Below are 57204 nucleotides of genomic sequence, written 5' to 3'. Positions count from 1 at the left end.
ACGGGCTGTATGCCGAGATCCAGTTCGGCGGCGCGCTGTCGCCGGCGGTGAAGGCGTTCGATCGCGACGGCTGGGTGCTGTTTTGCTCCAGCTTTACCAAAACGCTGGCGCCGGATTTTCGCGTCGGCTGGATCTGCGGCGGCCGTTTCCACGAGGCGTTGCGCAAGCTGAAGGCGGTATCGTCGATGTCCGAATCGCAACTGCTGTCGGAAACGCTGGCGACCTTCCTCGAGAGCGGCGGCTACGATCACCATTTGCGCAACCTGCGCAAGCGCTATGCGGCCCAGGTCGACGAGGCGCGGGCGCTGATCGCCCGGCATTTCCCGCGCGGCACGCTGGCCACGCAGCCGGCGGGCGGCTTCGTGTTTTGGGTTGAATTTCCCCCCGGCGTGGACAGCGTGGCGCTGTTCCATCAGCTGCTGGAGGAGCAGATTTGTTTGACGCCGGGCACCCTGTATTCGCCCAGCGGGCGTTACCGCAACGCGCTGCGGCTCTCCTGCTGCTACCCATTCAACGCGCGCTACACCCAGGCGTTGGCCCGGCTCGGCGCCAGGGCCTGCGAGATGAGCGGCCTGCCGCCCGGCATTGCGCAGGACGGGTAACGGCGCGCGCCTTTTGCTACAATGCCGGTATCATTGATTAGCGTGCCATTTTGGGCACAACGGGCCAGAGACCATGAAAGAGAAAGAAAAGGCAGAGATCAAGCGCCTGAGCGACCTGCTGGACGCCTTGAACCACAAAGACGCGACCGTGATCCAACAGGGCAACCCTGAGTTGATCGCGCAGCACACCAAAGAAAAAGAGAAACTGGCGACGGAGATCGAGCGCCTGAAAGACGTGCGTGGCGAGAAGCTGAGCGCCGAAGCGCAGAAGCTGAGCAAGCTGCCGTTCAGCCGCGAGATCACCAAGAAAGAGCAGGCCGATATGGGTGCGCTGAAGAAAAGCGCGCGCGGGCTGATCGTGGTGCACCCAATGACCGCGCTGGGCCGCGAGATGGGCCTGAAAGCGGTCACCGGTTACGCCAAGAAAGCCTTCTGAACCCCCGGGCGTCAGACCTTGGTGGTGAAATACGCCTTGGTCTGATAGGGCACGGTTACCGTGTCCTGGCCCTGTAACTCCTCTTCTTCCGCCACCAGTTGGCGCAACCGATCGATAACCTGCTCCTGTTGCGGCTGCGGCAGTGCGGCGATAAAGCTGGTTGAACGCACCCGGTTGTAGATCACGTCCTCCACCGCGCCGCGGTGGCCCAGCATAAACACCTGCTCCTGCAGCGGTTCAAAGCCTTTGAACGGGAAGAATTTGCGCCATTCGCCGGTATAGAAACGCGGCGCATCGCCTTCGTGGCTATCGACGATCTGATTCAGTTTACGCACCCAACCGACGCGCGCATCGCGCATGTTCCACACCAGACCGAGTTTGCCGCCGGGCTTGAGAATACGCAGGATTTCCGCCAGCGCCTGCGGCGTGGCGAACCAGTGGAAGGACTGGGCGCACACCACGGCATCGACCGACTCGTCCGGTAGCGGGATCGCGTCGGCGGTGCCCGCCAGCGTTTTCACCTGCGGCAGCGCCGCCGACAGTTTTTCCAGCATCTGCGGCACCGGTTCGACGGCGATCACCTGCGCGCCGGTTTCCAGCAGGCGCGGAGTGAACTTGCCGGTACCGGCACCGAGATCGATGACCGTCATGCCGGCGTGCAGGCCGATAGACTCACGCAGCCAGGCGGCGATTTCCGGCGGGTAATCCGGCCGGCCTTTTACATAGCGATCGGCGTTGGCCTGATAGCCCTCGGCGGCGGCATGATGAATCGAATGGGTCGGGGTGGTCATATACCTGGCTCCTGGCTGAAAAAACACGCGGCTACAGTATAGGCGGAAGAAGAGGGTTAACGCGGCATTCGGCGCACGTTTTTCATCTTTTCCGCCCGCGATTTCAACGGCCGAGCAGGCGGCGGTTGAAGTCCTCGAGGCGCCCTTCGGCGAGCCGCGTGAGCATGGTCTTGCTCCAGCTGGCGGAGAGGCCGGCGACCGCCAACAGGCGGCGATATTGTTCCGCGTCGAACGGCATATGCCAGGCGATGGCGATGGCTTCGGCGACCGACACGTCGCTGCTGCGCGCCGCCAGCTCCAGCGGACGATCGCCGCTGACCGCACCCGGCGAGACCACCCGATACAGCCAGCCGCAGCGGCCGCTTTGCTGCATCAGCACCGAAATATCCTCGATGGCGAAGTGGTAGTTGAGCTTGAAGCACGGCGAGCGCGGCTGGGTGACCTGGATCAGCGCTTCGCCCCAGCGGAAGATGTCGCCCATAAACACATTGTGTTCGGTCAGTCCTTCGGTGGAGATATTCTCGCCGAAGGCCGGGGCGCAAAACTGCTCGGCCTGCGCCGGAAACTGTTCGCGCCAGTGGGCATAATGTTCGCGCGGGTAGTGGCACAGCGCGCGATCCGGCCCGCCGTGGTAGCTTTTCTCGGCTTGCTCGTCGCCTTCCAGGCCGAGCGGCGTGAGCCGGATGGCGCCATCCACCTGGCGTTTGGCGATGGCGCTGGGGCGCCCGCCTTCATAGGGTTGAATATTGCCGATGTAAACGTCTGGGTGATGCATGTGCGCCTCCGTGTCTCGCGTCGAGGGCTCAGCATAGCCTGAGTTGTGCCGGGGGGACATAACAACCCGCCCGAAAGTCATCGGGCGGGCGGCGGGGCGTCAGAAGGTGGTCCAGTTCTCTTCCGCGGCGGCGTTGGCGGCCGCGGGTTTTACCGCCGGCGCTTTCGGCGCGGCGGCTTTCACGGCGGTGGGTTCGGTCTGCTCCGCCAAACGGAACACCGAGACGCTCTGCAGCAGCATATCGGCCTGTTCTTCCAGCGAATCGGCGGCGGCGGCGGACTCTTCCACCAGCGCGGCGTTCTGCTGGGTGGTGTGGTCCATTTCGACGATCGCCTGGCCAATCTGGGCGATGCCGCGCGTCTGCTCATCGGAGGCGGCGGCGATCTCGGCCATGATGTCGCGCACGTGGGTGACCGAACGGACGATCTGTTCCATGGTGTTGCCGGTGCTTTCCACCAGTTCGGTGCCGGTTTTCACCCGGCTGACCGACTCGGCGATCAGCCCTTCGATCTCCTTGGCCGCCTGGGCGCTGCGGCTCGCCAGGCTGCGCACTTCGCTGGCGACCACCGAGAAGCCGCGTCCCTGTTCGCCGGCGCGCGCCGCTTCCACCGCGGCGTTGAGCGCCAGGATGTTGGTCTGGAAGGCAATGCCGTTGATCAGGGTGGTAATTTCGGCGATACGCTGCGAACTGCTGGAAATATCGCGCATGGTGCTGACCACGTTTTCCACCAGCTTGCCGCCCTGCTGCGCGGTCTGCGAAGCGTCGGTGGCCAGCTGATTGGCGTGATGGGCGTTGTCGGCGTTCTGTTTCACCGTGGCGGTCAGCTGTTCCATGCTGGCCGCGGTTTCTTCGACCGCCGCCGCCTGCTGTTCGGTGCGGGAGGAGAGATCGGTGTTGCCGGCGGCGATTTCCGCAGAGGCGGTGGAGACCTGGCTGACTCCCATCTGAATCTTCTCAATCATGGTGCGCAGGTTTTGGCTCATCGCCGCCACCGCGTTCAGCAGTTGCCCCAGCTCGTCGCGGCGGGTGCTGGTCTGTGCCTGGCGCAGGTCGCCGCTGGCGATGCGTTCCGCCATGGCCAGCGTGCTGTGCAGCGGACGGGTGATCTGCAGCGTGATGCGCCAGGCGATAAGCACCCCGGCGATGATGGCGATCAGCGTGGTGATGCCCATTTGCAGCTGCGCCAGATTGATGTTGTTGCGCGTCTGCACCAGCTCGTCCTGCATAAAGGCGTTGACCAGCGTGCCGATCGCTTGCGCGCGTTCGCCGAGCTGCCGGCTGATCTGTTGTTCGTGCTCATAGGCCGGCAGGTAGGCCGCGATGCGGTTTTTGTAATCGTCCAGCGCGGCCAGCAGCGGTTGCAGCTGCGGGCGTTGCGCGTCGCTGACCCGGCGGCTCAGGGCATTGGCCGCGTCACGCGCATCGTCAATGGCCGCCATCAGCGGCGCTTCGGTTTCCTTGTTCAGGCTCAGCAGCAGGCCGCGCGCGCCGTAGCGCACCTGGGTCAGCTTCTGGTTCAGCTGAATGAAGGCCAGCTGCAGATCGCCGTTGGTCAGCTGGCGCTCCACCTGGCTCAGGCTGGCTTGCACTTCCGACATGTTCCAGCTTTGGCGCACCGCGTCTTTCGCCGTGACCGCCTGCTCAAAGACTTTTTGCTGCTGCTGATATTCTCCGATCAGCGTCACCAGGCGCTGCAGATCCTTGCGGCTTTGGGCATCCCAGTCCAGCGCTTGCCCCTGGTCTATCAGTTTGACGGCGTTTTCAATATTGGCGCGGTTGTTCTGCAGATACTCCGGCTGGTAGGTCTGGCCGTACATGGCGCGGTTGTATTTGGCCTGGTTGATCTCCTCGTTCAGCCGGTTGCTGAAGTCGATGCGATCGGCGCGGGATTCGATGATATGCAGATATTGCGCCCCGGTGCCGGCGATGACGACCGCCAACAGCAGCAACAGCGCGAAGCCGAGACCGAGCTTTTTACCTACGGTGAGATGAGTGAACTTTCCTGCCAATGCTTGCAATGCCGCCATAGCGTTTTTCCTTCTCCGGGCGAACGTCAATTGAACAAACCATCGGCAAGAAGTGGTCAAACTTTAGCGGATTTCAGGCAAAAAAATACCCGCCGGTGGCGGGCATCTTCATCAACGGGGGCGAATTACTTCTTCGCGGCGAAGCGTGCGGCGGCTTCGTCCCAGTTGACCACGTTCCAGAACGCCTTGATGTAGTCAGGGCGTTTGTTCTGGTATTTCAGGTAGTAAGCGTGTTCCCACACGTCCAGGCCGATGATTGGGAAACCGGAAGCGCCGGCGACGGCTTCGCCCATCAGCGGGCTGTCCTGGTTAGCGGTAGACACCACGGCCAGTTTGCCGTCTTTCAGCACCAGCCAGGCCCAACCGGAACCGAAGCGGGTGGCTGCGGCTTTCTCGAACTCTTCCTGGAATTTCTCAACGCTGCCGAAATCGCGCTCGATGGCCGCTTTCAGATCGCCGCCCAGCGTGGTGCCGGTTTTCAGGTTTTTCCAGAAGAAGCTGTGGTTGGCGTGGCCGCCGGCGTTGTTGCGCATGAAGGTGCGTTTGTCGGCAGGCACTTTATCCAGATCCTGGATCAGCTCTTCAACGCTGTATTTGGCCAGCTCAGGGTAGGCTTCCAGCACGGTGTTGGCGTTGTTGACGTAGGTCTGGTGGTGTTTGGTGTGATGGATTTCCATCGTCTGCTTGTCGAAATGCGGTTCCAGTGCGTCGTAAGCGTACGGCAGGGATGGCAGTGAATAACTCATAATCATCATCTCCAGTGGTGTATGGGCGGCGCAAAGGGCGAGCACCGCGTAAGCAGTCGGATCATTATAGTTAATTAAATGATATTGAAAATGATTATCAATGCCCTGTGAAGTGTGTGGTTAATGTACAAATCGATGCGCTAACATACTGATAGAAGAGGGCGGCGGGTGGCCGCGTCAAGCCATCGCCCCGGCACGTTGGTTACTCTCTATACTGTAGGGAGCGCCAAGGTCGAAATGTATCGAAATGTGCCAATGCGTTCACTGAATGAGCACGAGTGTGTAACAACCACAAGCACGCTGTGGTAATATGGCCGGCGTTCGTAGCAAGCATAACAACAGTGACATTCGCGTTTGCCGCGCTAGCGGGGCAGGCGCATTTGAACAATGTGACAATCGAGAGTAAAGGAGACCCCCATGCAGGTCAGCAGAAGGCAGTTCTTTAAGATCTGCGCTGGCGGTATGGCAGGAACGACGGTGGCCGCGCTGGGCTTTGCCCCCGAAGTGGCGTTGGCGGAAACCCGGCAGTACAAACTGCTGCGCGCCCGTGAGACCCGTAATACCTGTACGTATTGTTCCGTCGGCTGTGGGCTGTTGATGTACAGCCTTGGTGATGGCGCCAAGAACGCCAAAGAAAGCATTTTCCATATCGAAGGGGATCCGGATCACCCGGTAAACCGCGGCGCGCTTTGCCCGAAAGGCGCCGGCCTGGTTGACTTCATCCACAGCGAAAGCCGCCTCAAGTACCCGGAATACCGGGCACCGGGGTCGGACAAATGGCAACGCATCAGCTGGGACGACGCCTTTACCCGCATCGCCAAGCTGGTGAAAGAAGACCGCGATGCCAACTTCATCAAAACCAACGACCAGGGCGTTACCGTCAACCGTTGGCTGACCACCGGCATGCTGTGCGCCTCGGCCGCCAGCAACGAAACCGGTTTTCTGTCGCAAAAATTTAGTCGCGCTCTCGGCATGCTTGCCGTAGACAACCAGGCGCGTGTCTGACACGGACCAACGGTAGCAAGTCTTGCTCCAACATTTGGTCGCGGTGCGATGACCAACCACTGGGTTGATATCAAGAACGCGAATTTGATTATCGTCATGGGCGGTAATGCGGCGGAAGCGCATCCGGTGGGGTTCCGCTGGGCGATGGAAGCCAAAATACACAACAATGCCAAGCTGATCGTGATCGATCCGCGCTTTACCCGAACCGCATCGGTGGCGGACTTCTACACGCCGATCCGCTCCGGGACCGACATCGCTTTCCTGTCGGGCGTGTTGCTGTATCTGATGACCAACAACAAGTTTAACCGCGAGTACGTCGAGGCCTACACCAACGCCAGCCTGCTGGTGCGGGAAGACTTTGCCTTCGAAGACGGCTTGTTCAGCGGCTACGACGCGGAAAACCGCAAGTACGACAAAACCACCTGGAACTACCAGTTCGACGAGAACGGCTTCGCCAAGCGCGACGTCACGCTGCAGGATCCGCGCTGCGTGTGGAACATGCTGAAGCAGCACGTGAGCCGCTACACGCCTGACGTGGTGACCAACATCTGCGGCACGCCGAAGGACGATTTCCTCAAGGTGTGCGAATACATCGCCGAAACCTGCGTCGCGGATAAAACCGCTTCGTTCCTGTACGCCCTGGGCTGGACTCAGCACTCGGTCGGCGCGCAGAACATCCGTACCATGGCGATGATCCAGCTGCTGCTCGGCAACATGGGCATGGCGGGCGGCGGCGTCAACGCGCTGCGCGGCCACTCCAACATCCAGGGTCTGACCGATCTCGGCCTGCTGTCGCAGAGCCTGCCGGGCTACATGACGCTGCCGTCGGAGAAACAGACCGATCTCGACACCTACCTGAAGGCCAACACGCCGAAGGCGCTGCTGCCGGGCCAGGTGAACTACTGGGGCAACTACCCAAAATTCTTCGTCAGCATGATGAAGACCTTCTACGGCGACAAGGCGCAGAAGGACAACAGCTGGGGCTTTGACTGGTTGCCGAAGTGGGACAAAGGCTACGACGTGCTGCAGTACTTCGAGATGATGGCGCAGGGCAAGGTCAACGGCTACTTCTGCCAGGGCTTTAACCCGGTGGCGTCGTTCCCGAACAAAAACAAGGTAGTGGCTTCGCTGTCCAAGCTGAAGTTCCTGGTGACCATCGATCCGTTGAACACCGAGACCTCCAACTTCTGGCAGAACCACGGCGAGTTCAACGAGGTGGATCCTTCGCAGATCCAGACCGAAGTGTTCCGCCTGCCGTCCACCTGCTTCGCCGAAGAGAACGGTTCGATCGTCAACTCCGGCCGCTGGCTGCAGTGGCACTGGAAAGGCGCGGACGCCCCGGGCGAAGCGCTGAACGACGGCGAGATCCTGGCGGGCATCTTCAGCCGCCTGCGCGAGATGTATGCGCGCGACGGCGGTGCGGTGCCTGAACAGGTGCTGAACATGACCTGGGACTACCTGACGCCGGACAACCCGGCGCCGGAAGAGGTGGCGCAGGAGAACAACGGCAAGGCGCTGGCGGATCTGCTGGATGCCGACGGCAAAGTGCTGGTGAAAAAAGGCGAGCTGCTCAGCTCGTTTGCGCAGCTGCGCGACGACGGCACCACCGCCAGCGGTTGCTGGATCTTCGCCGGCAGCTGGACGCCGGCCGGCAACCAGATGGCGCGGCGCGACAACGCCGATCCGTCCGGCCTCGGCAATACGCTGGGCTGGGCCTGGGCATGGCCGCTCAACCGCCGCATTCTGTACAACCGCGCCTCGGCGGACCCGCAGGGGAAACCGTGGGATCCGAAACGCCAACTGCTGGAGTGGGACGGCGCCAAGTGGGTCGGGGCCGATATCCCGGACTACAGCACCGCCGCGCCGGGCAGCGACGTCGGGCCGTTCATCATGCAGCCGGAAGGCATGGGCCGCCTGTTTGCCACCGACAAGATGGCGGAAGGGCCGTTCCCTGAACACTACGAGCCGTTCGAAACGCCGCTCGGCACCAACCCGCTGCACCCGAACGTGGTGTCCAACCCGGCGGCGCGCGTGTTCAAGGACGATCTGGCGGCGATGGGCAAATCCGACAAGTTCCCGTACGTCGGCACCACCTATCGTCTGACCGAGCACTTCCACTACTGGACCAAGCACGCGCGGCTGAACGCCATCGCGCAGCCGGAGCAGTTCGTGGAGATCGGCGAAAAGCTGGCGGAGAAGAAGGGCATCAAGCAGGGCGATACCGTGAAGGTCAGCTCCAACCGCGGCTACATCAAGGCCAAGGCGGTGGTGACCAAGCGTATTCGCACGCTGCAGGTGCACGGCCAGGAAGTCGACACCATCGGCATCCCGATCCACTGGGGTTACGAAGGGGTGGCGAAGAAAGGCTTTATCGCCAACACGCTGACGCCGTTCGTCGGCGACGCCAATACGCAAACGCCGGAGTTCAAGGCGTTCCTGGTCAACGTGGAAAAGGTGTAACGGAGACGAATCATGGCCATGCAATCTCAAGACATCATTCGTAAATCCGCCACCAATGGTTTCACGCCGGCGCCGCGCGCCCGTGACCACCAGGAAGAAGTGGCCAAACTGATCGATGTCACCACCTGTATCGGCTGCAAGGCCTGTCAGGTGGCCTGTTCCGAATGGAACGACATCCGCGACGAGGTGGGGCACAACGTCGGGGTGTACGATAACCCCGCCGATCTGACCGCCAAGTCGTGGACGGTGATGCGCTTCTCCGAGGTGGAGGAAAACGGCAAGCTGGAATGGCTGATCCGCAAGGATGGCTGCATGCACTGCGCCGATCCGGGCTGCCTGAAGGCCTGCCCGTCGGAAGGCGCGATCATTCAGTACGCCAACGGCATCGTCGACTTCCAGTCCGAGCACTGCATCGGCTGCGGCTACTGCATCGCCGGCTGCCCGTTCGACGTACCGCGCATGAACAAGGACGACAACCGGGTGTACAAGTGCACCCTGTGCGTCGACCGCGTGGACGTCGGCCAGGAACCGGCCTGCGTGAAAACCTGCCCGACCGGCGCCATTCACTTCGGCACCAAGGACGCGATGAAGCAGGTGGCGGCGGATCGCGTCAGCGAGCTGAACACCCGCGGCTACCAGAACGCCGGTCTGTACGATCCGGCAGGGGTGGGCGGCACGCACGTGATGTACGTGTTGCACCACGCCGACAAACCGCAGCTGTACCACGGTTTGCCGGACAACCCGAGCATCAGCCCGGCGGTGACCTTCTGGAAGGGCGTGTGGAAACCCCTGGCGGCCATCGGTTTTGCCGCCACCTTCGCGGCCAGCGTGTTCCACTATGTCGGCGTCGGGCCTAACCGCGTCGACGATGAGGACGAGCACGACGAGTCGCATGACGAGGAGACGCGCAAATGAGAAAGGAAAAGCCCATTCAGCGTTACAGCGCACCGGAGCGCATCAACCACTGGATCGTGGCGTTTTGCTTCGTGTTCGCCGCCATCAGCGGGCTGGGGTTCTTCTTCCCCTCCTTCAACTGGCTGATGAACATCTTCGGGACGCCGCAGCTGGCGCGCATTCTGCACCCGTTTGTCGGGGTGATCATGTTTGCCGCGTTCCTGCTGATGTTCCTGCGCTATTGGAAGCATAACCTGATCAACCGGGAAGATATCGTCTGGGCCAAGAACATCCACAAAATCGCCATGAACGAGGAAGTGGGTGACACCGGGCGCTATAATTTCGGCCAGAAGTGCGTGTTCTGGGCGGCGATTATCAGCCTGGTGCTGCTGCTGGCCAGCGGCGTGGTGATCTGGCGGCCGTATTTTGCGCCGTCGTTCTCCATCCCGCTGATCCGCATCGCGCTGCTGGTGCATTCGCTGGCCGCGGTCGGCCTGATTATCGTGATTATGGTGCACATTTACGCCGCATTGTGGGTAAAAGGCACCATTACCGCGATGGTGGAAGGCTGGGTGCCGGCGGCCTGGGCCAAGAAACATCATCCGCGCTGGTACCGTGAGGTCCGCGAGAAACGACAGGAAGATAAACCCTGATGAGTATCCGCATCGTTCCTAAAGAGCAGTTAGGGGCACAGCGTGAGAAGTCCACAACGGCGGAGAACATCCCGCCGTTACTTTTCGCCAACCTGAAAAGCCTGTACAGCCGCCGCGCCGATCGTCTGCGTCAGCTGGCGGTCGACAATCCGCTGGGCGACTACCTGAACTTCGCCGCTGAGCTGGCACAGGCGCAGCAGCATGCGCTGCACGATAACCCGCTGGCGCTCGATCTGAGCGAAGCGTTGGCGCAGGGCGCCGCCAGCGGCAAACCGCCGCTCGATCTGAGCGTGTTCCCGCGCAGCGAGCACTGGCGCAAGCTGCTGACGTCGCTGATCGCCGAGCTGCGCCCGCAGGCGCCGGAGCATATCCTGGCGGTGCTGGACAACCTGGAGAAAGCCTCGGCGCACGAGCTGGAGCTGATGGCCGACGCCTTGCTCAACCGCGAGTTTGGCAAGGTGGGCAGCGAGAAGGCGCCGTTCCTCTGGGCCGCGCTGTCGCTCTATTGGGCGCAGATGGCCAGCCTGATCCCCGGCAAGGCGCGCGCCGAATACGGCGAGCAGCGCCAGTTCTGCCCGGTGTGCGGCAGCATCCCGGTCTCCAGCATGGTGCACATCGGCACCGTCAACGGCCTGCGCTACCTGCACTGCAACCTGTGCGAAAGCGAATGGCACGTGGTGCGGGTGAAGTGCAGCAACTGCGAGCAGACCCGCGATCTCAACTACTGGTCGCTGGACAGCGAGCAGGCGGCGGTGAAGGCGGAGAGCTGCGGCGACTGCGGCACTTACCTGAAGATCCTCTATCAGGAAAAAGACCCGCAGGTCGAAGCGGTGGCCGACGATCTGGCTTCGCTGGTGCTTGACGCCCGCATGGAAGAGGAAGGCTTCGGCCGCAGCAGCATCAATCCGTTCCTGTTCCCGGCGGAGTAATCGCCCGGCCCCGTTCGCGCGGGGCCGGACCAGCAATTTCAGAACGGGCTTCTGGCATTCGCCCGGTCGAGTTGCTACGTTTAGGCCATGACGCGCCAAGCGAAAGGAACCATGATGTTAAACACCCTGGCAAAACTGACCGCGGTCGCCGTGCTGGCGATGGGGCTGGCGGCCTGCGACAACAAAGACGACACCAAACCGGCGGTGCCGCCACCGGACACCAAGCCGACCGTGACGCAGCCCGCGCCACCGCCGCCGCCTGCGCCGGTAGAAACCCCACCCGCGCCGCCGGGGCTGAACGTGTCGCTGCAGAAGGGCAAAATCACTTTCGAGCTGCCGCCGGGCTTTAGCGATCAGACGCTGAACAGCGGCATCATCAACGACAGCACCTCCACCATTCAGCGCTTCCTCGACGGCAAGTCGCGCCAGAGCGCGGTTTCGTCCGAGGTGATCCCGCCGGACGACATGAAGCTCAACACCAGCGACAAAATGCTGAAAGAGCTGGCGCAGAGCGCCATCACGGTGCTGGCCGAACGCTATCAGAATATCCAGACCACCAAAGAAGAGAACTTCACCGTCGGCAAACAGAAGTTTCGCCGGGTGGATACCGAGCAGACCGTCAACGGGCAAAAAGTGGTGTCCACGCTGGTGCTGACGGTGTTCAACAAGCGGGTGGTGACGCTGCAAATGCTGTCGCCGGCCAAAACGCCGGAAGTGCACCAGGCGCTGGTGCAGCGGATTATCGATACCCTGGCGGTGAAGTAAGGGCGTCGCGCCGCGGCCAGGACGAAGCGGAGGAGAACGGATGAAGCTTATCGGCAGTTACACCAGTCCCTTTGTGCGCAAAATTTCCGTGATGCTGCTGGAGAAGGGGATCGCGTTCGAATTCGTCAACGATCCGCCGTACGAGCCCGGCAGCCGGGTGAAGGAGCTGAACCCGCTCGCCAAGGTGCCGGTGCTGATCGCCGATGACGGCGAGGTGTTTTACGACTCACCGATCGTAGCCGAATACCTTGAGCTGCTGGCGGTAGAGCCGGCGTTTTTGCCGGCCGATCGCGCCGCCGCGCTGCGCGTCCGCCAGGTGGCGGCGCTGGCGGACGGTGTGACCGAAGCGGCGGCGACCCTGTTCCGCGAAAGCCGGCGCGCGCCGGAAAAACAGGACGAAAACTGGATGCTGCGCCAGCGTGACAAGCTGACGCAGGGGTTGGATGCGCTGGAGGCGCTGGCGCGGGAAAAAACGTGGATCAATGGCGAGCGGCTGACGCTGGCGGATATCGCTACCGGCTGCGCGCTGGGCTACCTCAATTTTCGCCGCATCCTGCCCAACTGGTGCGTCGAGCGCCCGGCGCTGGTCAAGCTGGCCGAACGCCTGTTCGCCCGCGAAAGCTTCGCCCGCACTGCGCCGCCCTAAACTTCCTTTTCTCCCCGCCGCTGCGGGGTTTTGCTATGCCGATACGTCTAAACTGAAAACCGAGCGACCATGAGCACAGAATCCCACCTTCTTTACAGCCAACTGCCCGCCATCGACCGTCTGCTGCGTGAACCCGCGATTGAACCGCTGGTGGCGCAGCATGGCCCGACGCTGATCGGCGAATTGCTGCGCCGGCTGCAGGCCCAGGCGCGCGACGCTATCAAGCAACAGCAACGTTTACCGGACTGGTGTGGCGACTGGCCGCAGGCGCTGCGGGTGGAGCTGGCCCGGCAGCAACGCCCGGCTTTGCTGCCGGTGTTCAACCTCAGCGGCACCGTGCTGCACACCAACCTCGGGCGCGCCCTGCTGGCGCAGCCGGTGAAGGACGCGGTCAGCGCGGTGATGGGGGAGGCGGTGACGCTGGAGTACGATCTGGACGGTGCCGGGCGCGGTCATCGCGATCGGGCGGTGGCGAGTCTGCTGTGCCGGCTGACCGGCGCGGAGGACGCCTGCATCGTCAATAACAACGCGGCGGCGGTATTGCTGATGCTGGCGGCGATCGCCCCCGGCAAAGAGGTGGTGGTGTCGCGCGGCGAACTGGTGGAGATCGGCGGCGCGTTCCGCATACCCGACGTGATGCGCCAGGCGGGCTGCCAACTGGTGGAGGTCGGCACCACCAACCGCACCCATCTGAAAGATTACCGCCAGGCCATCAGCGAGCAGACCGGCCTGTTGATGAAAGTGCACACCAGCAACTACAGCATTCAGGGCTTTACCGCGGCGGTCGACGAGGCTGAACTGGCGCAGCTCGGGGCCGAACAGGGCGTGCCGACCGCCACCGATCTGGGCAGCGGCTCGCTGATCGATATGGCGCAGTACGGCCTGCCCGCCGAACCGATGCCGCAGCGGCTGCTGGCCGCCGGCGTCGATCTGGTGACGTTCTCCGGCGATAAGCTGCTGGGCGGCCCGCAGGCCGGCATCATCGTCGGCAAAAAGGCGCTGATCGCTCGCCTGCAGCAGCATCCGCTCAAGCGCGCGCTGCGCGTCGGCAAGCTGACGCTGGCGGCCCTGGAGGCCACGCTGCAGCTCTATCTGCAGCCGGAAAAACTGGCTGAGCAGCTGCCGACGCTGCGGCTGCTGACCCGCCCGCAGCAGGAGATGCAACAGGCGGCCGAGCGGCTGCTGGCGGCGCTGAGACCACGGTTCACCGCCGATTTCGACCTGCGCGCCGAACCGTGCTGGTCGCAGATTGGCAGTGGTTCGCTGCCGGTGGATCGCCTGCCCAGCTATGCGCTGACCTTCACGCCGCGCGACGGCCGCGGCGCCACGTTGGAAGCGTTGGCTGAGCGCTGGCGCCGCCTGCCGCAGCCGGTGATCGGCCGCCTCGGCGACGGCCGGCTGTGGCTGGATCTGCGCTGTCTGGAACAGGAAGGGGCGCTGATCGACGCGCTGAGCGCATCATGATCATCGCCACCGCCGGCCATGTCGATCATGGCAAAACCACCCTGCTGCAGGCGATCTCCGGGATCAATGCGGATCGCCTGCCGGAAGAGAAGCGACGCGGCATGACCATCGATCTGGGCTACGCCTACTGGCCGCAGCCGGACGGCCGGGTGCTGGGCTTTATCGACGTGCCCGGCCACGAGAAATTCCTCGCCAATATGCTGGCGGGCGTCGGCGGCATCGACCATGCGTTGCTGGTGGTGGCCTGCGACGACGGCGTGATGGCGCAGACCCGCGAGCATTTGGCGATCCTGCGCCTGAGCGGGCGCCCGGCGCTGACGGTGGCGCTGACCAAGGCCGATCGGGTGGACGCGGCGCGTGTCGACGAGGTGCGCAGTCAGGTGCGCGACGAGCTGGCGCGCCAGGGCTGGCCCGATGCGCCGCTGTTCGTTACCGCTGCGGCGGAGGGCGAGGGCATCGACGCGCTGCGCGCGCATTTGCTGGCGCTGTCGCCCGGCGAGCATGCGCTGACGCGCCGTTTTCGTCTGGCGGTAGACCGTGCGTTCAGCGTCAAAGGGGCGGGGCTGGTGGTGACCGGCACTGCGCTCGGCGGCCGGGTGCAGGTTGGGGATACGCTGTGGCTGACCGGCGCCGACGCGCCGGTGCGGGTACGTGGCCTGCATGCTCAGAATCAGACCGTGGAACAGGCGCAGGCCGGGCAACGCATCGCGTTGAACATCAGCGGCGATGTCGATAAAGATCGGATCGTGCGCGGCGATTGGCTGCTGGCGCAGCGCCCACCGGAGGCGGCGGAACGCATTCTGGTGGCGCTGGAGACGGATCGGCCGATTCGCCATTGGCAGCCGCTGCATCTGCACCATGCCGCCAGCCACATCACCGGGCGCATTTCGCTGCTGAACGACGGGCTGGCGGAACTGATCCTCGATCGCCCGCTGTGGCTGGCGGAGAACGATCGGCTGGTGCTGCGCGATATCGGCGCAAGGCAAACGCTGGGTGCGGCCCGAGTGCTCAAGCTGAGCGCCCCCAAGCGCGGCAAGCGTCAGCCGGACTACCTGGCATGGCTGCAGGCTCTGGCGCAGGCGCAAGACGACGCGCAGGCGCTGGCGCTTGAGCTGCCGCACGGCGCACTGTCGCTGGCGGCGTTCGCCTGGGCGCGTCAGTTGACCGACGACGGCCTGGCGGCACTGCTGGCGAACCGCGATCTGCTGATCGTCGGTGACCGGGCGCTGGCGCAGGAGCAGGTGCAACAGGCGGAGAGCCGCCTGCTACAGGTGCTGGCGGAGTACCACCAACAGCACGCCGACCAGCTGGGGTTAGGACGCGCCCGTCTGCGGCGCATGGCGCTGCCTCAGCAGCCGGAAGCGCTGGTGTTTATGATGATCGATCGGCTGCTGAAGGCCGGCGCGTTGCGCAATACGCGCGGCTGGCTGCACCTGCCGGAACACGGCCTGGCGTTCAGCACCGACGAGGCGCCGCTGTGGGCGCGCATCGAACCGCTGTTCGGCGACGAGCCGTGGTGGGTGCGCGATCTGGCGACTGAGCTGGGCGAGGAGGAGAGCCGGGTGCGCGCGCTGCTGCGCAAGGCGGCTCAGCTGGGCCATGTGACGGCGGTGGTGGTGGACCGCTACTACCTCAGCCGACGCATCGATCAGTTCGCGGCGCTGATCCGCGAGCTGGATGCGGAGCGCGGGGGCGCCAACGCCGCCGATTTCCGCGATCGGCTCGGCGTCGGGCGCAAGCTGGCGATCCAGGTGCTGGAGTTCTTCGATCGCAGCGGCTTTACCCGCCGCAAGGGCAACGAGCATCCGCTGCGCGACGGCGGGTTGTTCGGTAGCGAGTCCCCTACCCGATAAACCTGACGGCGGCCCGGCTGACGTCGGGCGTTTGGGCGGTGAGAAACGCCTGTAAGCGTTCGATCAGCGGCCGTTTGGCCGACTCCGCCGGCCATACCAGATAATAACCGTCGCCGGTGCGCACGGCGGCGTCACAAGGCAGCGCCAATAACCCCTCCTTAATGGTTCGCAGGCTCAGCGCCAGATCGCCGATCGAGACGCCGTGCCCGGCGATGGCCGCCGCATTGCCCTGTTCCAGCGAATCAAATACCTGGCCGCGTGTGAGATCGATCGGGGCCGCGATGCCGCTTTTTTGCAGCCAGCGCCGCCAGTCGCGCCGATCGGGCGAAGGATGGATCAGCGGGCAGGTGGCGAGATCGCGCTGCGCGTTGGCGAGCAGCGCGGGGGCGCAAATTGGGATCAGCCATTCGTCGAACAGCTTGGCGGCAGCGGTATTGGCGCCGAAATGGCCGTTGCCGAGCAGGATGGCGCAGTCGTAGGGTTCGCTGAAAAAATCCACGCTGTCGATGTCCATCCAGACGCTGGCTGCCTGCACGTCGAACGCCTGCGCCGTTTGCCGGAACCGGCTCAGGCAGTCCAGCAGCCAGCGCATGGTCAGGGTGGAGGGTGCCTTCAGCCGCAGCAGATCGCGGTGGCTTCTGAACAGCTCGCAGGCTTGCTCGATGCGGCCAAACCCTTGCTGCAGCTCGGCGGCGAAGATTTTCCCCTGCGGCGTGACCTCGATACGCGGGCCGTTGCGCTGGAACAACCGGCAGCCGAAGTGCTGCTCCAGCGTTTTGATGTGCTTGCTGACCGCGCTCGGGGTGAGATGCAGCTCCTCGGCGGCCAGCGTGAACGAGCCGGTGCGGGCGGCGCTTTCGAAGGCGCGCAGGGCGTAAAGCGGCGGAAGGGAACTGGCCATCGCGGCGTCTCTAATAATGAGTCTGATTCACAGTAAACGACAGGATTACTCCTTTTTCAAGGCGGGGGCGGCGGCATGATAATGGCGCGACGTCAACTGACTGAATGTGAGTGAAATAAAGATGAACCTCTCGTTACTGGCGGCGTATTTCGCCGCCATTTTGTTGCTGATCGCCACGCCGGGGCCGGTGGTGGTGATGGTGGCCAACACCGCAGCGCGCTTTGGCGCCCGGCGTGCGCTGTTGACCGCGCTGGGCAGCAACGGGGCCTCTTTGTTGCTGATCGGCATCGCCGCGCTGATCGTCACCGGGCTGTTCGCGGTGGATATGCGCATGCTGCAGTGGGTAGGCCTGTTGGGCTGTCTGTTTATCGGCCGTATGGCGATCGTCTCGCTGTATGAGGATTTATCCGCGCGAACCCCCGATGCGCAGCCCGTTGCGCCGTCGCAAAAACGCTCGGCGATCGCGAACGGTTTTCTGGTGGGCATCGCCAACCCCAAGGACATCATCTTCTTCGTCGCTTTTTTTCCGCAGTTTATCGCCGTCACCCCCTCGATCGGCGTCAGCCTGACGCTGTTGACCGCGCTGTGGGTGCTGGCGGATTTCGCCATCTTGCTGGCCTATATCACCCTGCTGTCGGGAACGGCGCTGCAGCGCGTGCGGCGGGCGATCTCTGTCCTGTCGGCGTTGCTGCTGTTGGGGGTGGCGGTAGTGGGAGCAGGGTATGCGCTGTGGGAGCTGCTCGGCTGAAGCCGCATAAAAAAAACGCCGGTCGGGAAACCGGACCGGCGTTTTATCGTCGCGCTTAAGCCGCGCCGTTCGGCTGCGGCGTGGGGTTGCCGCCGCGGCGTTTGCCGATAAACAGCGCCACCAGCGTCAGCCAGCACAGGCCGCTGATGAGGTTGAACAGATTGAACAGCCCACTGCCGCCCCAGACGTAGGCGACCTTGGCCAGCTCGATGCCGACGGTGAACACCATCATGCTCAGCATGCCCATGGTGGCGGACACGGTGCCTTTGCTGACGTTGCTGGAGAACAGCGTCAGGCGGTACAGGCCGGCGTTGGCGAGGCCGATGCCGAAGGCGTACAGACTCAGGCCGGCGGTCATCCACAGGTAGGCGTGGCTGGAGAACTGGGTCGCCAGCGCGGCGATCAGCAGCCCCAGCAACATCGGGCCTGCGCCCAGCTTGATCAGGCGCTCCACGCTGTTTTTGCCGGTCAGGCGCGCCAGCGTCAGGTTGCCGAGGATCAGCGCGCCGAACACCGGGATTTGCAGCAGGCCGTAATCCAGCGTCGACAGCGACTCACCGCTGATCAGGATCACCGGCGACTGGGCGATCCAGGCCAGCAGTGGCAGGCTGGCGAAACCGATCGCCAGCGCGCCGCACAGGAAGCGGCGGTTGCCCAGCACCTGGCGGTAGTCGCGCCACAGATTGGCGGCGGAAAACGCCTCGCCCTGCAGCGTGGCGGTTTCCGGCATGGCTTTCCACAGGCCGTAGAAGGCAATGGCCGCCAGCGCGGCGAACAGCACGAACATGCTCTGCCACGGCGCGACGTGGATCAGCGCCGCGCCGGCCAGCGGCCCGAGCAGCGGGGCGATCAGCGCCACGTTGGCCATCAGGGCGGTGATTTTGATGCACACCGATTCTTCAAACGACTCCTGGATGGTGGCGTAGCCGACCGCGCCGATAAAGCACAGGCCGATGCCCTGCAGGAAACGCATGGCGATGAACTGCTCGATGTTGGTGACCAGCAGGATCGCCAGGCAGGAGACGATAAAGAACGCCACCCCGGCCAGCATCACCGGGCGACGGCCGCGGCGATCCGACAGCGGCCCGAGCAGCCACTGCAGGAAGATGCCGCCGGCCAGATAGGCGGTCATCGAGGTAGGCACCCACTCTTCGCCGGCGTTGAAATCCGCCACGACGGCCAGCATGCCCGGCTGAATCATATCGTTGCCGATATAGGTGGCGAACTCGAACAGCACCAGACAAAGAGGGAATAAAAGCGCCTGTCGGCCCAAACGTGCCGCAGGTGGTAATGTCGTTTTCATATTATTGTACTGATAGTAAAAGAGAAAAAGGAACTGCCAGGGCGGGAAGCGCAAACTGAGCGAGTTATGGCGGCTATTTTGCCGCCAATTGTTCACCTTCGCAATCATAAGGTGTTGTTTAAGTGCATTCTGATATTTCGCTTTTGGGTTGTCGCCGAACGCCGTGCCCGATAACCTCTTCTTAACATATCAATATGACACAAGATCGGGCGAGCGTTTGAGCGAGAAAATCGGCTGGATAGACAACCTGCGGGCGATGGCGTGCATGATGGTGGTGATGATCCACGCCACCACCTATTACGTCACCAACGGCGCGGCGATAGGGCTGCACAACTGGGATATCGCCAACGTGCTGAACTCGCTGTCGCGCGTATCGGTGCCGCTGTTCTTTATGATTTCCGGCTACCTGTTCTTCGGCGAAAAGAGCGCCGGCCGCCGGCATTTCACCCGCATCATCTGCTGCATTCTGTTCTACAGCGCTATCGCGCTGATCTATATCGCAGCCTTTACCAAGATCGGTTTCTGGCCATCGCTGCGCGGCATGTTGCAAAAGCCGGTGTTCTATCATCTGTGGTTTTTCTACGCCATCGCGGTGATTTACCTGCTGTCGCCGCTGATCAGCGTCAAACCGGTGTCGCGCTACGCCCTGGCCGCCGCGCTGGTGGTGTTGGCGGTGATCGCCAACCCGAATACCGACAAGCTGACCTTCGGCAACGCGCACCTGCTGCCGGTTAACCTGTATATCTACGGCGATACCTTCTACTACCTGCTGTATGCGCTGGCCGGACGGGCGATTGGCATGATGGAGGCGCGCGGGCGCGCCGTGGGCTGGTTGGCGGCATTGGGATTTGCGCTGTGCGTGGCGCTGATCGCTCGCGGCACCAAACACCAATTGTTCATCAACGGCAACTTCGCCGATACCTACTACATCTACAGTGGCCCGCTGGTGTTTATGGCGGCGGTGGCGCTGCTGGTATGGGTGAAACACTGTTTGCCGCAGCCGATCGGCTGGCTGAGCGCGTTCTCCCGCCATTCGCTGGCGATCTACGGTTTTCACGCCCTGATCGTCAACGTGATGCGCAGCCGGCACCTGGACTTCACCGGCCACCCGCTGCTGGATATCTTCTGGGTGTTCGGCGTGGCGCTGGGGCTCAGCCTGCTGCTGTCTGTCGGCCTGCAGCGGCTGGATACCCGCCGGCTGGTGTCATAGCGGCGAGTGCTGGCGCTGCTGGGCGCGGCGCAGCTGTCGCCCGGAAGAAAAACCGGCCGCCAGCGCGGCCTTCTCCAAGCCATACCCTTGCTGCAGGCGCTGTTGTGCCACCGCCAGCCGCAGCTGCTCATGATATTCCCGCACGCTGATGCCGACGTGGCTGCGAAACAGCCGCGCCAGGTGGCGGCTGCTGACGTGCGCCTTCTCCGCTATCTGCGGCACCGACCAGTCGGCCTCCGGCTCGGCGGCCATCACGTCCTGCGCGCGGTGCACCGCCGGGTGCAGGTGGTTGCGGTAGCGCAGCCAGGGCGACAGCTGCGGATCGTCCCCGGCGCGGCGGAAATAGACCACCATATCGCGGGCGACGTCGCGCGCCCGGCCGGAACCGCAGTGGCGGTGGACCAGGTGCAGCGCCAAATCGATGCCGGTGGTGATGCCCGCGCTGGTGTAGACGCCGCGATCTTCGACGAAGATACGGTTCTCTTTCACCTGCGCCGCCGGCGCCTGCCGGCGGATACGTTCGATGACGTCGTGGTGGGTGGTGCACTGATAGCCGTCGAGCAGCCCGGCCTGCGCCGCCAGCAGCGCGCCGGAACAGATGCACACCAGGGTGATGCGCTGCCGCTGCAGGTCGGGCCGCAGCGTCGCCAGCCAGCGGCGCGCCTGCTCGGCCTCTTCCCCGGCGAAATAGCGCTGCGAATCGCCGACGCCCGGCAGCACCAGGATGGCGCCGTCTTCCAGGCGCTCGGGCAACGGCTGCAGGCCGCTCAGCGTCATGCCGATGGAGCAGACGATCTGCGGCGCCGGGCTGAGATAACGCAGGGTGAACTGCCCGGCGAGGCGCAGGGTTTCCGCCGGGCCGCTGACGTCCAGCGACAACACGTTGGGCAACAGCAGAAAATAGACGGCCTGCGACATGGTTACTCCTGTGCGAGTTGCGCCAGCGCCTCATCCACGCTGGCGATGCGGGCAAAACGATCGACCAGTACGGTTTCAGTATGCCGTTTCAACTGCGCGGGGGTAAAGACTTCGCCGTCGGGATGGCGCATCGGGAAGGTCAGCGTCGCCTCGGTGACGAAAGTCACCCGATAACCGAGATCGGACGCCACCCGGGTGGTGGTTTCGCAGCACTGCTCGGTGCGGATGCCGGAGACGATCAGGTGGTTGATATTCCGTTCGCGCAGCCAGGCGTCGAGGCCGGATTCGGTCAGCGCATTGTGCACATGCTTATGCACGGTGATATCCGCCTGGTGGGTGAGGAACGGCAGGCGCTGCACATGGCCTGAAGCCAGCGAGAAAGGCCCCTGCGGCGAAACGTGCAGCACGTCGACCAGCGCTGCGCCGCGTTGTTGGCAGCCCGCGATCAGACGGGTCAGCGCCTGTTGAAACGCCGGCAGATCGTCCTCCTGCCAGAATGGACGGTGCTGGAATGATTGCTGGACATCGATGATTAATAACGCGCTCTGTGACATTTTCGGCCCTCCGCCAGTGTGTGTAGCGACCATCTTGCGCCGCTACTGACTCTGGCAGAAGGCCAAAAACGGCCATCATGATGACAACGGCGGACCGACCTTAGGCTTTGCTCACCTGACCGGCCACCAGGCGCCCCTGATGGAAGGTGGCGTTGCGCGCCGGCAGACGGGCGACCGCCTCGGCAGAGCAGCTGGCGTTGACCAGCACGAACTCGGCGGCATCGCCGGCTTTCGGCCAGGCGCGCTGCCCCTTATGGTCCAGCGGCAGCACGCCGCCGGTGGAGATGGCCATGGCGCGCGACAGGTGATACTCGTCGGAACCGCGGTACAGCTGAGCATACAGGTTGGCCTTCTCCAGGATGTCGCCGGTGCCGAACGGCGACCAGTGGTCGATCACGCTGTCGGTGCCGGTCATCACGAACACCCCTTTCTCACTGAGCTGTGGCAGCGGCATCATCAGGCCGCCGATCGGCACCGTGGAGGCGATGGTGATCTGCTGCGCCGCCAGCCGGGTGGCGGTTTCCGCCAGTTCGCCCGGCGTCAGCGTGGTCAGGGCGAAAGCGTGGCTGATGGTGACCTTGCCGCGCAGCGCCGGGTTTTTCTCCACGGTGGCGATCATGTAGTTGATGGCGGCGACCCCGGCCGGGCTGGTTTCATGCAGGTGGATATCCACGCCTTTGCCGGTATCGAGGGCGATCTGGAACATGGCGTCCAGCGATTTCTCCATCGCGCCGTCGACGTTGGTCGGATCGAGCCCGCCGACGTACTGCACGCCCATCTGCATCGCTTCGCGCATCAGCGCATCGACCCTGGAGTGCAGCAGGCCGTGCTGCGGGAAAGCGACGATTTCACAGCTGAAGTCCGCCCGGTGGTTTTCCAGCGCGCGCTGCAGGTGCTCCAGGCTTTTCAGGCCGCTGACCGGATCGATATTGCAGTGGCTGCGCGCCACGGTGCTGCCTTTGGACTGCAGCAGGGCGATCAGATTTTCCGCCCGCTGCTGCGAGGTGGGCAGCAGTGTCGGGATCAGCGTCTGCTCCAGCGCGATCATGTCCATGATGGTTTTGCCCTGGCGCGGGCGCGGCGCCTGCCACGGGCCGCTGTAGAAGGTTTTGTCCAGGTGGATGTGCATATCGCGAAACGCCGGCAGCAGCAGCTGGCCCTGCGCCTTATAGCGGGGCACGCCGGCGGGCAGCGCGGCGTTGGCGGCGTGAATGGCGGCGATCTTGCCGTCTTTGATCTCCAGTGTGTACAGCGCGGTGCGGGTGCCGATCACCGTGTCGCCGTCGTATTCAAAGCCGTCTTCCAGCCGCACCTCACTCAGGCAGTAGTGGCGATCGGTCAAGGTCATCGGCGTTGGCGCACATTGCCCGTCGCCCGGTGACGCGGCCTGCGCCATGCCGCCGGTCAGGCCGATCACCGCGCAGGCGGTGGTGAGTTTGCCGGTTTGGCTGAGGAAGGCTCTGCGGCCCGGTTGCTGAGGGTTTTCCACGTTCGGTTCCTTAATCCAGAGGTGAGGGAGTGAAAACATCCCCCAATTTAGGAGAGGAACCGACCGGTTGGCAGCGACATTTGCCACTGGTGACTATTCGATTTGGTAATGATCGGCGTCTGTCGGCGGAAGGGTGCTCTTGGCTTGCTCTTTCGCAGCGTTAATGGCTACATTTGTAGTCATTAAAGCTACATTGAGGTCAGCGTGATGCACGATCCGATGCTCGAATTACTGTTCAGCGAATACCGTAGAAAAGTGCTAAGCCTGCTGTTTATTGAAGCCGGGCAGGCGTTTCATGTGCGAGAAATTGCGCGGCGCACCGCAACTCAGGCCGGGACTTTACATAAAGAGTTGAGCCGGCTGGCTGAAGGCGGCATCTTGCTCCGGCAGCGGCAGGGCAACCAAATTTGCTATCAGGCTAACGCCGATTGCCTGATTTTTCCCGAGCTGGCGGCGATTTTCCGCAAGTCCTGCGGCCCGGCTGCGCGCTTACGGCAGGTGCTGACTGGATTTGGGGAGGACATCGAACGGGCTTTCATCTTTGGTTCCGTCGCCAGTGGCAAAGCGACGGCGGCCAGTGATATCGATGTTCTGATCGTCGGTAAACTGTCTTTTGCGGATGTAATTCAGGCGGTTTATCCGCTGCAGGCAACGCTGGGTCGGGAAATTAACCCCAAACTGTACTCGCCGGAAGAGTGGCGAGCGGCTTTGGCCGAGAACTCCGCGTTTATTCAGGACATTATGCAGAAACCCCAACTCTGGATTGCGGGAGACAAGGATGACGCTGGACAATCTGGTCGGGCTGGGACTGGAGGTGATAACGCCTGACGCGGGGGCGATTAAAAAATTGCTGGCCGCCGCCGCTCGCAACCGACGCGATGCGGGTATCACTCAGCTCAGCAATGAGAGCCGTTTCGACATGGCATATAAGGCGGGCGTGCAAATGGCTAATGCCGCTTTGCACGCCAAGGGATACCGTACGCTGACCAGCAGGCTTGGTCATCACCAGACCATGATCCAAACGTTGCCGCTCACTGTAGGGTTGCCGCGCGAGGCAACGATCTGCCTGGATGCATTGCGAAAACAGCGCAATGTGGCGGATTACTCCGGTGATTTGGTGACGGATGCGGCGGTACAAGCTTGCCTTGAGCAGACAGAAGCGCTGTGGGTACGGACTATCGACTGGCTGCAGCGCGAATATCCGCAGATAGTGGCGTAAGTGGTCTCACTTCAACCCGCAAAACACCGCCAGCCGCTGGGCCAGCGCCAGCGTGGCGGCGGGGGCGCCGTCGCGGTAGTAGAGCGCCAGTTCGAAGCTGTCTATCGGCGGTAATCCTTCGGCCTCACCCAGAACCCGGTGCGCGGGCAGACGGCAGCCGGCCGGCAGCAGGGTGACGCCCAGCCCGGCGGCGGAAGCGGCGGTCAGCGCCGCCAGGCTGGCGCTGCTGTAACCGATGCGCCAGCGTTTGCCGAGGGTGTCCAGCGCCTGGCACAGCTCTTCGCGGTACAGGCCGCTTAGCGGGAACACCGCCAGCGGCACCGGCGATTGCTCGATGGCCGGGAAGGCCAGGCTGTCCAGCCACAGCAGCGGTTCCGGCCGCGCGGCGCGCGGCGGTTGCCGGCGGCGCTGTTTCACCAGGATCAGATCCAGCTCTTCACGCGCGTAGGCGCTATGCAGATCGGCGCTCAGGCCGCTGGCCGACTTCAGCCGCAGGTGCGGGTGCTCACGGCTGAAGTCGGCCAGCAGCTCGGTGGTGGGCACGGCGAAATCTTCCGGCATGCCGATCCGCAGCACGCCGTCGCGCCAGATGCCGGTCAGCGCGTCGTGGGCTTCTTCATTTAGCGCGATAATGCGGCGCGCGTAGCTCAACAGCTTGACGCCTTCTTCGGTCAGCAGCACCTGATGCGAGGAGCGCTCAAACAGCGGCTTGCCCAGCATCTCTTCCAGCCGGCGCACCTGCTGGCTGACGGTGGACTGCGACAAAAACACCCGCTCTGCGGCGCGGGTGAAGCTGTTGCTGTCGCATACGGCGACGAAGCTGAGCAGCAGCTGCGGATTGAACATCGGGTAGCGATTCATTTTCCCACTGTTGGCTATTTTATTATTTAATTTCCCAATACTAGCGGCGTTGCCTACAGTAACGCAACGCTGCGGCGATCGCGCTGTGACGCCGCACTCTTCATTTCGCAGTACCAGGAATATACCTTGTTAAATCATTCTATTAATTCATCCTCCTCGCGCCGCTGGTTCAACCCCCTGTTGCTGGCGCTGGTGTTGATCGGCCTGAACATGCGGCCGCTGTTGACCTCGATCGGCCCGTTGCTGCCGACGCTGCGCCAGGCTACCGGGCTGAGCTTTGGCGGCGCGGCGCTGCTGACCACGCTGCCGGTGCTGATGATGGGGCTGATGGCGCTGGCGGGCGGCGCCATCAATCGGCTGTTCAGCGAACGCAGCGCCGTGACGCTGAGCCTGCTGGCGATCGGGCTGGGCGCGCTTTGGCGCGAACTGGCCCCCGGCAGCGTGCAACTGTTAATGAGCGCGGTGCTGGGCGGGCTCGGCATCGGGGTGATCCAGGCGGTGATGCCCGGCATCATCAAGCATCACTTCCTCAAAAGCATGGCGCTAGTGGCCGGGCTGTGGTCGGCGGCGCTGATGGGTGGCGGCGGTCTGGGGGCGGCGATCACCCCATGGCTGATGAGTACGGGGCGCGACTGGCACAGCGCGCTGGCCTGGTGGGCGTTGCCGGCCCTGGAGGCGCTGCTGGCCTGGTGGCCGGTCAGCCGCGGGCTGTCTCGCCTGGGCGCGGCGGGAGAACACCGCGGCCCAAGCCTGCTGCGCAACCGGCGCGCCTGGCTGCTCGGTGCCTATTTCGGCCTGATCAACGGCGGCTATACCAGCCTGATCGCCTGGCTGCCACCGTACTACATGCAGCTCGGCTGGCAGCCGCAGGCCAGCGGTTCGCTGCTGGCGCTGATGACCTTCGGCCAGGTGATGGGCGCGCTGCTGCTGCCGGCACTGGCGCGCAATCATGACCGGCGGCCGCTGCTGCTGTTGGCCTTGATGATGCAACTGATCGGCTTTATCGGCCTGATTTACCTGCCGCAAACGCTGCCGTGGCTGTGGGTGCTGGTTTCCGGGCTGGGGCTGGGCGGCGCGTTCCCGCTGTGCCTGGTGCTGGCGCTCGATCACCTGCACCAGCCGGCGGCGGCCGGGCGACTGGTGGCCTTTATGCAGGGCGTCGGCTTCCTGCTGGCGGGTGTGACGCCCTACCTTTCCGGCCTGCTGCGCGACTACAGCGGCGGCTTCGTGCTGGACTGGCAGATCCACGCGCTGCTGGTGGTGGTGTTGATCGCCATCACCTGGCGCTTCCATCCGCACAGCTACCGACGGGCGTTCGCCGAATAATATTTCTGTCATTGCCGCTCCCTATAGTGACGTTGCTTTTACTTCTGGGCGATAACAACGAAAAGGGACAATGACATGCACAACACCAAAACCCGGCTGGCGCTGCTGGTCGGCTGCATGGCGCTGAGCGCCAACCTGTGGGCCGACGCGCAGCCGGTGCAAGCGACGCTGGCCGGGCATGCGCTGCTGCCGGTGAAATCCGCCGTTTCCACACCGAAGGACGCGCCGAGCGATCTGCAGCAGAGCGGCAAGTACACCAGCGGCAAACGCGTCACCGAGCTGGGCAGCGTGGCGGGCAAATCCGCCGATCGCCTGACCGGCCTCGGCCTGCCGATCGACGGCCAGCCGCTGCAGGGCCACTCCGGCATCAAACACATGCCCGACGGCACCTACTGGGTGCTGACCGACAACGGCTTCGGCAGCAAGGCCAACTCCCCGGACGCCATGCTGTACCTCAACCACTACAAGATCGATTTCAAAGACGGCACGGTCGCGCCGCTGAAGACGGTGTTCCTGCACGATCCGGATAAAGAGGTGCCGTTCCACATCATCAACGAGAGCACCGAGAAGCGTTATCTGACCGGCAGCGATTTCGATCCGGAAAGCTTCCAGTTTGCCGACGATGCCTTATGGATCGGTGAAGAGTTCGGGCCTTACCTGATCAAGGCCGACCTGAACGGCAAAGTGCTGGCGGTGTTCGACACTCAGGTAGACGGCAAGGTGGTGAAATCGCCGGACAACCCGACGCTGACCCTGCCGGGCGCGCCGGACGGCAAGCAGAACTTCCAGGTGGCGCGTTCCAAAGGCTTTGAAGGCATGGCCGCTTCGCCGGACGGCAGCAAGCTGTACCCGCTGCTGGAAGGGGCGCTGTGGGACGGCGAGCAGTTCGAGAACGTCGGCGGCAAACGCTACCTGCGGGTGCTGGAGTTTGACGTGAAACAGCAGGCCTGGACCGGCCGCAGCTGGCAGTACGTGCTGGAAGACAACCAGAACGCCATCGGCGACTTCAACATGATCGACGCCACCCACGGGCTGGTGATCGAGCGCGACAACGGCGAAGGCACGCCGGATAAGGCCTGCGCCGCCGGTGCGCCGACCGACAACTGCTTCAGCCAGGTGGCCAAGTTCAAACGAGTGTATAAAATCGCCTTCTCGGACGCCAACGTCGGCAAACCGGTCGAAAAACTGGGCTATATCGACCTGATGAACATTCAGGATCCGAACAAGCTGGCGCGCAAACCGCTGAACGACGGCGTGCTGACCTTCCCGTTCTTCACCATCGAGAACGTGGACGTGGTGGACGCCAACCACATCATCGTCGGTAACGACAACAACTTCCCGTTCTCCTCCAGCCGCCAGCCCAATATGGCGGATGACAACGAGTTCATCCTGCTGGACGTGAAGGATTTCCTGAAGTAGCGCTCCTCGGCCGCCGAATCGCCGGCGGCCGCCATTTCCCGCTTAGCGCAGCGAACAAACTGCGCTATAATCAGCGCCTTGCTTCTCTCTTCTCCAAGGAAGATCCTCGTCCCCGGTGGGGCGGCCGGACTTCAAATCCGGTTGGGGCCGCCAGCGGTCCTGGGCAGGTTCGACTCCTGTGATCTTCCGCCAATCCCTGACCATTTTCCTATGCTGAACGATACGGCTATCTTTAATGCAATGAGCCGGCTCGGCCGTGCGCGCATCATTCTGAGGTCAACATGCGAAGTCTGGAAGATCAACTTGCCGCTTATGCCGCCTATCACCGCGATGCGCGCAATATTGCCACGCATTTTATCGGCATCCCGCTGATCGTCGTCAGCCTGCTGGCGCTGCTCTCCCGGCCGGCATGGGGCGCGGGGTGGCTGCCGTTCTCGCCGGCCTGCGCGGTGGTTATCGTGTCGGCTTTCTATTACCTGCGGCTGAGTCTGCACCTTGGCGTCATGATGCTGGCGTTGCTGCTGCTGTGCCTAGGGGTCGGCGCCTGGGTGGCGTCGCTGTCGACGGCGGCGTGGCTGAGCGTCGGCATCGGCGGCTTCGTCATCGGCTGGCTGTTTCAGTTTGTCGGGCATTTCTGGGAGGGACGAAAACCGGCGTTTATGGACGACGTGACGGGCCTGATCATCGGCCCGCTGTTCGTGCTGGCGGAAGCCTGCTTCCTGGCCGGCGGGCTGCGCGAACTGCAGCGGAACATCGAAATGCGCTCGGGCAAAGTGCGCAACGGGAGGGCATGAGGTGGCGTTGATTCCCACGGTGACGTCATTTCCGCTGCAGCGGGCTTTTATCCCGCTGCTGGAAGCGCTGACGGCGGGGCTGCCGCGTCAATTTCCGGCGCTTATCCACAGCATTTATCTCTACGGCAGCGTCGCGCGCGGCGAAGCCCTTCCCGGCGTGTCCGATCTGGACATCACGCTGTTGCTCATCAAGCCGGCCGATAGTGAGGCGTTACAGCGCCTTGAGGCGTGGCGGCAAGCCTTTCAGCTGGAGCAGCGGATCGTGAGCAAGGTCGACGTTGACATCGGCAGCGTCGAGGAGGCGTTGGCGCCGGAGCATCACGATTCCTGGGGATTTTGGCTGAAGCATCACTGCCGCTGCCTGTGGGGCGAAGACGTGTCCGCCGCTTTTTCGCTGTTTCGGCCCGATCGGCGCATCGCGCTGGCGGTCAATGCCGATTTGCACCGCGTATTGGCGCGTTATCGGGAGCAACTGCTGCAGGCAAGGACGGTATCGGATGAGAGGCGCTTAAAGCGCGAAGCGGCCAGAAAACTGATCCGAGCCACCAATATGCTGCGCGCCGAGGGAAGCCCGTTCTGGCCAATAACGTTAACCGACTATGCCGAACAGCTGTCGGCGCTTTATGCAGAGCAGCGAGATGAAATGGACTATTGGTTAGCGCACGCGGTGGGAGAGGCGAATGACGCGGATTTTAGCGACAGAATGATGCGATTTCTCGACTGGATCGAAGCACAGAAAAAATAACGCCGGCTTGAGCCGGCGTTGTCGGCGATCGTTACCCGATCGTCGGGTAATCGGTGTAGCCTTCCCGGCTGCCGCCGAAGAATTTCTCTTTGATTGGCGCATTCAGCGCCAGCCCGTGCTGCAGGCGGTGAGGCAGATCCGGGTTGGCGATGAACGGGCGGCCGAAGCCGATCAAGTCAGCCCAACCTTTGGCCAGCGCTTCTTCAGCGCGTTCAGGCGTGTATTTGCCCGAGTAAATCAGCGTGCCGCGGAAAATCAGGCGCAGCGACTCTTTGAACGCCGCCGGCATCACCGGGGCATCATCCCAATCCGCTTCGGCGATGTGAATATAAGCGGCGCCGATATCGTTCAGCACGCTGGCCGCCGCCAGATAGGTGGCTTCCGGGGTATCGTCCTGCGAGCCCATCAGGGTGGTCAGCGGCGCCAGGCGCACGCCCAGTTTCTCTTTGCCGATGGCGTCCGCGACTGCCTGCGCGACTTCCCGCAGGAAACGCAGGCGATTTTGCAGTGAACCGCCGTATTCGTCGTCGCGCTGGTTTTCCCGCGAGTCGATAAATTGATTGATCAGATAGCCATTCGCACCGTGCAGCTCTACGCCGTCGAAACCGGCGGCGATGGCGTTGCGTGCCGCCTGGGCGTAGTCGTTAACGATCGCCGGGATTTCTTCCCGCGTTAAGGCGCGCGGTGCGGAGTGTTGCACCATTTCACCCACGCCATGCTCCGGCCCGCGACCTTCGACATCCACGAACACCTTGACCCCGTCGGCCTGGATGGCGGAGGAGGAGACCGGCGCGGCGTGGTCAGGCTGTAAAATGGTGTGTGACACGCGGCCGACGTGCCAAAGCTGCGCGAAGATCTTGCCGCCGGCCTGATGTACGGCGTCGGTCACTTTTTTCCAACCGGCGATGTGTTCCGGGGAGTAAATGCCGGGCGTCCAGGCATAACCCTGGCCCTGCTGGCTGATCTGCGTGCCTTCGCTGACGATCAGCCCGGCGCTGGCGCGCTGCGCATAATATTCAGCCATCATGTCGGTGGCGACGTCGCCGGCACCGGCCCGAGAGCGGGTCATTGGCGGCATGACGATGCGATTGTTCAGCGATAAACCGTTTAAAGAATACGAGTCAAAAAGCATGGCGCTTCCCTCTATGTGAATTAGGTCGTCGGGCGTTGATGTTTTACTGAGGCCATTATATTTCGTCGTTTAATTCTAAAAACGCGCACAATAACAAAACACTTTTGCTCTGTGTTCAATAGTTGCGGCAGCCGCCGATGGGTCGGTATGGCGGCTTGCACAGGTGGTGAGAATGAACCCGATGTGCGCTCGGGCGACGGCGGCTATTGCTTGTCGGCACGTTGCTGAGATAGAGTCGGCGGCTGTTTTTCCCCACGATTTTTAACAAAATCGCAAAAGTCTTTTAGCCTCCTGCCTGCTTATCTTTGGTGTGATCAATGTCATACTTTTGGCATCTTAACTTTCCCGCGCTTCGGCAGCGGTTAACCGGAGTTGTTGAATGAAAATTAACTTTCCCTTATTAGCCCTGGCGGTGGGGGCGTTCGGCATCGGCACGACCGAGTTTTCCCCGATGGGGTTGCTGCCGACGATCGCCAAAGGGGTGGATGTCTCCATCCCGATGGCCGGCATGTTGATCAGCGCCTACGCCGTTGGCGTGATGGTCGGCGCACCGCTGATGACGCTGCTGCTCTCGCACCGGGCGCGCAGAAGCGCGCTGATCTTCCTGATGGCGATCTTTACCCTGGGTAACGTGCTGTCGGCCATTGCGCCTGACTACACCACCCTGATGCTGTCGCGCATCATCACCAGCCTGAACCACGGCGCTTTCTTTGGTCTCGGTTCCGTGGTGGCCGCCAGCGTGGTGCCGAAGGAGAAACAGGCCAGCGCCGTGGCGACCATGTTTATGGGGTTGACCATCGCCAATATCGGCGGGGTGCCTGCTGCGACCTGGCTGGGTGAAACCATCGGCTGGCGCATGTCGTTCCTGGCCACCGCAGGGTTAGGGGTGATCGCCATGTTGGGGCTGTGGTTCTCGTTGCCGAAAGGCAGCGCCGGCGCGCGCCCGGATGTGAAACGCGAACTGTCGGTATTGGTACGCCCGCAGGTGCTGTCCGCCTTGCTGACGACCGTGCTGGGCGCGGGCGCGATGTTCACGCTCTATACCTATATCTCGCCGGTATTGCAGCACATCACCGATGCGACGCCGCTGTTCGTGACGTCCATGCTGGTGTTGATCGGCGTCGGTTTCTCCATCGGCAACTACCTGGGCGGCAAATTCGCCGACCGTTCCGAGAGCGCGACGCTGAAGGGCTTCTTGCTGCTGTTGGTGGTTATTATGCTGGTGATCCCGTTCCTGGCGCGCAGTGAAATCGGCGCGGCAGTCAGCATGGTGATTTGGGGGGCGGCGACCTTTGCCGTGGTGCCGCCACTGCAGATGCGCGTGATGCGCGTCGCCAGCGAAGCACCGGGCCTGTCGTCCTCGGTCAACATCGGTGCCTTTAACCTGGGCAATGCGCTGGGCGCCGCCGCCGGTGGTGCGGTGGTCTCCGCCGGGCTGGGATACAGCTTCGTGCCGGTGATGGGCGCAATTATTGCCGGATTGGCGTTGCTGCTGGTGCTGTTCACCCACCGTCAGGCCGAAAAAGTGGCCTACGCCAGCAACTAAGTTGTACCTGCACGGCGGAACTCTCCGCCGTGCAGATTTTTAGCGTAAGTATTCGGGCGAAGGATCGTCTCTATTTATGTACTGTAATAGGGGCTTAGCCGCTATCATTACCCATGTATATGCATGGTGGCCGCTTGCACGGCCCCTCTGGGATAATGAAAGACCTGCCTAAGGAAAGATCCACATGAGAAATATCTTCTTCTTCGACGCGATGCTCACGCCAAAAATCATCACCGCCGTTTACTGGCTGGCGCTGTTGGGTGTGTTGATCAGCGGCATCGGCATGATGTTCTACGGCGAGTTCTTCCGCGGCCTGTTCGGCATCATCGTCGGCGGCGTGTTCGTGCGTGTGGCGTTCGAGATGATCATCATCGCGTTTAAAAATAACGAATACCTGCGCAAGATCGCCGAAAAACCGTAATGCTGCCCCAACGCCGGGTTCCTCCCGGCGTTGTTTCTCTTTCCGCCCAGGCTATTCAAAGCCGAGCAGGCTGAACGCATCGTCCTGCGGGGTGTAACCCAGCAGGCGACGGGTCTCTTCCAGCGATAAACGTTTGTAGCGGTTGTTGGAAACCCCGTGCACCACCGCATATTGCACCCCTTCGACACGAATGCAACGCTCCAACAGATCGGCGGCGTCGCGATGGCTGAGAAAAGCGCTCATGTCGCGGGCGCTAAGCTGTTCGCCCCGGCTCAGGGTGGTGAAGTTGGCGATGCGCACCGACAGGGCGGAAAGCCCTTCCTGATGGGCGAAATAGGCGGCGATGCCTTCGCCGAAGGCTTTGCTGGCGCCGTACAGGTTTTTCGGTTTCGGCGCGTCGTCCGGGCGGATTTGGTAATCGAGCGGGTAGCCTTCCACTGCCTGCGCGCTGCTGGCGAACACCACCCGGCGGCAGCCGGAGTCTTTCGCCGCGCGGAAGATATTGAAGGTGCCGAGAATGTTGTTGTCCATCAACGAGCTGCAGAAGTCGGCGTCGGGGGAGGGGTCGGCCGCCAGGTGCAGCACGGTGTCGATATTGGCGCAAGCCGCGCGGCAGGCGTCGAGATCGGCGATGTTGAAGCTGATGACTTCGTCGCCGGGCCGCAGATCGCGCAGCAGGCTGATGTCGCGTTCCGCCAGGCGCAGCGCGTAGCGGTCGCCCATCGCCTGACGAAACGCCGTGGCTACCCGGCCGCCGGCGCCGGTGATCAAAATCCGTCCTACATCAGTACGCAACACCATGGTGACTGCCATCCCTACTCTCGATTAAGCGTTGACCAGTAATAATCCCCCGCGTGACTTTTGTCCAGTATTTATATTAGTCATTCTGATGCTTTATGCCGGCAATGGGCACGTTTTGCCGAGCGTTTCGACCAGGAAATTCATCACCGCGCGCACGGCAGCGGTGCGCGCTAAATCGGGATACGTCACCAGCCAAAGCTCGCGCGTTGGCGCGGCGTTGGCCGTGGGCAACGCGACCAGATCCGGATCGCCATCGGCGACGAACGTCGGCAAAACGGCAGCACCTAGCCCCGAACGCGCCGCTTGCTGCAGTGAAAACAGATCGCTGGCCTGAAAGACCACCGGACGGCCCTGCAACAGCTGTTGCAGCCATTGCTGATGCGGCTGCTGCCGATAGTGATGGTCATAGGCGAGAAAGCGGCGCGCCGCGTCGGGCAGTGCGGCGTGCTCCGGTGCGGCATACAGCGCGTAGCGCATCATGCCGATGCGCTGCGTCAACAGCTCCGGTTGCTGTGGGCGCACCATGCGCACGGCGATGTCGGCTTCACCGCGATCCAGCTCGGCGAGCGCCGATTCACCCGACAGCGTGACGACGATTTGCGGGAAAGCCTGGTTAAATGCGGCGATGCGCGGCGCGAGAATATGCGCGGCGATCGACGGCGGCGCACTGATGCGCACCCCGGCCTGTGGCGTTGCGCCGGCGCTGCGCGCATGGCGGGCGATAGCCTGACTTTGCTCCTCGATCTCCGCCGCCAGCCCGGCAATCGCCTGCCCGTCCTGGGTCAAGGGCGTGCTGCGCGGCAGACGCACGATCAAACGCAGGCCGAGCGCCTGTTCCAGCGCCGCTACGCGTCGCCCGACGGTGGCGTGATCGCAACCCAGCTCCCGCGCTGCCGCCGACAACGAACCGGTACGCGCCAGCGCCATGAAGTGTTTTAAATCCTGCCAGTCAAACATCGGTGAATTCCTGCACATTGATGATGAGATTTTAGGGAATATTCACACGAATAACGGTGTGATTCAATGTGTGAACGTTTCCTTTTAAATTGAATTATTCAATTAGGATTTCTTATGAATTTGCAACTGCAGCAACGCACGGCATTGGTCACGGGCGCCAGTGAAGGGATCGGTGCCGGCATGGTCAGAGTATTGGCCGCTCAAGGGGTCACGGTGGTGGCTACCGCACGACGCGGTGAGCGGCTGCAGGCGCTGGCGGATGAGGTAGAACGGCAAGGGGCGGTGCGCCCGTGGGTAGCCGTTGCAGACGTGACCGACCCTGAGGCGATAGCCCAGTTGGCGGCGCAGGCGCTGCATCAGGTGGGGACAGTCGATATCCTGATCAACGCGGTCGGCGCGTTTCACCCCACAACGCTGAACGACAGCGATCGCAGCTGGGATGACGCCTTTGCTTTGAATTTCACACCGGCCCGGCGGTTGACCCAGGCGCTGTTGCCGGCCATGCAGGCGCAAGGCTGGGGCCGGGTGATCAACATCAGCGGCTCGATGGAGCCGCGCAGCCTGAGCGCCGCCAGCGCCGCCAAGGGCGCGCTGCATCTGTGGGCCAAAGGATTGGCCGGCGACGTGGCTGCACAGGGGATTACCGTCAATACGCTACAGCCGGGGCGCATCAACAGTGAACAGATCCGCGAGCGCTTATACGCTTGCGATGAAGCACGCCAGGCGTTCATTGCGCAACATATCCCGATTGGCTACTTCGGCGAACCGGAAGATATGGCCTATCTGGCGGCGTTTCTTTGTTCCCCGCTCGCGCGATATATCACCGGCGCGGTGATCCCGGTAGATGGCGGCATGCATTATTTCGCGCATTGAGGCCGTTTTGCCCCCGCGATCACAGTTCGGCAATTTGCTGATGCAAAGGCTTGCCCCGGTAAAATCCACGGTGTTAACGTCATAGCTCAACCGATTTAGGGTTGTTACTGCTGCGGCAGGCAAAACCTAAACCTCGCGTTTCTGTTCCCCGATAGGGCAGAGGCCGCGAGGTTTAGGTTTTTTTTTGCGCCGAATTCCGCCTCAGCGCCAGGCCAGTGCGGGGAGGGGAGCGGCAGAACGCGAAGTCTAAGGATAACCGTATGAAATATGACACATTAGCCAGTGAGATTTTGGCCGGCGTCGGTGGCCGCGACAATGTGAAAAGCCTGGTGCACTGCGCCACCCGCCTGCGTTTCAAGCTGCGTGACGACACTCGCGCCAACGCGGCAGCGCTGAAGAAAAACCCCGGCGTCATCATGGTGGTGGAGAGCGGCGGCCAGTTCCAGGTGGTGGTGGGCAACCACGTGGCGGAGGTGTTCGACGCGGTTAACCGGGTCGGCGGATTGGCCGAGGGCGCGCCGAGCGACGACGCGGGCGGTAAAAAAGACAGCTTGCTCAGCCGCTTTATCGATCTGGTGTCCGGCATTTTTACCCCGCTGCTCGGGGTGATGGCCGCTTCGGGGATCCTGAAAGGCTTCCTGGCGCTGAGCCTGGCCTGCGGCTGGCTGCTGGAGAGCGGCGGCACCTTCAAAATGCTGTTCGCCGCCAGCGACTCGCTGTTCTACTTCTTCCCGATCATGCTCGGCTACACCGCCGGGAAAAAATTCGGCGGTAACCCGTTTGTCACCATGGCGATCGGCGGCGCGTTGACGCATCCGCTGATGATGGCGGCGTTCGAAGCGGCGCAGCAGCCGGGGGCGGTGCGCGAATATTTCTTCGGCATTCCGCTGACCTTCATCAACTACAGTTCGTCGGTGATCCCGATCATCTTCGCGGCCTGGGTATCCTGCCGCCTGGAGCCGTTGTTTAATCGGGTGATCCACAGCGCGCTGCGCAATTTCATCACGCCGCTGCTGTGCCTGGCGATCACCGTGCCGTTGACCTTCCTGCTGATCGGCCCGGCGGCGACCTGGCTCAGCCACCTGCTGGCCAACGGCTATCAGAGCATTTACGCCTTTAACCCGATCATCGCCGGCGCCTTTATGGGGGCGATGTGGCAGGTGTGCGTGATCTTCGGCCTGCATTGGGGATTGGTGCCGTTGATGATCAATAACCTGAGCGTGCTGGGGCGCGACACCATGGTGCCGCTGCTGCTGCCGGCGGTAATGGGGCAGGTCGGCGCCACGCTGGGCGTGATGCTGCGCACCCGCGACGCCAAGCTACGGGCGCTGTCCGCTTCGGCCATCGGCGCCGGGATTTTCGGCATCACCGAACCGGCGGTGTATGGGGTCACTCTGCCAAACAAGCGCCCGTTCATTTTCGGCTGCATCGGCGGCGCGCTGGGCGGTGCGGTGATCGGCTACTTCCATACCTCGGTCTACTCGTTCGGCCTGGTGAGCGTATTCACCTTCGCGCAGATCATCCCCGGCGGCGGCATCGACGCCACGGTATGGGGCGCGATTGGCGGCACCCTGCTGTCGTTCGTGTTCGCCGCGCTGGCCAGCTATCTGTTCGGCGTCGCACCGGCGGAAGAGACGGTGCAGCCTGAAGCCGCCGCGCCGCTAAACCGCAAACAGGCCATCCTCAGCCCGATCGCCGGCGATATCGTGCCGCTGGATCAGGTGAACGACGCGACCTTCGCCAGCGGCCTGCTGGGGAAAGGGGTGGCGATTGCGCCGCAGCAGGGGCGCGTGGTGGCGCCGGTCAGCGGCAGCGTGGCGTCGCTGTTCAAGACCAAACACGCCATCGGTATTGAATCGGACGACGGTGCGGAGATTCTCATCCACGTCGGCATCGATACCGTGAAGCTGGACGGGGCGCATTTCACCGCCCACGTGCGGGAAGGCGAGCGGGTCGCCCCGGGCGATCTGCTGATCGAGTTCGACCAGGCGGCGATCCATGCCGCCGGCTATGACACCACCACGCCGATCATCATCAGCAACAGCGATGACTACGTGGACGTGTTGACCAGCGGCCTGTCTCCGGTGCAGGAACAGGCGCCGCTGCTGACTTTATTACGTTAATTGAGGAGCAAGCGATGAACGGCAAGTTTCCGCAACATTTTCTGTGGGGCGGCGCGGTAGCGGCGAACCAGGTAGAAGGCGCGTATCAGGCCGACGGCAAGGGGCTGTCGACCTCCGATCTGCAGCCGCAGGGCATCTTCGGCGCCATTACGCCGCGCATGGCGGGCGACAGCGGCATCAAGGACGTGGCGATCGATTTCTATCATCGTTATCCGGAGGACATCGCGCTGTTCGCCGAAATGGGCTTCAAGTGCCTGCGCACCTCGATCGCCTGGACGCGCATTTTTCCGCAGGGCGACGAAGAGATGCCGAACGAAGCCGGGCTGGCGTTTTACGATCGGCTATTCGACGAGATGGCGAAGTACGGCATTCAGCCGCTGATCACGCTGTCGCACTATGAGATGCCTTACGGCCTGGTGAAGCACTACGGCGGCTGGGGCGATCGGCGCACCATCGATTTCTTCGAGCGCTATGCGCGCACCGTGTTCGAACGCTATAAGCACAAGGTCAAACATTGGCTGACCTTCAATGAGATCAACATGTCGCTGCATGCGCCCTTCACTGGCGTCGGCCTGCCGCAGGAAAGCGACAAGAGCGCCGTCTATCAGGCGATCCACCATCAGCTGGTGGCCAGCGCCAGAGCGGTGAAGGCCTGCCACGAGATCGTGCCGGAGGGCAAAATCGGCAACATGTTGCTGGGCGGCATTCTGTATCCGCTGAGCTGCAAGCCGGAAGATCTGCTGGAAACCCAGCGGCAAAACCGCGACTGGCTGTTCTTCGGCGATGTGCAGGCGCGCGGCTATTATCCGGCCTATATGCAGCGCTTTTTCCGTGAAAACGGCATCCAGGTGGCGATCACTGAGGAAGATCGGCAAACGCTGTGCGAAACCATCGATTTCATCTCGTTCAGCTACTACATGAGCGGCTGCGTCACCGCCGACCCGGCGCAGTTCGAGACGGCGCGCGGCAACATTCTCGATATGGTGCCGAACCCGCACCTGGCCAGCTCGGAGTGGGGGTGGCAAATCGATCCGATCGGGCTGCGCTACCTGCTCAACGTGCTGTATGACCGCTATCAGAAGCCGCTGTTCATCGTCGAGAACGGGCTGGGCGCCAAAGACCGCGTCGAGGCGGACGGCAATATCAACGACGACTACCGCATCAACTACCTCAATGACCATCTGGTGCAGGTGGCGGAAGCCATCGACGACGGCGTTGAGGTGATGGGCTACACCAGCTGGGGGCCGATCGATTTGGTCAGCGCCTCGAAGGCCGAAATGTCGAAGCGCTACGGCTTCATTCACGTCGACAGAGACGATGCCGGCAACGGCAGCCTCGAGCGCCGCCGCAAGAAAAGTTTCTACTGGTATCGCGATGTGATCCACAGCAACGGCGCCAGCCTGAAAGACCGGCGCTAATCTCTAAGCCCGGCGGCAAGCGCCGGGCGTTAACCTAACGTTATTCGCTGCTGTTCATGATGGGAAATTCTCTCCCAGGGAATGCTGTTGCCCGCAGTCAGCCGTTATGCGGAGAAATATAATAATGATGAAAAGCTTATTACCTCGTTCCATGACTCTGGCGGCGCTGGCGCTGTGGTGCAGCCAGGCGCAGGCGGAAACGCTGCAAACCGGCAAGGACGTCGAAGCCCCCACCGCCAAATGGGAAGGGGTGGCGCTCGGCTTTGAGCCGCCGCAGCCCGGGCTGTTGGGGGATATGCTGGGGATCAGGCCGATCCTGGAGGATCACGGCTTCCACTATAATCTCGGCTACCTCAGCCAGCTGTCGTATAACGCCGGCGGCGGTTACAACCACGATAAACAGGCGTCGTACATCGACCAATTCTCGCTGACCTTCAGTCAGGATCTGCAGGCGCTGACCGGCATTCCGGACGCGGCGATCGAAGGCAATATCGTCAACCGCAACCATGACAATAACCTGACCCGCGATCGCTTGCAGGATCCGCGCGTCGGCCTGACCGATCTGTCGCAGGAGAGCTTTGGCGGGCAGTCGATTACCCGCCTGGGCTGGCTGACCTTCAGCCGTTCCTTCCTCGAGCAGCGGCTGCAGTGGCGCATCGGCATGATGAACAAGGTGCAGGATTTCGATCAGATCATCCCCTGCGATTTTCAGACGCTGACGCTGTGCGGCGGCAAGTCTGCCAACTCGTTGACCTGGTACAACTGGAACGTGCATTACTGGGGCACCACGCTGCAATACAAGCTGACCGATGGCCTGACGCTCAAGGGCGGGGTGATGGAGCAGAACCCGAGCGCCCCCAGCCGCAGCCACGCCTGGAGTTGGTCCACCAAGGGCAGCAAAGGCTTCCTGTTGCCGATGGAGCTGGAGCTGAAAACCCACGCCGTCAACCAGCTGCCGGGGGTGTATAACCTGGGCGTGCTGTTCACCAACGCGCGCCAGAGCGATCTTTATGAAGGGGTGTCCGGCGGGCCGGGCGCCAGCGATCCGCAGGGTTATCGCAACCACGATCGCACCTGGTTCCTGTATACCGGTTTTAACCAGCAGGTGACGCGCCATGCGGATGACGTCAACCGCGGCCTGAGCGTGTTCTACAGCCTGGGCCTGGGGGATCAGCGCAGCAACTACCTGCACTGGTCTACCTCGACCGGCATTCGCTATCGCGGGCTGTTCGATGCGCGGCCGGACGACTGGCTGGGGCTCGGTGTCTCGGTGGTGAAACTGAGCGACCGCTACAAAGACAATCAGCGTTATCTCAACCAGATGAGCGGCATCAGCGATTATCACGATCCGAACTACCGGCCGGTGCCGGGCCACTCGGTGACGGCGGAGCTGTATTACCGCGTTAACGTCACGCCGTGGCTACAGCTGCAGCCGGGCCTGCAGTATTGGCATCACCCGGCGGGCGTCAGTGAGACGCAGGACGCCTGGGTGACGGCGTTGAAAACGGTGGTGACCTTCTGATCAGGCCGCGTCGCTCTCGCGGTAGCGCCGGCGGGCGTGTTCGAACCAGCTGGCCGGAACGTTGTGCGGTGGCTGCTGCAACCTGAGCAGCCCCTGTTCAACGATATGGCTGGCCTGGCGCCACAGCGTCGGGTCGCCTTCGGTCAGTACCTCCAACAGGCGCTGTTTCTCGATCAGGTAGGTCTGGGCGAAGTGGCTGTCGTAGTCCAGCAGCGAGCGGGTGTTGTCGATCAGATCCGCCAGCTTGATGGTTTTGGCCTGCGGCGACGCGCCGGCGCTGTGGCGCCGATCGCGGTTTTTACGTTCGAAGCGGTTGCCGTCCTCGGCGTGGCTGACGTTGGTCAACATCCGCACCAGCTCCGCCACCTTCGGCCCGAAATGGCTGTCGATATCGCCGAGGGTGGTGGGCGTGTCTTCCACCGTATCATGCAGCCAGGCGGCCGCCAGCATCTCTTCGGTGTGCGGCACGCTGCGCACCAGCTCCATCACCGCCTGCGGGTGGACGATGTACGGATCGTCGGTGTATTTGCGGCGCTGATCGATGGCCGCATGCGCCTTGGTGGCGTAGCGGCGCGCGCGTTCTACAAGCGTATTCGTCATTTCCTTTCCCTCCGAGCATCCTCTGCATAAAAAAGGTAGCATACCTCACAAGAAATAGCTTGCGATTACATCGTGCGCTATCTATATTCATACACATGAAAAGCACCGAGACCGAACAACCCAAGGCGAAGAACCTGCTGCAGCTCGATCAGCAGCTCTGTTTCGCGCTGTACTCCGCCAATCTGGCGTTGCACAAAGTCTACCGCCAGCTGTTGAGTCAGCTCGAACTCACCTACCCGCAATACCTGGTGATGATGGTGCTGTGGGAGCGCGATCGGGTGACGGTATCGGATATCGGCGAGCGGCTATTCCTCGATTCCGCCACGCTGACGCCGCTGCTGAAGCGGCTGGAAACCGCCGGTTTGCTGGTGCGCTATCGCGCCACCACCGACGAGCGGCAGGTGATCATCGCCCTGACCGAAGCCGGCCGCGCGCTGCGCGAGCGGGCACAATCGGTGCCCGAGGCGGTGATGTGCGCCACCGACTGCAGCCTGGACGAGATCGTCTCGCTCAAACAGCAGCTGGAAAAGCTGCGCGGCAGCCTGATCGATCAGATTTGACCCGCCGCCGCCGGACGCAAGAACGGCGCGGGTGGTCTACACTGGTTAATAAGTGTTAAAAATAAGTAGTGCGCGATTTAATCGCAAAAGATAAATATGTGACCGGCTTTACCTCGTGGAAGCCGTAGTCATCTCGCCAACCAGCAAGAAGGAATGAACGATGTCTATTGAGAAAGTGGTTTACCGCGCTCACGCCACCGCAACCGGCGGCCGCGACGGCCGTGCGACCTCCTCCGACGGCGTGTTGGACGTGAAACTGGGCGTGCCGAAAGAGATGGGCGGCGCCGGCGGCGAAGTCACCAACCCCGAGCAGCTGTTCGCCGCCGGTTACTCCGCCTGTTTCCTCGGCGCGTTGAAGTTTGTCGCGGCGAAGGAAAAGGTCAAAATCCCGGCCGAAGCCAAGATCGACGGCACCGTCGGCATCGGTGAAATCCCCAACGGCTTCGGCATCGAAGTGCAGCTGGATATCTCGCTGCCGGGCATCGAGCGCAGCGTGGCGGAAGATCTGGTGAAAAAGGCGCACGTGGTGTGCCCATATTCCAACGCCACCCGTGGAAATATCGATGTGACTCTGAACGTTAAGTAAGATTTTTGCCGATATCTGGAAAAAATGGAGGGTTTGTCCCTCCATTTTCTTGTGTGCCCTGCCTGAAAATCGCTCAAAAAAACGGTAAATTTTGTCCGTTTTGTGAGAATTCTCTTGATTATTACCCGCAAAATAACGCTTATTGCCGGTTGGCTGAACCAGAAGCCGCAATCAGTGTCTGACTGAGTCAGAACCGCTACACCGTCCCCGGAGCCACCGCGTTACATGAACAAAGTTAAATCGCTATCACAGCAGAATTTATCGTTATTGTTAGCGATCTATATCGGCATCTTTCTAAACCTGTCCGTTTTCTATCGCCGTTTTGATTCGTTGGCGCATGGTATTCAGGGAATTAAGCTGATTTCGGCGGTGACGGAAGTCATCGCTATCGTCCTGTTCACATTCTTCATCATGCGGCTGGTATCGCTCGGCGGCCGGCTGTTTTATCGCATCGTCGCCTCGCTGCTGGTGTTGATTTCGGTGGCTGCCAGCTACTACATGACGTTTTTTAACGTGGTGATCGGCTACGGCATCGTGGTGTCGGTGATGACTACCGATATCGATCTATCGAAAGAGGTGGTCGGCCTGCACTTCGTGCTGTGGATGGTGGCGCTCAGCGCCTTGCCGCTGCTGCTGATCTGGAAAAACAGCCTGCGCTACACCCTGATTGAACAGCTGAAAACCCCCGGTCATCGCATCAAGCCGCTGCTGGTGTTGCTGGCGGTGGTGGCGCTGGTCTGGCTGCCGCTGCGCATGTTGGACGACGAGCAGAGCGTGCAGGAGAAGCTCGCCAACGTCGATCTGCCGAGCTACGGCGGCGTGGTAGCGCACTCGTATCTGCCGTCCAACTGGCTGTCGGCGCTGGGGCTGTTTGCCTATACCCGCTATGACGAAAGCCAGGACCAGAGCACGATGTTCGATCCGGGCAAACACTTCACCTATGTACCGCCGGCGGATATCGACGATACCTACGTGGTGTTCATCATCGGCGAGACCACGCGCTGGGATCACATGGGCATGCTGGGCTATGAGCGCGATACCACGCCGCGGCTGTCGAAAGAGAAGAACCTGGTGGCGTTTCGCGGTGAGTCGTGCGACACCGCCACCAAGCTGTCGCTGCGCTGCATGTTTGTGCGCGAAGGCGGCACCGAGGATAATCCGCAGCGCACGCTGAAAGAGCAGAACGTGTTCGCGGTGCTGAAGGATCTGGGCTTCTCTTCCGAGCTGTTCGCCATGCAGAGCGAGGTGTGGTTCTACAACAACACCGAGGTGAACAACTATTCGTTCCGCGAGATGATCGCGTCCGAGAAGCGCAACGACGGCAAGGCGGTCGACGATATGCTGCTGGTGAACGAGATGAAGGAGTCGCTGGCGCGTTATCCGAAGGGCAAACACCTGGTGATCCTGCATACCAAAGGCTCGCACTACCTGTACTCGCAGCGTTATCCGCGCAGCTATGCGCGCTATCAGCCGGAGTGCATGGGGGTGGACGACTCTTGCACCAAGGCGCAACTGATCAACGCGTTCGACAATACGGTGCTGTACACCGACAGCTTTATCAGTAATGTGATCGACCAGGTGCGCGACAAGAAGGCCATCGTGTTCTATGCCGCCGATCACGGCGAATCGATCGGCGAGAATACGCACCTGCACGGCACGCCGCGCGAAATGGCGCCGCCGGAGCAGTTCCGCGTGCCGATGATCGTATGGGCGTCGGACAAGTTCCTCGAGAACCCGCAGCACCTCAGCGCCTTTGAGCAACTGCAGGCGCAGCAGCGCATCGGCAAAACGCATCGCCACGTCGAGCTGTTTGACACCATCCTCGGCTGCCTCGGCTACACCTCGCCGAACGGCGGCATCGTGGATAAAAACAACTGGTGCCATCTCCCGCAGAATAAAACGGCGCCTGCCCGCCTGTAATCCCGCCCGCCGGGTGCCTTGCGCACCCGGTAATTTCCGCCAATACATTCTCTTCATCAATTATTCCGGTGTATGCATACGGTATACTTGCGCACTTCCCCTTCTAACCGGAGATTTCCATGACCCTGCGCGTGGCGTTTATCGACGATCATGACATTGTGCGTTCGGGCTTTGTGCAGCTGCTGTCGCTGGAGGCCGATATTCAGGTGGTGGGCGAGTTCAGCAGCGCGGCGCAGGCGCGCGCCGGCCTACCGGGGCTGGAGGCGGAAATCTGCATTTGCGACATTTCGATGCCGGACGGCAGCGGGCTGGATCTGCTGGCAGACATTCCTTCCGGCATTCGCGTGGTGATGCTGTCGATGCACGATAACCCGGCGCTGGTGGAAATGGCGCTGGAACGCGGCGCCAGCGGCTTCCTCTCCAAGCGCTGCAAGCCGGAAGATCTGATCACCGCGGTGCGCACCGTCGCCGGCGGCGGTGTCTATTTGATGCCGGAAATCGCCCAGCAGCTGGCACGGGTGAGGGTCGATCCGCTGACCCGCCGCGAGCGTGAGATCGCGCTGCTGCTGGCGCAGGGCCAGGAAGTGCGCGAGATCGCCGCCGCGCTGGGGCTGTCGCCGAAGACGGTGCATGTGCATCGCGCCAACCTGTTCGCCAAGCTGGGCATCACCAACAACGTCGAACTGGCCAGACGGATGCTGAACCTGTGACGCAGCGCCTGATCACCCAGCTGGCGCTGTTTTTCATCTACGCCGCCAGCGCGTTTTGCCTGTGGGGCATCGGCACCGCGCTGATCGACCCGCCCTGGCAGGCGCTGCTGCTGTTCCCGTTCGGCCTGCGCATGGGCATTTTGCTGCAGAGCCCGTACCGTTTCTGGCCGGGGATCCTGCTGGCCGATCTGTTGCTGATGGCGCTGCTGGCGGACCAGTTCGGTTACGGCCCGGCGCTGTGGGCGTCGGTGGCGGTGCTGGTGTTGACGGTGTTGCTCAGCCTGCTGGCCTCGCCGTGGTTGTTGCGCCATCAACAGAGCGACAGCGAATGGCGTTGGCCGCTGTTGCAGGGCGCGGTGGTGGTGGCCGCCGCCTTGCTGCAGGCGCTGGTGTGGCAGCTGGTGAGCGGCGAAGGCGCCCGTGCGCTGCTGCTCGGCCTGACCGGCGGTTTCACCATCGCGCCGACCTGCCTGCTGTTGTGGCACTATCTGGCGCGCCAAATCTGGGTGCCGCTTGAGCCGGGGTTGATCCACAAGCCGGTGGAGCTGCGCCTGGGCCACCTGGCCAGCTATCTGCTGCTGTTTGCATTCAGCATCTGGCTGCAGCAGCAGGTGAACGCCGCCGAGCTGCGACGTTTCGCGCCGTTCTGCCTGGCCATTCCTATCGTGTTCATGTCTTATCGCTACGGCTGGCAGGGCGCGCTGTTGGCGACGCTGCTCAACGGCGTGGCGCTGATGGTCAACGAGCCGCCGCAGCCGGAGTCGCACCGCGATCTGCTGCTGTCGCTGCTGGCCCAAAGCCTGACCGGGCTGCTGCTGGGCGCCGGCATTCAGCGCCAGCGCGAGCTGAATCAGCAGCTGCGGCTGCGGCTGGCGGAGAACCGGCAACTGGCGCGGGCGCTGGTGACGGCGGAGGAGCAAACCCGGCGCGAGGTGGCGCGCGAGCTGCACGATGAGGTGGGGCAGACCATCACCGTGATTCGTACCCAGGCCAGCATCGTCAAACGCCTGGCGCCGGAGCCGGCGGTGATCGGCTGCGCCGACACCATCGATGCGTTGGCGCTGCGGGTCTACGACGGGGTGCACGACGTGCTGACCCAACTGTGGCCGGCGGCGCTGAACAACCTGCCGCTGTCGGCGGCGGTGGCGGCGATGCTGCGGGAGTCGCTGCCGCAGGACGCGTCGCTGGTGAGCAGCCTGCAATGGCAGGTGCCGGACGAGCTGCTGGATGAAACGCTGAAGATCACGCTGTATCGGGTGTGTCAGGAAGGGGTGACCAATGTGTGCCGGCACGCCGGCGCCAGCCGCCTGGAGCTGGACGCGCGCCTGCAGCCGCGCAAAGGCGCCGCGCCACTGATCGCCCTGACCATCCGCGACAACGGCGTGGGCTTCGATGCGGACAACCATCAGCCGGGGTACGGCCTGCGGGGCATGCAGGAGCGCATCAGCGCCCTCGGCGGCAGCCTGCGGTTCACCGCTGAACGGGGCGCCTGTTTGAGTGTGATCTTGCCCACAGTTTCACCGGCGCAAGCGCAAAACTAGGAAAAACTCCTAACTGCGTCGGGAATCTGGCGTAAGCCTCCCGCGCGCGCGGGGAGCATCATAGCGGCACTTTATTCAATCCTCTGAGGTTCCACATGTGGTCTTTCCTTAAAAGCCGCTCGGACGCGCCGCAGGTCACCGATCAACGGCAGATCGACGCCAGCTACAAATACTGGCGCATCCAGCTGATGTGCACCATGTACATCGGCTACGCCGCGTTTTACTTCACGCGCAAAAGCTTCAACTTCATCATGCCGGCGATGCTGAGCGATCTGGGCCTGACGATGTCCGACGTCGGCATCCTCGGCACGCTGTTCTACATCACCTACGGCTGCTCGAAATTCATTTCCGGCATGATCAGCGATCGCTCCAACCCGCGTTACTTTATGGGGCTGGGTCTGATCATGACCGGGGTGCTGAATATCTTCTTCGGCCTCAGCTCGTCGCTGCTGATGCTGGGCACGCTGTGGATCCTCAACGCCTTCTTCCAGGGCTGGGGCTGGCCGCCGTGCTCGAAAATCCTCACCAGCTGGTATTCGCGCTCCGAGCGCGGCAGCTGGTGGGCGATCTGGAACACCTCGCACAACGTTGGTGGGGCGCTGATCCCGCTGCTGGTGGGCTTTATCTCGCTGCACTTCAGCTGGCGTTACGGCATGATCATTCCCGGTATCATCGGCGTGGTGCTTGGCCTGCTGATGTGCTGGCGCCTGCGCGACAAGCCATCCACCCTGGGGCTGCCGAGCGTCGGCAAATGGCGTAACGACGCCATGGAGCTGGTGCAGGAATCGGAAGGCCAGGGGCTGAGCAACCGCGAGATCATCAAACGCTACGTGCTGACCAACAAGTACATCTGGCTGCTGGCGGTTTCTTACGTGCTGGTGTATATCGTGCGCACCGCGATCAACGACTGGGGTAACCTCTATCTGACGCAGGAAAAGGGCTATTCGCTGATGACCGCCAACTCAGCCATCTCGCTGTTTGAAGTGGGCGGTTTTATCGGTTCACTGGTGGCCGGTTGGGGTTCCGATAAGCTGTTCCGCGGCAACCGCGGCCCGATGAACCTGATCTTCGCCATCGGTATCTTCCTGTCGGTGGCGGCGCTGTGGCTGATGCCGGGCGTGACCTACCTGCTGCAGGCCTGCTGCTTCTTCGCCATCGGCTTCTTCATCTTTGGCCCGCAGATGCTGATCGGCATGGCGGCGGCGGAGTGCTCGCACAAGGATGCGGCGGGCGCGGCGACCGGTTTCGTCGGCCTGTTCGCCTACCTGGGCGCGGCGCTGTCCGGCTACCCGATTGCACGGGTGATGGAGATTTGGCATTGGAACGGCTTCTTCGTGGTGATTTCTATCGCCGCTTGCCTGTCAGCGCTGTTCCTGCTGCCGTTCCTGCGTGCGCAGACGCCGGCGCTGAAACCGGCCAACGCCTGAGTAAAATGCGCTGCGCAGCCCCCGGCGCAGCGCATTATGGCGCTTTTATCATCACTTGAAATGCAGGGGCAAAAAAGTGATTGACGCCTATAACCGCCAGCAGTAAGATGCGCCCCGCATCGGCGAGTAGCGCAGCTTGGTAGCGCAACTGGTTTGGGACCAGTGGGTCGGAGGTTCGAATCCTCTCTCGCCGACCACCATTCGAAAAACCTGCTTTTTAAAGCAGGTTTTTTTTCGCCTGCAGTTTATGAGGATGAGCACCTCCGCAGGAGGTTCGAGCCTCGCGAAGCGAGACAACGTTGCTTTAGCAACGGCCCGCAGGGCGCGCATCAAAGATGCGCGTAATCCTCTCTCGCCGACCACCATTCGAAAAACCTGCTTTTTAAAGCAGGTTTTTTTTCGCCTGCAGTTTATGAGGATGAGTACCTCCTTCGCTACGACCGGCTTCGCTTTATGGCGTGCCTCAATCTGCCGTCCTCGTGAAATATATTTATCCTTTACGCTTAATTAATTCACATTCCTTATTCCCATTAGGTTCTTATTTTCATGTTTAAATAAATTCATGCTTGCCAAATAAAACCCGATTGATAGCGCTCTTGTTTTCACGTTTTTTTTACCTATAGTCTAAATGAACAACGCGGGAACTCTTATTCCCGTCGCGTGGGAAATACCGTGATTATTTATTAACGTTAATCTTCGTGGATTATTGCGGAATTTTTTCGCTTCGGCAATGCGTAGCGACGATTAACTCTTTTATGTTTATCCTCTCGGAATAAAGGAATCAGTTATGCGCAAATTTAATAAACCGCTGTTGGCGCTGTTGATCGGCAGTACGCTGTGTTCCGCGGCGCAGGCCGCCGCGCCGGGCAAGCCGACCATCGCCTGGGGCAACACCAAGTTCGCCATTGTCGAAGTCGATCAGGCGGCCACCGCTTATAATAATCTGGTGAAGGTAAAAAATGCCGCCGACGTTTCTGTCTCCTGGAATTTATGGAATGGCGACACCGGCACGACGGCAAAAATTTTATTAAATGGCAAAGAGGCGTGGAGCGGCCCTTCAACCGGCTCTTCCGGTACGGCGAATTTTAAAGTGAATAAAGGCGGCCGTTATCAAATGCAGGTGGCACTGTGTAATGCCGACGGCTGCACCGCCAGCGACGCCACCGAAATTGTGGTGGCCGATACCGACGGTAGCCATTTGGCGCCGTTGAAAGAGCCGCTGCTGGAAAAGAACAAACCTTATAAACAAAACTCCGGCAAAGTCGTCGGTTCTTATTTCGTCGAGTGGGGCGTTTACGGGCGCAATTTCACCGTCGACAAGATCCCGGCGCAAAACCTGACCCACCTGCTGTACGGCTTTATCCCGATCTGCGGCGGCAACGGCATCAACGACAGCCTGAAAGAGATCGAAGGCAGTTTCCAGGCGTTGCAGCGCTCCTGTCAGGGCCGGGAGGACTTCAAAGTCTCGATCCACGATCCGTTCGCCGCGCTGCAAAAAGCGCAGAAGGGCGTCACCGCCTGGGATGACCCCTACAAGGGCAACTTCGGCCAGCTGATGGCGCTGAAGCAGGCGCGTCCTGACCTGAAAATTCTGCCGTCGATCGGCGGCTGGACGCTGTCCGACCCGTTCTTCTTCATGGGTGACAAGGTGAAGCGCGATCGCTTCGTCGGCTCGGTGAAAGAGTTCCTGCAGACCTGGAAGTTCTTCGACGGCGTGGATATCGACTGGGAGTTCCCGGGCGGCAAAGGCGCTAACCCTAACCTGGGCAGCTCGCAAGACGGGGAAACCTATGTGCTGCTGATGAAAGAGCTGCGGGCGATGCTGGATCAGCTGTCGGCGGAAACCGGCCGCAAGTATGAGCTAACCTCCGCCATCAGCGCCGGCAAGGACAAGATCGACAAGGTGGCTTACAACGTCGCACAGAACTCGATGGATCACATCTTCCTGATGAGCTACGACTTCTACGGCGCCTTCGATCTGAAGAACCTGGGGCATCAGACCGCGCTGAATGCGCCTGCCTGGAAACCGGACACTGCCTATACGACGGTGAACGGCGTCAATGCGCTGTTGGCGCAGGGCGTCAAGCCGGGCAAGATCGTGGTCGGCACCGCCATGTATGGCCGCGGCTGGACCGGGGTGAACGGCTACCAGAACAATATTCCGTTTACCGGCACCGCCACCGGGCCGGTAAACGGCACCTGGGAGAACGGCATCGTGGACTACCGCCAAATCGCCAGCCAGTTCATGAGCGGCGAGTGGCAGTACACCTACGACGCCACGGCGGAAGCGCCTTACGTGTTCAAGCCTTCCACCGGCGATCTGATCACCTTCGACGATGCCCGCTCGGTGCAGGCCAAAGGCCAGTACGTGTTGGATAAGCAGTTGGGTGGCCTGTTCTCCTGGGAGATCGACGCGGACAACGGCGATATTCTCAACAGCATGAACGCCAGCCTGGGCAACGGCGCCGGCGTTCAATAATCGGTTGCAGTGCGTTGCCGGGGGATATCCTTTCGCCCCCGGCTTTTTCACCGCCGAAAGTTTTTTTACGCCGCAGAGATTGTGGGCCTGTCCGGTGCAAAACGCGCTCATCGGACTCACCCTTTTGGGTAATCCCTCAGCATTTCCTCCTGTCTTTAACGGCGATCACAAAAATAACCGTTCAGATATTCATCATTCAGCAACAAAGTTTTGGGGTTTTTTAACGGAGTTAAAAACCAGTAAGTTTGTGAGGGTCAGACCAATGCGCTAAAAATGACCGCTTAGCATAAATTTTCATGCTGGAACTGTTAACAAAAGGTTTTTTTTATGTTTGTTTGCTGTTTCTCACAGTCTGCGTAAATCCCCACTGGTTATATTGACGACACCCCAAACAGTTGGCAACTTGATAGCCTCAGGGGTAAGAGCGAGAGTTGTTTGAGTGAATTCCACGCGCTCAGACGTCCCCGCCGCGATGCGTTCCATCCGGCATTCTCTCCTCGTACGCCTTCTGCCTTCGGGCGCCGATCGCACAGGCCACGCAATAAAAAATACAGGTCTGGCGGCAATTACACACATCACATCACACAATGGAGCACTAACGATGACACGTTCCTTGGGTAAATCGGGGATTCTGAAATTCGGTATTGGGCTGATCGCGCTGACCGTGGCGGCCAGCGTACAGGCCAAGACGTTGGTTTACTGTTCTGAAGGTTCCCCGGAAGGGTTCAACCCGCAGCTGTTCACCTCCGGCACCACCTACGACGCCAGCTCGGTACCGATCTACAACCGCCTGGTCGAATTCAAAATCGGCACCACCGAACTGCAGCCGGGCCTGGCTGAGAAGTGGGACGTCAGCGAAGACGGCAAAACCTACACCTTCCACCTGCGCAAAGGCGTGAAGTGGCAGAGCAATAAAGACTTCAAACCGACGCGTGATTTCAACGCCGACGACGTGGTGTTCTCCTTTGAACGCCAGTTGGATGCGAACAACGCCTATCACAAAGTGTCCGGTGGCAGTTACGAATACTTTGAAGGCATGGACATGCCTAAGCTGATCGCCAAGATCGAAAAAGTGGACGACAACACCGTGCGCTTCGTGCTGAACCGCCCGGAAGCGCCGTTCCTGGCTGACCTGGGTATGGACTTCGCGTCCATCCTGTCCGCAGAATACGCTGACGTGATGATGAAAGCCGGCACGCCGGAAAAAGTCGACCTGAACCCGATCGGCACCGGGCCGTTCCAGCTGCTGCAATACCAGAAAGACTCCAAGATCCTGTACAAGGCGTTCGACGGTTTCTGGGGCACCAAGCCGAAGATCGATCGCCTGGTGTTCTCCATCACGCCTGACGCCTCCGTGCGTTACGCCAAACTGCAGAAAAACGAGTGCCAGGTGATGCCGTACCCGAACCCGGCCGATATCGCCCGCATGAAACAAGACAAGTCCATCAACCTGATGGAACAGCCGGGCCTGAACGTGGGTTACCTGTCGTTCAACGTCGAGAAAAAGCCGCTGGATAACCTGAAAGTGCGCCAGGCGTTGACCATGGCGGTCAACAAGCAGGCGATCATCGATGCGGTTTATCAGGGCGCGGGCCAGGCGGCCAAGAACCTGATCCCGCCGACCATGTGGGGCTATAACGACGCGGTGCAGGATTACGCTTACGATCCGGCCAAGGCGAAAGCACTGTTGAAAGAAGCGGGCATGGCCGACGGTTTCAGCATCGACCTGTGGGCGATGCCGGTACAGCGTCCTTACAACCCGAACGCGCGCCGCATGGCGGAAATGATCCAGGCCGACTGGGCCAAGATCGGCGTGAAAGCCAAAATCGTGACCTATGAGTGGGGTGAATACCTCAAGCGCGCCAAAGCGGGCGAGCACCAGACGGTGATGATGGGCTGGACCGGCGACAACGGGGATCCGGATAACTTCTTCGCCACGCTGTTCAGCTGTGCAGCGGCGAAAGACGGCTCCAACTACTCCCGCTGGTGCTACAAGCCGTTTGAAGATCTGATTCAACCGGCGCGCGCCGAATCCAACCACGACAAGCGCATCGAACTGTACAAACAGGCGCAGGTGGTGATGCACGATCAGGCTCCGGCGCTGATTGTCGCACACTCCACCGTGTACGAGCCTGTGCGTAAGGAAGTGAAAGGCTACGTCGTGGATCCGCTCGGTAAGCATCACTTCGAGAATGTCTCTGTAGACTGATTTCGACCGCTTTACCGGAGACGCACGAATGGACTTGCAGGGGCGCAACAGGTTTGCGCCCCTGCTGACCAGTCTCCGGCGTATGGCCGTCGAATCGTTCAAAGGCATGTGAGCGTTAATAAGCCTGGCGGACGATGAGCTGCCGGGCATTGATACAGAGAGTTCGGGATATGTTGCAGTTCATACTCCGACGTTTGGGGTTAGTTATCCCAACGTTTATCGGCATTACCTTGCTGACTTTTGCATTCGTCCATATGATCCCCGGCGACCCGGTGACCATCATGGCCGGGGAACGCGGTATCTCCGCCGAGCGCCACGCGCAGCTGATGGCGGAAATGGGGCTGGACAAGCCGCTCTATCAACAATATTTCTCCTACGTGTCCAACGTGCTGCACGGCGATCTGGGCACCTCACTCAAAAGTCGCATCTCCGTCTGGAGCGAGTTCGTTCCGCGCTTTCAGGCCACGCTGGAGCTGGGCTTCTGCGCGATGCTTTTCGCGGTGCTGGTAGGCATCCCGGTTGGGGTGCTGGCGGCGGTCAAACGCGGCTCGGTCTTCGATCACACGGCGGTGGGCATCTCGCTGACCGGCTATTCGATGCCGATTTTCTGGTGGGGCATGATGCTGATCATGCTGGTGTCGGTGCAGCTTAACCTGACGCCGGTGTCGGGGCGCATCAGCGACACGGTATTCCTCGACGACAGCCATCCGCTGACCGGCTTCATGCTGATAGACACCCTGATCTGGGGCGAGCCGGGCGACTTTATCGACGCGGTGATGCACATGATCCTGCCGGCCATCGTGCTGGGCACCATCCCGCTGGCGGTGATCGTGCGCATGACCCGCTCCTCGATGTTGGAAGTGTTGGGCGAAGACTATATCCGCACCGCGCGCGCCAAGGGCGTGAGCCGCATGCGGGTGATCGTCGTTCACGCGCTGCGCAACGCGCTGCTGCCGGTGGTGACGGTGATCGGGCTGCAGGTCGGCACCATGCTGGCCGGCGCCATTCTGACCGAAACCATCTTCTCCTGGCCGGGACTGGGCCGCTGGCTGATCGACGCGCTGCAGCGCCGCGATTACCCGGTGGTGCAGGGCGGGGTGTTGCTGGTCGCCTGTATGATCATTCTGGTTAACCTGCTGGTAGACGTGCTCTACGGCGTGGTCAACCCGCGTATTCGCCACAAGAAATAAGGGGCGCTCTCATGTCTCAAATCACTGAGTCTGCAGTTAAAGGTGCGCCGAAGCCAATGACCCCGTTTCAGGAGTTCTGGCACTATTTCAAGCGCAATAAAGGGGCCGTGGTCGGCCTGGTGTATATCGTTCTGATGCTGGTGATCGCGCTCGGCGCCGGGGTGCTGGCGCCGCATGCGCCGGCGGACCAGTTCCGCGACGCGCTGCTCAAGCCGCCGGTGTGGCAAGAGGGCGGCAGCTGGCAATATCTCCTCGGCACCGACGACGTGGGCCGCGACGTGCTGTCGCGCCTGATGTACGGTGCGCGCCTGTCGCTGCTGGTCGGCTGCCTGGTGGTGGTGCTGTCGCTGATCATGGGCGTGGTGCTCGGCCTGCTGGCCGGCTACTTCGGCGGCGCGGTGGACGCGGTGATCATGCGCGTCGTCGACATCATGCTGGCCCTGCCGAGCCTGCTGCTGGCGTTGGTGCTGGTGGCGGTATTCGGGCCGTCGATCGTCAACGCCTCGCTGGCGCTGACCTTCGTCGCCTTGCCGCACTATGTGCGTCTGACGCGCGCGGCGGTGCTGGCGGAAGTGAACCGCGATTACGTCACCGCTTCGCGGGTGGCGGGCGCCGGTGCGCTGCGTCAGATGTTCGTCAACATTCTGCCTAACTGCCTGGCGCCCTTGATCGTTCAGGCTTCTCTCGGTTTCTCGAACGCCATTCTGGACATGGCCGCTCTCGGCTTCCTGGGCATGGGCGCGCAACCGCCGACGCCGGAGTGGGGCACCATGCTCTCCGACGTGCTGCAGTTCGCGCAAAGCGCCTGGTGGGTAGTGACCTTCCCCGGCGTGGCGATCCTGCTGACGGTGCTGGCATTTAACCTGATGGGGGACGGTTTGCGTGACGCTCTCGACCCCAAACTCAAGCAGTAACAGAGGACGAGAGAGATGGCGTTATTGAATGTAGACAAGCTTTCGGTGCACTTCGGTGACGAAGGTACCCCGTTCCGCGCGGTAGACCGTATCAGTTACAGCGTGGATCAAGGTCAGGTGGTCGGTATCGTCGGCGAGTCCGGCTCCGGCAAATCCGTCAGCTCGCTGGCGATCATGGGCCTGATCGATTTTCCCGGCAAGGTGATGGCCGACAAGCTGGAGTTCAACGGCCAGGATCTGCGCAAGATCTCCGAAAAGGAGCGCCGCCAGCTGGTGGGTTCCGAAGTGGCGATGATCTTCCAGGATCCGATGACCAGCCTGAACCCGTGCTACACCGTCGGTTATCAGATCATGGAAGCGCTGAAGGTGCATCAGGGCGGCAACCGTCGCACACGCCGCCAGCGCGCTATCGATCTGCTGACGCAGGTCGGCATTCCCGATCCGGCTTCGCGGCTGGACGTATACCCGCACCAGCTTTCCGGCGGCATGAGCCAGCGCGTAATGATCGCCATGGCCATCGCCTGTCGGCCGAAGCTGTTGATCGCCGATGAGCCGACGACCGCGCTCGACGTGACCATCCAGGCGCAGATCATCGAGCTGTTGCTGGACCTGCAGCAGCGCGAAAACATGGCGCTGCTGCTGATCACCCACGATCTGGCGCTGGTGGCGGAAGCCGCGCATCACATCATCGTGATGTACGCCGGCCAGGTGGTGGAATCCGGCAAGGCGGCGGAGATTTTCCGCGCGCCGCGCCACCCATACACTCAGGCACTGCTGCGCGCGCTGCCGGAGTTTGCCGCCGACAAGGCGCGGCTGGCTTCGCTGCCGGGCGTGGTGCCGGGCAAATACGATCGCCCGACCGGCTGTCTGCTCAATCCGCGTTGTCCGTACGCCAACGAGCGCTGCCGTAACGAGGAGCCGGAACTGCGCAGCATTCCCGGCCGTCAGGTTAAATGTCACACACCGCTGGATGATGCGGGGAGGCCGACCGTATGAGCCAGAATCAACCTTTACTGCAGGCGATTGACCTGAAGAAGCATTACCCGGTGAAAAAGGGCCTGTTCGCGCCGGAGCGGCTGGTCAAGGCGCTCGACGGCGTGTCCTTCACCCTGGAGCGCGGCAAAACGCTGGCGGTGGTCGGCGAATCGGGCTGCGGCAAATCGACGCTCGGCCGCCTGCTGACGATGATCGAAGTGCCGACCGGCGGCGAGCTGTACTACCAGGGGCAGGATCTGCTGAAGCCGGACGTCTCGGCCGAGAAACTGCGGCGCCAGAAGATCCAAATCGTGTTCCAGAATCCTTACGGATCGCTCAACCCGCGCAAGAAGGTCGGGCAGATCCTCGAGGAGCCGTTGTTGATCAATACCTCGCTCAGCGCCGCCGAACGGCGGGAAAAAGCGCTGGAGATGATGGCGAAGGTCGGCCTGAAGACCGAGCATTATGACCGCTACCCACACATGTTCTCCGGCGGCCAGCGTCAGCGTATCGCCATCGCCCGCGGGCTGATGCTGAACCCGGACGTGGTGATCGCCGATGAGCCGGTGTCGGCATTGGACGTGTCGGTGCGCGCGCAGGTGCTGAACCTGATGATGGATCTGCAGCAGGAGCTGGGGCTGTCCTATGTGTTCATCTCGCACGATCTGTCGGTGGTGGAACACATCGCCGACGAGGTGATGGTGATGTACCTCGGTCGCTGCGTGGAAAAGGGCAGCAAAGAGGCGATCTTCAACAACCCGCGCCATCCTTACACCCAGGCGCTACTGTCGGCGACGCCGCGGTTGAACCCGGATATGCGCCGCGAGCGCATCAAGCTGACCGGCGAACTGCCCAGCCCGATGAACCCGCCGCCGGGCTGTGCGTTCAACGCCCGCTGCCGCCGCGCTTTCGGCACCTGCGTGCAGCTGCAGCCGCAGCTGAAGCAGTACGGTGAGCAGATGGTGGCCTGCTTCGCGGTCGATCAGGACGAACATCCGGGGGCATAAGGCATCGGATGGCATTGCGTAAACTCACGCCGGCATAATGCCGGCGTTTTTTATTATTCAATCAAAGGGTTGATCAATAGGCAGTCGTCATAAGCCGCTATTTTAATGAATGTCCTCGCCAGGTTTATTAAATGTTATTTTTTAAGAATCTTCGTATATTGATAATTGTCGAATAATAGAATTTAACGACTTGTTATTAATGACGTTTTTTTGCCCGATAAGCGCCGCCGTTTTTTATTATAAAAACCCTAAAAAAAAGCACGCCGGCGGCGTGCTTTGGTTGATGAAGCCGCGTTTATTGCGGATAAGGCACCCAGTCACCGCCGTTCAAGCGAATGTAGGGTTTGCCCTGATATTGCATGACGATGGCGTTGTCATTTTCGGAGATGACCGGGGTCTGTGGCAGCCCCTGCGTCAGCGCCTGCCAGTCGACGCTGGACTCGCTGAACACTTTGCCGTCCACCAGGCGCGACACCAGTTCCGACAGCGCCAGATAGCTGCTCGGCGTCTTGATCTGCAACGGACTGCCCTGATGCGGCGCCTTCATGCCCACCAGTTTGATGCCGACCGGCGTATGGGTGATGTTCGGGCTGGGGATGTCGCGCAGGCCGGACATTTGCATCTTGTCGCCCACCAACGCCGCCCCGTGTTCCGGCACGATCACCACCACTACTTTGCGGCCGGATTTCTCCAGCTGATCGAGGAAGGTGTTCAGCTGATCGAACAACTTCTGCGCGCGCGGTTGGTAGTCGGCGCTCT

At 61.7% G+C, this 57204-nt stretch carries 51 protein-coding genes, 2 tRNA genes and 1 other RNA gene (2 of these 54 only partly in view); 39 read left to right on the top strand and 15 right to left on the bottom strand.

Annotated elements, in window-relative coordinates:
• Window positions 1-602 carry the 3' portion of an aminotransferase-like domain-containing protein gene (locus FUU19_RS00870; RefSeq protein ID WP_049204677.1) on the top strand. 865 nt of this gene lie to the left of the window's left edge, so 602 of the gene's 1467 nt are visible here — the last part of the coding sequence; its start codon lies beyond the left edge, outside the window; it ends in the stop codon at window positions 600-602.
• 73 nt (window positions 603-675) lie between these two features.
• Window positions 676-1038 (top strand): YibL family ribosome-associated protein, encoded by a 363-nt coding sequence (locus FUU19_RS00865; protein WP_025304785.1) that lies wholly within the window; start codon window positions 676-678, stop codon window positions 1036-1038.
• Between the two features lie 11 nt (window positions 1039-1049).
• Here the strand turns inward: FUU19_RS00865 and FUU19_RS00860 are convergent, their stop codons facing one another.
• The 4 genes from FUU19_RS00860 to sodA form a co-directional block, all read right to left on the bottom strand.
• Complete coding sequence (locus tag FUU19_RS00860; RefSeq protein WP_049209023.1) at window positions 1050-1829, bottom strand: class I SAM-dependent methyltransferase; 780 nt, start codon at window positions 1827-1829, stop codon at window positions 1050-1052.
• Between the two features lie 103 nt (window positions 1830-1932).
• Complete coding sequence (gene yiiM, locus FUU19_RS00855) at window positions 1933-2604, bottom strand: 6-hydroxyaminopurine reductase (RefSeq protein WP_197833978.1); 672 nt, start codon at window positions 2602-2604, stop codon at window positions 1933-1935.
• 99 nt (window positions 2605-2703) lie between these two features.
• Window positions 2704-4632, bottom strand: coding sequence for a methyl-accepting chemotaxis protein (locus FUU19_RS00850; RefSeq protein WP_230489515.1), 1929 nt, complete (start codon window positions 4630-4632; stop codon window positions 2704-2706).
• Between the two features lie 125 nt (window positions 4633-4757).
• Window positions 4758-5378 carry a superoxide dismutase [Mn] gene (gene sodA, locus FUU19_RS00845; protein ID WP_004934003.1) on the bottom strand — a complete coding sequence of 207 codons (621 nt, stop codon included), beginning with the start codon at window positions 5376-5378 and terminating at the stop codon, window positions 4758-4760.
• 417 nt (window positions 5379-5795) lie between these two features.
• Between sodA and fdnG the strand changes: the two genes are divergently transcribed.
• The 8 genes from fdnG to selB all read left to right on the top strand — a co-directional run bounded on the left by fdnG (window position 5796) and on the right by selB (window position 16047).
• Window positions 5796-8843 (top strand): formate dehydrogenase-N subunit alpha, encoded by a 3048-nt coding sequence (fdnG, locus tag FUU19_RS00840; RefSeq protein WP_141971798.1) that lies wholly within the window; start codon window positions 5796-5798, stop codon window positions 8841-8843.
• Between the two features lie 12 nt (window positions 8844-8855).
• The gene (fdxH, locus tag FUU19_RS00835; protein ID WP_230489514.1) at window positions 8856-9758 is read left to right on the top strand and encodes a formate dehydrogenase subunit beta; all 903 of its coding nucleotides are present in this window, start codon (window positions 8856-8858) and stop codon (window positions 9756-9758) included.
• Window positions 9755-10390 (top strand): formate dehydrogenase cytochrome b556 subunit, encoded by a 636-nt coding sequence (fdoI, locus tag FUU19_RS00830; RefSeq protein ID WP_004934017.1) that lies wholly within the window; start codon window positions 9755-9757, stop codon window positions 10388-10390. The genes fdxH and fdoI overlap by 4 nt, the downstream gene beginning before the upstream one ends.
• Complete coding sequence (fdhE, locus tag FUU19_RS00825; protein ID WP_025304790.1) at window positions 10390-11319, top strand: formate dehydrogenase accessory protein FdhE; 930 nt, start codon at window positions 10390-10392, stop codon at window positions 11317-11319. The genes fdoI and fdhE overlap by 1 nt, the downstream gene beginning before the upstream one ends.
• 114 nt (window positions 11320-11433) lie before the next feature.
• Entirely contained in the window at window positions 11434-12084 is a 651-nt protein-coding gene (locus FUU19_RS00820; RefSeq protein ID WP_194572000.1) for a DcrB/PsbP domain-containing protein, read from the top strand.
• A gap of 40 nt (window positions 12085-12124) precedes the next feature.
• Entirely contained in the window at window positions 12125-12730 is a 606-nt protein-coding gene (locus tag FUU19_RS00815) for a glutathione S-transferase (protein WP_141971792.1), read from the top strand.
• A gap of 69 nt (window positions 12731-12799) precedes the next feature.
• Window positions 12800-14194, top strand: a complete 1395-nt coding sequence (selA, locus tag FUU19_RS00810) for an L-seryl-tRNA(Sec) selenium transferase (protein WP_230489513.1) — start codon at window positions 12800-12802, stop codon at window positions 14192-14194.
• Window positions 14191-16047 carry a selenocysteine-specific translation elongation factor gene (gene selB / locus FUU19_RS00805; protein WP_230489512.1) on the top strand — a complete coding sequence of 619 codons (1857 nt, stop codon included), beginning with the start codon at window positions 14191-14193 and terminating at the stop codon, window positions 16045-16047. Before selA ends, selB begins: the two co-directional genes overlap by 4 nt.
• On the opposite strand, the gene FUU19_RS00800 is transcribed toward selB, so the two are convergent.
• The gene (locus FUU19_RS00800) at window positions 16037-16948 is read right to left on the bottom strand and encodes a LysR family transcriptional regulator (protein ID WP_230489511.1); all 912 of its coding nucleotides are present in this window, start codon (window positions 16946-16948) and stop codon (window positions 16037-16039) included. The genes selB and FUU19_RS00800 overlap by 11 nt on opposite strands.
• A gap of 121 nt (window positions 16949-17069) precedes the next feature.
• On the opposite strand from FUU19_RS00800, the gene FUU19_RS00795 reads away from it, so the two are divergent.
• Entirely contained in the window at window positions 17070-17696 is a 627-nt protein-coding gene (locus FUU19_RS00795) for a LysE family translocator (RefSeq protein ID WP_141971784.1), read from the top strand.
• A 55-nt stretch (window positions 17697-17751) separates the two neighbouring features.
• Here the strand turns inward: FUU19_RS00795 and FUU19_RS00790 are convergent, their stop codons facing one another.
• Complete coding sequence (locus FUU19_RS00790; protein ID WP_141971782.1) at window positions 17752-18999, bottom strand: MFS transporter; 1248 nt, start codon at window positions 18997-18999, stop codon at window positions 17752-17754.
• A 217-nt stretch (window positions 19000-19216) separates the two neighbouring features.
• Here FUU19_RS00790 and FUU19_RS00785 point away from each other — a divergent pair, with 217 nt between their 5' ends.
• Window positions 19217-20209 (top strand): acyltransferase, encoded by a 993-nt coding sequence (locus FUU19_RS00785; protein WP_141996941.1) that lies wholly within the window; start codon window positions 19217-19219, stop codon window positions 20207-20209.
• Here FUU19_RS00785 and FUU19_RS00780 read toward each other — a convergent pair.
• The 3 genes from FUU19_RS00780 to FUU19_RS00770 all read right to left on the bottom strand — a co-directional run bounded on the left by FUU19_RS00780 (window position 20204) and on the right by FUU19_RS00770 (window position 23170).
• On the bottom strand, window positions 20204-21127 hold the full coding sequence (locus FUU19_RS00780; RefSeq protein WP_141996943.1) for a GlxA family transcriptional regulator: 924 nt from the start codon (window positions 21125-21127) through the stop codon (window positions 20204-20206). The two genes, FUU19_RS00785 and FUU19_RS00780, sit on opposite strands and share 6 nt — an antisense overlap.
• 2 nt (window positions 21128-21129) lie before the next feature.
• Window positions 21130-21681 carry a cysteine hydrolase family protein gene (locus FUU19_RS00775; RefSeq protein ID WP_169541158.1) on the bottom strand — a complete coding sequence of 184 codons (552 nt, stop codon included), beginning with the start codon at window positions 21679-21681 and terminating at the stop codon, window positions 21130-21132.
• 100 nt (window positions 21682-21781) lie between these two features.
• Window positions 21782-23170, bottom strand: coding sequence for an amidohydrolase family protein (locus tag FUU19_RS00770; RefSeq protein ID WP_230489510.1), 1389 nt, complete (start codon window positions 23168-23170; stop codon window positions 21782-21784).
• A gap of 207 nt (window positions 23171-23377) precedes the next feature.
• Between FUU19_RS00770 and FUU19_RS00765 the strand changes: the two genes are divergently transcribed.
• Window positions 23378-23998 carry a nucleotidyltransferase domain-containing protein gene (locus tag FUU19_RS00765; RefSeq protein WP_230489535.1) on the top strand — a complete coding sequence of 207 codons (621 nt, stop codon included), beginning with the start codon at window positions 23378-23380 and terminating at the stop codon, window positions 23996-23998.
• Window positions 23949-24389: a DNA-binding protein gene (locus FUU19_RS00760; protein ID WP_230507055.1), complete on the top strand. Its 441-nt coding sequence runs from the start codon at window positions 23949-23951 to the stop codon at window positions 24387-24389. The genes FUU19_RS00765 and FUU19_RS00760 overlap by 50 nt, the downstream gene beginning before the upstream one ends.
• Window positions 24390-24395: 6 nt before the next feature.
• On the opposite strand, the gene FUU19_RS00755 is transcribed toward FUU19_RS00760, so the two are convergent.
• Window positions 24396-25250, bottom strand: a complete 855-nt coding sequence (locus tag FUU19_RS00755; protein ID WP_230507054.1) for a LysR family transcriptional regulator — start codon at window positions 25248-25250, stop codon at window positions 24396-24398.
• Between the two features lie 126 nt (window positions 25251-25376).
• Here FUU19_RS00755 and FUU19_RS00750 point away from each other — a divergent pair, with 126 nt between their 5' ends.
• From FUU19_RS00750 to FUU19_RS00730, 5 genes are all read left to right on the top strand, one after another.
• Complete coding sequence (locus FUU19_RS00750; RefSeq protein ID WP_304622302.1) at window positions 25377-26576, top strand: cyanate transporter; 1200 nt, start codon at window positions 25377-25379, stop codon at window positions 26574-26576.
• 75 nt (window positions 26577-26651) lie between these two features.
• Window positions 26652-27995, top strand: coding sequence for an esterase-like activity of phytase family protein (locus tag FUU19_RS00745; protein WP_230489508.1), 1344 nt, complete (start codon window positions 26652-26654; stop codon window positions 27993-27995).
• A gap of 97 nt (window positions 27996-28092) precedes the next feature.
• Window positions 28093-28187: transfer RNA gene (locus FUU19_RS00740), tRNA-Sec, on the top strand.
• 89 nt (window positions 28188-28276) lie between these two features.
• On the top strand, window positions 28277-28789 hold the full coding sequence (locus FUU19_RS00735; RefSeq protein WP_202670218.1) for an Mpo1 family 2-hydroxy fatty acid dioxygenase: 513 nt from the start codon (window positions 28277-28279) through the stop codon (window positions 28787-28789).
• Between the two features lies 1 nt (window position 28790).
• On the top strand, window positions 28791-29534 hold the full coding sequence (locus tag FUU19_RS00730; RefSeq protein WP_202670219.1) for a nucleotidyltransferase family protein: 744 nt from the start codon (window positions 28791-28793) through the stop codon (window positions 29532-29534).
• A gap of 31 nt (window positions 29535-29565) precedes the next feature.
• Here the strand turns inward: FUU19_RS00730 and FUU19_RS00725 are convergent, their stop codons facing one another.
• Window positions 29566-30666, bottom strand: coding sequence for an alkene reductase (locus FUU19_RS00725; protein WP_202670220.1), 1101 nt, complete (start codon window positions 30664-30666; stop codon window positions 29566-29568).
• Window positions 30667-31045: 379 nt separating this feature from the next.
• Between FUU19_RS00725 and FUU19_RS00720 the strand changes: the two genes are divergently transcribed.
• Both FUU19_RS00720 and FUU19_RS00715 read left to right on the top strand, forming a co-directional pair.
• Window positions 31046-32212: an MFS transporter gene (locus FUU19_RS00720; RefSeq protein ID WP_025304822.1), complete on the top strand. Its 1167-nt coding sequence runs from the start codon at window positions 31046-31048 to the stop codon at window positions 32210-32212.
• A 184-nt stretch (window positions 32213-32396) separates the two neighbouring features.
• A complete protein-coding gene (locus tag FUU19_RS00715; protein ID WP_019452598.1) occupies window positions 32397-32633 on the top strand; it encodes a DUF4282 domain-containing protein in 237 nt (78 codons plus the stop codon).
• Window positions 32634-32684: 51 nt separating this feature from the next.
• Here FUU19_RS00715 and FUU19_RS00710 read toward each other — a convergent pair whose 3' ends face one another.
• Both FUU19_RS00710 and FUU19_RS00705 read right to left on the bottom strand, forming a co-directional pair.
• The gene (locus FUU19_RS00710; RefSeq protein ID WP_230489533.1) at window positions 32685-33434 is read right to left on the bottom strand and encodes an NAD-dependent epimerase/dehydratase family protein; all 750 of its coding nucleotides are present in this window, start codon (window positions 33432-33434) and stop codon (window positions 32685-32687) included.
• 93 nt (window positions 33435-33527) lie between these two features.
• A complete protein-coding gene (locus FUU19_RS00705; RefSeq protein ID WP_141971750.1) occupies window positions 33528-34391 on the bottom strand; it encodes a LysR family transcriptional regulator in 864 nt (287 codons plus the stop codon).
• Between the two features lie 114 nt (window positions 34392-34505).
• On the opposite strand from FUU19_RS00705, the gene FUU19_RS00700 reads away from it, so the two are divergent.
• The 4 genes from FUU19_RS00700 (at window position 34506) to FUU19_RS00685 (ending at window position 40327) form a co-directional block, all read left to right on the top strand.
• On the top strand, window positions 34506-35264 hold the full coding sequence (locus FUU19_RS00700; protein ID WP_230489507.1) for an SDR family NAD(P)-dependent oxidoreductase: 759 nt from the start codon (window positions 34506-34508) through the stop codon (window positions 35262-35264).
• A 260-nt stretch (window positions 35265-35524) separates the two neighbouring features.
• The gene (bglF, locus tag FUU19_RS00695; RefSeq protein WP_141971745.1) at window positions 35525-37387 is read left to right on the top strand and encodes a PTS beta-glucoside transporter subunit IIABC; all 1863 of its coding nucleotides are present in this window, start codon (window positions 35525-35527) and stop codon (window positions 37385-37387) included.
• Between the two features lie 14 nt (window positions 37388-37401).
• Complete coding sequence (locus FUU19_RS00690) at window positions 37402-38805, top strand: glycoside hydrolase family 1 protein (protein WP_230489506.1); 1404 nt, start codon at window positions 37402-37404, stop codon at window positions 38803-38805.
• Between the two features lie 151 nt (window positions 38806-38956).
• Window positions 38957-40327 carry a carbohydrate porin gene (locus tag FUU19_RS00685; protein WP_430726434.1) on the top strand — a complete coding sequence of 457 codons (1371 nt, stop codon included), beginning with the start codon at window positions 38957-38959 and terminating at the stop codon, window positions 40325-40327.
• Here the strand turns inward: FUU19_RS00685 and FUU19_RS00680 are convergent, their stop codons facing one another.
• Complete coding sequence (locus FUU19_RS00680) at window positions 40328-40927, bottom strand: HD domain-containing protein (RefSeq protein ID WP_025304829.1); 600 nt, start codon at window positions 40925-40927, stop codon at window positions 40328-40330.
• A 95-nt stretch (window positions 40928-41022) separates the two neighbouring features.
• On the opposite strand from FUU19_RS00680, the gene FUU19_RS00675 reads away from it, so the two are divergent.
• The 14 genes from FUU19_RS00675 (at window position 41023) to dppF (ending at window position 56445) form a co-directional block, all read left to right on the top strand.
• A complete protein-coding gene (locus FUU19_RS00675) occupies window positions 41023-41487 on the top strand; it encodes a MarR family winged helix-turn-helix transcriptional regulator (protein WP_230489505.1) in 465 nt (154 codons plus the stop codon).
• A gap of 160 nt (window positions 41488-41647) precedes the next feature.
• Window positions 41648-42073 (top strand): organic hydroperoxide resistance protein, encoded by a 426-nt coding sequence (locus FUU19_RS00670; RefSeq protein ID WP_004934114.1) that lies wholly within the window; start codon window positions 41648-41650, stop codon window positions 42071-42073.
• Between the two features lie 225 nt (window positions 42074-42298).
• The gene (gene eptB / locus FUU19_RS00665) at window positions 42299-43993 is read left to right on the top strand and encodes a kdo(2)-lipid A phosphoethanolamine 7''-transferase (RefSeq protein WP_141971741.1); all 1695 of its coding nucleotides are present in this window, start codon (window positions 42299-42301) and stop codon (window positions 43991-43993) included.
• Between the two features lie 119 nt (window positions 43994-44112).
• Complete coding sequence (gene uhpA / locus FUU19_RS00660; RefSeq protein WP_047573183.1) at window positions 44113-44703, top strand: response regulator transcription factor UhpA; 591 nt, start codon at window positions 44113-44115, stop codon at window positions 44701-44703.
• Window positions 44700-46244, top strand: coding sequence for a signal transduction histidine-protein kinase/phosphatase UhpB (gene uhpB / locus FUU19_RS00655; protein WP_141971737.1), 1545 nt, complete (start codon window positions 44700-44702; stop codon window positions 46242-46244). Before uhpA ends, uhpB begins: the two co-directional genes overlap by 4 nt.
• A 95-nt stretch (window positions 46245-46339) precedes the next feature.
• On the top strand, window positions 46340-47671 hold the full coding sequence (gene uhpC, locus FUU19_RS00650) for an MFS transporter (RefSeq protein ID WP_089181519.1): 1332 nt from the start codon (window positions 46340-46342) through the stop codon (window positions 47669-47671).
• Window positions 47672-47791: 120 nt separating this feature from the next.
• Window positions 47792-47868 (top strand) — tRNA-Pro (locus FUU19_RS00645).
• 36 nt (window positions 47869-47904) lie between these two features.
• A non-coding RNA gene (locus FUU19_RS00640) (RtT sRNA) lies at window positions 47905-48033 on the top strand.
• Window positions 48034-48458: 425 nt separating this feature from the next.
• The gene (gene chiA / locus FUU19_RS00635) at window positions 48459-50150 is read left to right on the top strand and encodes a chitinase ChiA (RefSeq protein ID WP_230507053.1); all 1692 of its coding nucleotides are present in this window, start codon (window positions 48459-48461) and stop codon (window positions 50148-50150) included.
• Between the two features lie 601 nt (window positions 50151-50751).
• Window positions 50752-52359 (top strand): dipeptide ABC transporter periplasmic-binding protein DppA, encoded by a 1608-nt coding sequence (gene dppA / locus FUU19_RS00630; RefSeq protein ID WP_107227504.1) that lies wholly within the window; start codon window positions 50752-50754, stop codon window positions 52357-52359.
• Window positions 52360-52529: 170 nt separating this feature from the next.
• Window positions 52530-53549 carry a dipeptide ABC transporter permease DppB gene (gene dppB / locus FUU19_RS00625; RefSeq protein WP_043129106.1) on the top strand — a complete coding sequence of 340 codons (1020 nt, stop codon included), beginning with the start codon at window positions 52530-52532 and terminating at the stop codon, window positions 53547-53549.
• Window positions 53550-53560: 11 nt separating this feature from the next.
• The gene (gene dppC, locus FUU19_RS00620; protein WP_141971733.1) at window positions 53561-54463 is read left to right on the top strand and encodes a dipeptide ABC transporter permease DppC; all 903 of its coding nucleotides are present in this window, start codon (window positions 53561-53563) and stop codon (window positions 54461-54463) included.
• A gap of 15 nt (window positions 54464-54478) precedes the next feature.
• The gene (gene dppD / locus FUU19_RS00615) at window positions 54479-55459 is read left to right on the top strand and encodes a dipeptide ABC transporter ATP-binding protein (RefSeq protein WP_033645058.1); all 981 of its coding nucleotides are present in this window, start codon (window positions 54479-54481) and stop codon (window positions 55457-55459) included.
• The gene (gene dppF, locus FUU19_RS00610) at window positions 55456-56445 is read left to right on the top strand and encodes a dipeptide ABC transporter ATP-binding subunit DppF (RefSeq protein ID WP_015376237.1); all 990 of its coding nucleotides are present in this window, start codon (window positions 55456-55458) and stop codon (window positions 56443-56445) included. Before dppD ends, dppF begins: the two co-directional genes overlap by 4 nt.
• A gap of 295 nt (window positions 56446-56740) precedes the next feature.
• Here dppF and bcsG read toward each other — a convergent pair whose 3' ends face one another.
• Window positions 56741-57204, bottom strand: the 3' end of a protein-coding gene (gene bcsG / locus FUU19_RS00605) for a cellulose biosynthesis protein BcsG (RefSeq protein WP_141971731.1). The gene runs 1192 nt beyond the window's last position; the window shows 464 of its 1656 coding nt (coding positions 1193-1656); the start codon falls outside the window, past its right edge; it ends in the stop codon at window positions 56741-56743.

This window comes from Serratia montpellierensis, assembly GCF_020858655.1.
Taxonomy (GTDB): Bacteria; Pseudomonadota; Gammaproteobacteria; order Enterobacterales; family Enterobacteriaceae; genus Serratia; species Serratia montpellierensis.
The sequence above is the reverse complement of the archived record's forward strand: the minus strand, read 5'-3'. Positions and strand labels throughout refer to the sequence as shown.

Excerpts from the sequence above, each read along its gene's own strand:
- FUU19_RS00865 (WP_025304785.1), top strand. The coding sequence starts at position 676 with ATGAAAGAGAAAGAAAAGGCAGAGATCAAGCGCCTGAGCGACCTGCTG.
- FUU19_RS00860 (WP_049209023.1), bottom strand. The coding sequence starts at position 1,829 with ATGACCACCCCGACCCATTCGATTCATCATGCCGCCGCCGAGGGCTAT.
- yiiM (WP_197833978.1), bottom strand. The coding sequence starts at position 2,604 with ATGCATCACCCAGACGTTTACATCGGCAATATTCAACCCTATGAAGGC.
- FUU19_RS00850 (WP_230489515.1), bottom strand. The coding sequence starts at position 4,632 with ATGGCGGCATTGCAAGCATTGGCAGGAAAGTTCACTCATCTCACCGTA.
- sodA (WP_004934003.1), bottom strand. The coding sequence starts at position 5,378 with ATGAGTTATTCACTGCCATCCCTGCCGTACGCTTACGACGCACTGGAA.
- fdxH (WP_230489514.1), top strand. The coding sequence starts at position 8,856 with ATGGCCATGCAATCTCAAGACATCATTCGTAAATCCGCCACCAATGGT.
- fdoI (WP_004934017.1), top strand. The coding sequence starts at position 9,755 with ATGAGAAAGGAAAAGCCCATTCAGCGTTACAGCGCACCGGAGCGCATC.
- fdhE (WP_025304790.1), top strand. The coding sequence starts at position 10,390 with ATGAGTATCCGCATCGTTCCTAAAGAGCAGTTAGGGGCACAGCGTGAG.
- FUU19_RS00820 (WP_194572000.1), top strand. The coding sequence starts at position 11,434 with ATGTTAAACACCCTGGCAAAACTGACCGCGGTCGCCGTGCTGGCGATG.
- FUU19_RS00815 (WP_141971792.1), top strand. The coding sequence starts at position 12,125 with ATGAAGCTTATCGGCAGTTACACCAGTCCCTTTGTGCGCAAAATTTCC.
- selA (WP_230489513.1), top strand. The coding sequence starts at position 12,800 with ATGAGCACAGAATCCCACCTTCTTTACAGCCAACTGCCCGCCATCGAC.
- selB (WP_230489512.1), top strand. The coding sequence starts at position 14,191 with ATGATCATCGCCACCGCCGGCCATGTCGATCATGGCAAAACCACCCTG.
- FUU19_RS00800 (WP_230489511.1), bottom strand. The coding sequence starts at position 16,948 with ATGGCCAGTTCCCTTCCGCCGCTTTACGCCCTGCGCGCCTTCGAAAGC.
- FUU19_RS00795 (WP_141971784.1), top strand. The coding sequence starts at position 17,070 with ATGAACCTCTCGTTACTGGCGGCGTATTTCGCCGCCATTTTGTTGCTG.
- FUU19_RS00790 (WP_141971782.1), bottom strand. The coding sequence starts at position 18,999 with ATGAAAACGACATTACCACCTGCGGCACGTTTGGGCCGACAGGCGCTT.
- FUU19_RS00780 (WP_141996943.1), bottom strand. The coding sequence starts at position 21,127 with ATGTCGCAGGCCGTCTATTTTCTGCTGTTGCCCAACGTGTTGTCGCTG.
- FUU19_RS00775 (WP_169541158.1), bottom strand. The coding sequence starts at position 21,681 with ATGTCACAGAGCGCGTTATTAATCATCGATGTCCAGCAATCATTCCAG.
- FUU19_RS00765 (WP_230489535.1), top strand. The coding sequence starts at position 23,378 with ATGCACGATCCGATGCTCGAATTACTGTTCAGCGAATACCGTAGAAAA.
- FUU19_RS00760 (WP_230507055.1), top strand. The coding sequence starts at position 23,949 with ATGACGCTGGACAATCTGGTCGGGCTGGGACTGGAGGTGATAACGCCT.
- FUU19_RS00755 (WP_230507054.1), bottom strand. The coding sequence starts at position 25,250 with ATGAATCGCTACCCGATGTTCAATCCGCAGCTGCTGCTCAGCTTCGTC.
- FUU19_RS00745 (WP_230489508.1), top strand. The coding sequence starts at position 26,652 with ATGCACAACACCAAAACCCGGCTGGCGCTGCTGGTCGGCTGCATGGCG.
- FUU19_RS00735 (WP_202670218.1), top strand. The coding sequence starts at position 28,277 with ATGCGAAGTCTGGAAGATCAACTTGCCGCTTATGCCGCCTATCACCGC.
- FUU19_RS00725 (WP_202670220.1), bottom strand. The coding sequence starts at position 30,666 with ATGCTTTTTGACTCGTATTCTTTAAACGGTTTATCGCTGAACAATCGC.
- FUU19_RS00720 (WP_025304822.1), top strand. The coding sequence starts at position 31,046 with ATGAAAATTAACTTTCCCTTATTAGCCCTGGCGGTGGGGGCGTTCGGC.
- FUU19_RS00715 (WP_019452598.1), top strand. The coding sequence starts at position 32,397 with ATGAGAAATATCTTCTTCTTCGACGCGATGCTCACGCCAAAAATCATC.
- FUU19_RS00710 (WP_230489533.1), bottom strand. The coding sequence starts at position 33,434 with ATGGTGTTGCGTACTGATGTAGGACGGATTTTGATCACCGGCGCCGGC.
- FUU19_RS00705 (WP_141971750.1), bottom strand. The coding sequence starts at position 34,391 with ATGTTTGACTGGCAGGATTTAAAACACTTCATGGCGCTGGCGCGTACC.
- FUU19_RS00700 (WP_230489507.1), top strand. The coding sequence starts at position 34,506 with ATGAATTTGCAACTGCAGCAACGCACGGCATTGGTCACGGGCGCCAGT.
- bglF (WP_141971745.1), top strand. The coding sequence starts at position 35,525 with ATGAAATATGACACATTAGCCAGTGAGATTTTGGCCGGCGTCGGTGGC.
- FUU19_RS00690 (WP_230489506.1), top strand. The coding sequence starts at position 37,402 with ATGAACGGCAAGTTTCCGCAACATTTTCTGTGGGGCGGCGCGGTAGCG.
- FUU19_RS00685 (WP_430726434.1), top strand. The coding sequence starts at position 38,957 with ATGACTCTGGCGGCGCTGGCGCTGTGGTGCAGCCAGGCGCAGGCGGAA.
- FUU19_RS00680 (WP_025304829.1), bottom strand. The coding sequence starts at position 40,927 with ATGACGAATACGCTTGTAGAACGCGCGCGCCGCTACGCCACCAAGGCG.
- FUU19_RS00675 (WP_230489505.1), top strand. The coding sequence starts at position 41,023 with ATGAAAAGCACCGAGACCGAACAACCCAAGGCGAAGAACCTGCTGCAG.
- FUU19_RS00670 (WP_004934114.1), top strand. The coding sequence starts at position 41,648 with ATGTCTATTGAGAAAGTGGTTTACCGCGCTCACGCCACCGCAACCGGC.
- eptB (WP_141971741.1), top strand. The coding sequence starts at position 42,299 with ATGAACAAAGTTAAATCGCTATCACAGCAGAATTTATCGTTATTGTTA.
- uhpA (WP_047573183.1), top strand. The coding sequence starts at position 44,113 with ATGACCCTGCGCGTGGCGTTTATCGACGATCATGACATTGTGCGTTCG.
- uhpC (WP_089181519.1), top strand. The coding sequence starts at position 46,340 with ATGTGGTCTTTCCTTAAAAGCCGCTCGGACGCGCCGCAGGTCACCGAT.
- chiA (WP_230507053.1), top strand. The coding sequence starts at position 48,459 with ATGCGCAAATTTAATAAACCGCTGTTGGCGCTGTTGATCGGCAGTACG.
- dppA (WP_107227504.1), top strand. The coding sequence starts at position 50,752 with ATGACACGTTCCTTGGGTAAATCGGGGATTCTGAAATTCGGTATTGGG.
- dppB (WP_043129106.1), top strand. The coding sequence starts at position 52,530 with ATGTTGCAGTTCATACTCCGACGTTTGGGGTTAGTTATCCCAACGTTT.
- dppC (WP_141971733.1), top strand. The coding sequence starts at position 53,561 with ATGTCTCAAATCACTGAGTCTGCAGTTAAAGGTGCGCCGAAGCCAATG.
- dppD (WP_033645058.1), top strand. The coding sequence starts at position 54,479 with ATGGCGTTATTGAATGTAGACAAGCTTTCGGTGCACTTCGGTGACGAA.
- dppF (WP_015376237.1), top strand. The coding sequence starts at position 55,456 with ATGAGCCAGAATCAACCTTTACTGCAGGCGATTGACCTGAAGAAGCAT.